The organism is Aeromonas sp. QDB17, from assembly GCF_027705305.1.
GTDB lineage: Bacteria > Pseudomonadota > Gammaproteobacteria > Enterobacterales > Aeromonadaceae > Aeromonas > Aeromonas caviae.
Genome location: NZ_JAPDBP010000031.1, coordinates 1 through 41,859, shown reverse-complemented (window position 1 = coordinate 41,859; position 41,859 = coordinate 1). Strand labels below are relative to the sequence as shown.

Sequence of the window (41,859 nt, the reverse complement as noted above, 5' to 3'; positions counted from 1 at the left end):
GGAGCGAATTCGTTCTGGCAACCCCTCCTCTGCAATAAAATTGCAAAAATCGGCACTTTTTTAGTTATTCATATCCAGGCACAGCTTTTATACAAACTTATCCACAGAAACCTGTGTCATCTTGCTAGAATGGCCGAAAACAAGGAGGCCAAGATGGACTTGCGACTGAGACCTTACAAGGGAAAATGCCCGCAACTGGGCAAACGGGTATATGTAGATCCCTGTGCCACCCTGGTGGGGGATATCCAGCTGGGTGACGATGCCAGCATCTGGCCCATGGTGGCCGCCAGAGGGGACGTCAACCATATCCGCATCGGTGCCCGCAGCAACATTCAGGACGGCACAGTGCTGCACCTGACCCGCAAGAGTGCCAGCAACCCCGGCGGCTATCCGCTGCTGATAGGTGAGGATGTCACGGTCGGTCATAAAGCCATGCTGCACGGTTGCACCATAGGCGACCGGGTGCTGGTCGGCATGGGTGCCATCCTGCTGGATGGGGTGATCGTTGAAGACGATGTGATGATCGGGGCGGGCAGCCTGGTGCCACCGGGCAAGCGGCTCGAGGCCGGCTTTCTTTATATGGGCAATCCCGTCAAGCAGGCCCGCCCTCTCAAGCCGGCCGAGATCGCCTTCCTCAAAATCTCGGCCGACAACTATGTGCTGCTCAAGGATGAATACCTGCAAGAGGCCTGACCCTGCAGCCACAAACAGGAAGCCCGGCATGATGCCGGGCTTCTCTTCTTATATAGCTATGTGACCATCAGGCAGGATCAGTGGGCCTGATCCCAGTTGTCACCGGTGCCCGCTTCCACCACCAGCGGCACATCCAGTTCGGCCGCACCCGACATCTTCTCCTTGATGAGGGCGATGTACTCCTCCAGCTTCTCTTCGCGGATCTCGAACACCAGTTCATCGTGCACCTGCATCAGCATGCGGATCGACTCGTCTTCAATCCCACGGATCCAGTCATCCACGTTGATCATGGCGCGCTTGATGATGTCGGCGGCCGTACCCTGCATAGGTGCGTTGATGGCGGCCCGTTCGGCAGCTTTACGCAGACCGGCGTTACGGGACTTGATGTCCGGCAGATAGAGGCGGCGACCAAACAGGGTTTCGACATAACCCTGGGCCTCCGCCTGCTGGCGAGTGCGCTCCATGTACTCCAGCACCCCCGGGTAGCGCTCGAAGTAGAGATCCATGTACTTCTGCGCTTCGGCGCGACCGATACCCAGCTGCTTGGCCAGACCGAAGGCGCTCATGCCATAGATGAGACCAAAGTTGATCGCCTTGGCGCTGCGGCGCATGTCGCTGGTCACCGCATCGAGCGCGACCCCGAACACCTCGGCGGCGGTCGCCTTGTGGATGTCCTTGCCCTCGGCGAAGGCGGTCAGCAACCCCTTGTCACCGGAGAGGTGGGCCATGATGCGCAGCTCGATCTGGGAGTAATCCGCCGCCACCAGCTTGTAACCGGCGCACGGAATGAAGGCCTGCCGAATACGGCGCCCCTGTTCGTTGCGTACCGGGATGTTCTGCAGGTTGGGATCGGTGGACGAGAGCCGACCGGTCGCCGCCACCGCCTGATGATAGGAGGTGTGCACCCGCCCGGTCTGCGGCTTGATCATCAGCGGCAGCTTGTCGGTGTAGGTGGACTTGAGCTTGGCCAGCCCACGGTGCTCCATCAGCAGTTGCGGCAGCTCATAGGTCTCCGCCAGCTCGGCCAGCACCTCTTCCGCAGTGGATGGCGCTCCCTTGGGGGTCTTTTTGATGATCGGCAGCCCCAGCTTGGTGAAGAGGATTTCACCCAGCTGCTTGGGCGAGGAGAGATTGAACTCCTGCCCGGCCAGCTCGTGGGCCTGCTTCTCCAGCTCTGCCAGACGCACTTCGATCTCCTGGCTCTGCTGATGCAGCAGCTTGGGCTCGATGGTGGTACCGAGTCGCTCCATCCGCGCCAGCACCGGCAGCAGCGGCAATTCGATCTCGCTGAATACCTTGGCAAGGCCCGGCTCGGCAGAGAGCTTGCCCCACAGCGCCTGATGCAGACGCAGGGTGATGTCGGCATCTTCCGCCGCGTAAGGAGCCGCCTGCTCCAGTTCGATCTGGTTGAAGGTGAGCTGCTTGACCCCCTTGCCAGCAATGTCCTCGAACGAGATGGTCTCGACGTTCAGATATCTGCGAGCCAGGGAATCCATGTCGTGGCGGCTGGCGGTAGAGTTGAGCACATAGGACTCGAGCATGGTGTCGTAGGCGATACCCTGCAGCTCGATGCCGTGGTTGAGCAGTACGTTGCGATCGTACTTGAGGTTCTGCCCCACCTTGAGACGGGTCGGATCTTCCAGCAGCGGTTTGAGCTTGCCGAGTACCACGGCCTCGGTCAGCTGCACCGGCGCCCCCAGATAGTCGTGGCCGAAGGGCACATAAGCCGCCTTGCCCGGTTCGATGGCAAAGGAGACGCCAACGACCCGCGCCTCCATATAGTCGAGACTGGTGGTCTCGGTGTCGAAGGCAAACAGCGGCGCCGCCTGCAACCGTGCCAGCCACTCATCGAATTCGGCCTCATCCAGGATGCAGCGATAGTCGGTTTCGATGGCGGCTGCCGGGGCGGCGCCTTCCTCATCACCTGCGGCTTCGCTCTCCTCGCCACCAGACTCCAGTTCTTTGATCAGGTTGCGCAGCTCATACTCGCGATAGACCGCCAGCAGGGCCTCTTTGTCGATGGGGCCAAGCTGCAGCTCTTCCAGACTCTGCTCCAGCGCCACGTCGGTCTTGATGGTGGCCAGCACATAGGAGAGGCGCACCTGCTCTTCCTGCTCGCGGAACTTGTCGGCAAACGCCTTGGAGCCGCGGAAGCCGAGCGCCGCCACCTTGTCGAGGTTGGCGGCAATCTCGTCGATGCTGCCTATCCCCTGCAACAGGGCCAGTGCGGTCTTCTCGCCGACACCGGTCATGCCGGGAATGTTGTCCACCTTGTCCCCCATCAGCGCCAGGTAATCGATGATGAGCTCGGGCGGTACGCCGAACTTCTCGATCACCCCTTCCCGATCGGTCTTCACATCCTTCATGGTGTCGATCAGGGTGACATGGTCGGAGACCAGCTGCGCCATGTCCTTGTCGCCGGTGCTGATGAGCACAGGCAACTGTTTCTCGGTCGCCTGACGGGCCAGGGTGCCGATCACGTCGTCAGCCTCCACCCCTTCGACCATCAGGAAGGGGAAACCCATTGCCTTGATCATCTGGTGAATAGGGGCGACCTGGCTGCGCAGATCGTCCGGCATGCTGGCGCGTGTTGCCTTGTATTCGGGATAGATGTCGTCGCGGAAGGTCTTGCCCTTGGCGTCGAACACCACGGCCACGTGGCAGTCGGGGTACTGCTTGCGAAGGCTGCGCATCATGTTGGCCATGACACGGACGGCGCCGCTAGGCAAGCCGGTCGAGGTGCGCAGATCGGCCTGCTGCGAGGCAAAGAAGGCGCGGTAAAGATATGAAGATCCGTCGACCAGAATAAGAGGATTGCTAGAGGCCATGAAAATCGTCCTGCCAAGAATAAACAGCCGCTAGGATGCCACAGGGCCCGCACCACACCAAGGGGACTCCCACCATCACCCCGGCGCACCGGTGGGGCATATTGCTGTGGATAACTCTGTGCTCAAAAATGGCACCATTGCATCACGACCGTGACAAATCTGTGGATTAAAACAAAAAATATCTTTTAAAACAATATATTGAGATCATGAAAACTCAACATGACGCACGCATCATGATCTCGATCAATGTGGAAAAAAATTCAAGAGGGGTGCTGAGGCAGGATCCAAAACGAAACAATCCTAGCACAGGGAGATGACTTGACCAGCGGAGGTCGAACGATAACCATACAAAAGTACAACAATCTACCCTGGCTCACATTTTCAACAACGAGGAGTCTGTCATGAAAAAAGTGGCCGTGATCTTGAGTGGTTGTGGCGTGTTTGACGGCGCCGAAATCCACGAGGCCGTCATCAGTCTGCTGGCGCTGGCCCGTCAGGGAGCATCCGTTCAATGCTTCGCCCCCAATGTCCCTCAGCTTCATGTCATCAATCACCTGACCGGCGAGGTCAGCGAGGGAGAGAGCCGCAACGTGCTGGTCGAGGCGGCCCGCATCTGCCGCGGCCAGATCAGGGATGTGGCTGAACTGGATGCAGCCGACTTCGACGCCCTGCTGGTGCCGGGCGGCTTTGGCGCCGCCAAAAACCTGTGTGACTTCGCCATCAAGGGCGCAGAGTGCCGCATCCAGCCGGATGTGCTGAAGGCTTGCCAGAGCTTTGCCAGAGCCGGCAAACCGGCCGCCTACATCTGCATCGCACCGGCCATGATCCCGCTCATCTATGGGGCAGGCACCCTGGCCACCATTGGCAACGACGAGGGCGCCGCCAACGCCATCGAAGCCATGGGTGGCAGTCATCTCGACTGCCCGGTGAGCGAGTTCGTGGTGGATCAGGAGCGCAAGGTCATCTCCACTCCTGCCTACATGCTGGCCAACAATATTGTGGAGGCGGCGGACGGCATCGAGAAGACCGTCAAACAGCTGCTGGCACTCTGATTGCCCGGCAGACCAAAACAAGCGGGCCGCTCAAGGAGCGGCCCGCTTTCATTCCGGTCAGCAGCGACAGGATCAGATGGCATCGCCCATCTGGTCCATCTTGCCCAGCAGGGCACGCAGACGCTCTTGCCAGGCAACGTGCTCGTTGCGCAGTTGGTGGTTCTCGTCTTGCAGCTTGCTGTTCTGCTCTTTCAGCTCGTCCAGCTCCATCTTCAGCAAGGAGATGTTGTCGACGGCGGATTGTACTTTGGATTCGAGTTGCTCAAGGACTTCTAGTGACATATGCATACCTGTATGTTCAATTGCGATGCCCCACAGAGGGCGATTCAAGCGCGTGGCGCCAGCATACCCTGATGCGCTCGGCACAAACAAGCCAGCACGTTGCAAAATGCGCCCTGCGGCCCGGTATTGCTTAAATATGCGTCGGTTTTTCTCGCAGGCAGCAGGAACCTCGATCCCGGGCGTCCGCCGTGGCATAACCCGCCCTCCTGCCGATGCCGTCATCAGCCATGCAAGGCGATGAAGCTCCCCATCATCAGACAGGCCACGGCGTACATCAGCAGGCCGTAGAGCAGGTTCCAGCGCAGCAGCAGCCCGGCGCTCAGGTTGTAGCGGGACGCCAGCGCCAGATTGGAGCCGGAGAGCGGGCTCGTCCCGGTCGCCAGCCCCCACCCCATGAGGAAGCACATGCCAAGCAGGCTGGGATCCGGTGCCAGCGGCCAGAGCAGCGGCGCCACCCCCGAGATGCTGATGAGAGGATGCACGCCCACTATGGCCACCAGGAAGATCAGCAGCAGGGTCAGGCAGGCTTCCAGCCAGCCGAAGTGGTTGAACAGCGGCAGGCCGTGGCCACTGCCAAAGTCCAGTACTGACAGCGCGCTGTTGATGCCAGCCGCCAGCAGGCCGGCCCCCAGAAACAGCACAAGCTGGCCACCGATGGCCGGGAAGCGCTCCACCACCTGGCGCTTGAGAGCTGCCCCTCGCCCCGCTTGCGGCATGAACAGCAAGGCCAGCAAGGGCGCCACCAGGGCGATCACCGCCAGAATGCTGAGTCCGGGCCAGAAACGGTGGATCACCAGCACCAGCAGTGCCAGGGTCACCGGTAGCCCCAGGGTCTGGAGCCGCAGCGGATAACCTTCAAAGGTCTCCACGCCGAGCCGCTCTACCTGCCAGGCTGTCAGCCCCATGGCCAGCAAGGCCGCCAGTATGCCAAAAGGCAGTATGCTGCCCAGTTGCAGACCCGGTGCATAGGTGAGGGCCACCGCCATGGCGACGAAGAAGGGGGACCAAAACGCAGCCGCACAGAAGATCCGGCTCAGCACCATGACCTGACGCCGCTCCAGCGTCCCGTTGCGCTCCAGCCGATCGCCGATGATGAAGAGCACCGAAAGATTGATGACGGCCCCCAGCAGATTGAGGCTGGCCATGGTGCTCCACAGCCCCTTGCGACCGGACCAGGAGGCGGTGCCGGTCAAGAGGCCGGAGGTAGCCAGATTGAGGGTGCTCACTGCGGCAAACATGGTCAGCATGTTGATGTTCGGCAAGAGCCAGTCACCTGGGCTGAGGCTGGCCCCTCGCCACCAGGAAAAGAGCAGCAGCAGGAGCGCCGCGCCGTAGAGGGCCAGCGCCTGACGCCGTGCGGCCCCCACCAGCCAGGGCCAGGTGAGCAGGGAGGCGGCCCAGGCCGCGATGGCGGCGGGCCAGGGGGAGAAGTCCAGATAAAGGTGCAGCAGGTTGAGCAGCCACATCCCCAGGATCAGAAAGCCTGACCAGCGCTTGACCATACAACGGCCTCGGTCAGGGGATCAGAGGCACTGATCCATGTCCAGGGAAGGTTTGTCGCACTCGGGGCGGCCCACAATCCTGGCGGGCACGCCAGCGACCGTGGTGTGAGGCGGCACCGGGTTGATCACCACGCTGCCGGCACCGATCTTGGCGCCGACGCCCACCTCGATGTTGCCGAGGACCTTGGCCCCCGCCCCTATCATCACCCCTTCCCGGATTTTGGGGTGGCGATCACCACTCTCCTTGCCGGTCCCTCCCAGAGTCACACTCTGCAGGATGGAGACGTCGTTCTCGATGACGGCGGTTTCCCCGACCACGATACCGGTGGCATGGTCAAACATGATGCCCTTGCCGATGCGGGCGGCCGGGTGTACATCCACGCCGAACACCACGGAGATCTGGTTTTGCAGATAGAGCGCCAGGGCACGGCGTCCCTGACGCCACAGCCAGTTGGCCACCCGATACCCCTGAAGAGCATGGAATCCCTTGAGGTAGAGCAGCGGGGTGGAGAAGAGGTCGACCGCCGGGTCGCGATCCTGCACCGCGCAGATGTCGGCGGCCACTGCGGCCAGCAGCTCGGGCTCGCTGCGCAGGGCCAGCTCGATCACTTCCCGCAAGGCGATGGCAGGCATGGTGGTGCTGTCGAGCTTGTTGGCGAGCTGGAAGCTCAGCGCCGAGCGCAAATCCCGGTGATTGAGAATGGTGGAATGAAAGAAGCTGGCCAGCATGGGCTCCTGGGCCGCCATGCTCTGCGCTTCCTGCTGAATTTTTTGCCAGGTTCTGGCAACCAGATCATCCATGTTGCAGCCTACTGTTGTTCAGGGTGAGTGCTTTGTCGTTCTTTTGTCAGCACCGAGATGGGGTCCATGTGAATGATCACATCCATCCGCTCGAAGGCCTGGCGGACGGCCAGTTCAGCCTCGTCGGCTATCTGATGGGCCCTGACCAGAGGCAGTTGATCATCGAGTTCCAGATGCAACTGCACGAAACGGGTCGGCCCGGATTGGCGGGTACGCAGGTCATGTACGCCATGCACCCCCTCTACGGCACAGCAGAGGGCCATTATTCTCGCTTGTTCCTCCTCTGGCAACTGACGATCGAGCAGGGCCTGCACCGATTCGTAACCGATATGGACGGCCCCCCACACCAGGAACAGACCGATCAGAATGGCAAACAGGCCGTCGGCCCAGTACCACCCCTGCCCCGCCAGCACCAGTGCCACCAGCACGCCGCCATTGAGCAGCAGGTCGGAACGGTAGTGCAGCATGTCGGCCTTGATGGCCACACTGTTGGTCTTGCGGATGACAAAGCCCTGGAAGCTCACCAGCAGCAGGGTCAGCACGATGGAGCCGACACTGACCCAGATCCCCGCCTCCAGGCGCACCACGGGCACCTGATTCAGCATCGACGAGATGCCGTGCATCACCAGCAGCAGGGCGGATCCCGAGATGAAGGCCGACTGCACCAGACCCGCCAGGGACTCCGCCTTGCCGTGGCCGAAACGATGCTCTTCGTCGGCAGGGGCCAGCGCATAACGGATGGCCAGCAGATTGATGAGAGAGGCGCTGATGTCCATGAAGGAATCGGTCAGGGATGCCAGCAGGCTGGATGAATCCGTCATCAGCCAGGCGATCAGTTTGCCCAGGATGAGCAGGGTGGCGGTGGTCACAGCGGCCATGCTGGCCAGGGTGACCCAGCGGGAATAGTGTTGGTGGCTCAAAACCGGCTTTCCTCCGACGCGTAAAAACTTATTATACCCTGACCCGGACGTCAGTTTGGCGTGCAAAATCAACAGAGTGACTCCCAGATGAACAAAATACTCCTGGTCGACGACGATCTCGAACTGACCCAGCTGCTCACCGAAATCCTGACCCTGGAGGGGTTTGAGGTCACCGTCGCCGAGGATGGGGAAGAGGGATTGCAGCGACTGGCAGAACAGGCTTTCGACCTGGTGCTGCTGGACGTCATGATGCCCAGACTCAACGGTTTCGCGATGCTGACCCGGCTGCGCAAGACCCACGACACCCCGGTGTTGATGCTGACCGCCCGTGGCGACAGCCAGGATCGGGTCAACGGGCTGGAGGCCGGTGCCGACGACTATCTCGCCAAGCCGTTCGACGACAGGGAGCTGCTGGCCCGGGTGCGCGCCATCCTGCGTCGAACCCAGAGCCAGGCTCCCCAGCGCGGCGGTAGCTCGGAAGAGGTGCGCTTCATGGATCTGGTGCTGCAGCCCGGCCTGCAACAGGCTCGCTGCGACGATCAGTTGCTGGAACTCACCGCCACCGAGTTCGGCCTGCTGGAGTGCCTGCTGCGCAATCCGGGCCAGATCGTCAGCAAGGGCCTGCTCTCCGAGCAGGTGCTGGGCAAGAAGCTCGAACCCTTCGATCGGGCCATCGACATGCACCTGAGCAACCTGCGCAAGAAGCTGCCGGAGCGGGCCGACGGCCAGCCCCGCTTCAAGACAGTGCGGGGACGAGGCTACTTGTGGCTGGAGCAGGCATGAAATCGGCCCGCACCTTCAACGGCCTTTCCACCCAGATCTTCCTCTGGTTCTGGTTCATCCTGCTGCTGGTCGTGGCCGCGGTGGTAATCCTCCCCACCCTGGACCCCCGCAACATCATCCCGCTGCCGGCCCACGAGATCACCCGTCTCAACAACAACCTGGCGGCGCTGCAACGGGGCGCGGATCCCGAGCAGGATTTCGATCTGGCCAAGGCCATCGATGCCGCGGGCCTCTTGCCGGTGGACAACATCTATCTACGCGATGCCAAGGGGCAGATGCAGTCCAGCACCCGGCTGAGCAAGTTCGTGATCCGTTTCATGCTCGACTCGGACAACCCGGCCAAGCCCATGCTGGGCAGCGAACACCAGCGCGCCATCGCCGGCCCCTTCCAGATGGTCCATCACGGCCAGACCTATCACGTCTATTTCGGTCTGAACGTCGAAAACTCCTACCTGTTCCTCTTCATCCAGATCCTGGATCACCCCATCCAGATCCTGGGCATCGCCATGCTGGTCAGCACCCCGCTCTGTCTGTTGCTCGCCTGGCGCCTGACCCGCCCCATACTGCAGTTGCAGCAGTCGGTCTCCCAACTCGCCCAGGGCAACCTGGAAATACAGATCCCCAACCTGGGGCGGCGCGACGAGATAGGCCAGCTGGCCGAACATGTCAGTCGCATGGTCGACACCCTCAAGGACATGATCCAGAAGCAGAAGCAGTTGCTCTCCGACATCTCCCACGAGCTGCGCAGCCCCCTGACCCGCATCCAGCTCGCACAGGCGCTGATCCGCCGCAAGCAGGGGGACAGCGCCGAGCTGGCGCGCATCGAAGGGGAGATAGCCCGGCTCGACAAGCTGATAGGGGATCTGCTGGATCTGTCGCGGGTGCAGCAACATGTGGAGGCGCCAGTGACGCTGCCCCTGGCGGAGCTGCTGGAGCCCATCCTGGACGACGCCATGTTCGAGGCAAACCAGAACGGCAAACAGCTCAGGCTCCCTTCCCTGCCCGCCGAATCCCTCACCATGTGGCCGGAACTGTTGGCCCGCGCCCTGGAAAACCCGCTGCGCAACGCCCTCAAGTATGCCCGCGAGTTCATCAAGGTGGACTGGTACCGGGAGGGACGGGAATGGGTGATGACCATACGGGATGACGGCCCTGGCGTGCCGGTGGAGCAGCAGCCCCGGTTGTTCCTGCCCTTCTTTCGGGTGGACGATGCCCGCAACGCCAAGACCGGGGGCACTGGTCTCGGCCTTGCCATCGCCGCCGAGGCGATCCAGCGTCATGGGGGGACCATCCGGGCCAGCAGCAATCAGCCGACCGGACTGGTCATCACCATCCGCCTGCCCATGCCCTGACCTCCCCCTTTTCATCGACACGGGTGCTGGGTATGCTGGCGCCCGTTTCGCACCAGCCCAGGATCCTTCCATGCTCGATATCGTGCTCTACCAACCGGAAATCCCCCCCAACACCGGCAACATCATTCGCCTCTGCGCCAATACCGGCTACCGGCTGCACCTGATAGAGCCCCTGGGGTTCGAGTGGGATGACAAGCGGGTCAAGCGGGCCGGGCTCGACTATCACGAGTTTGCCGACGTCAAGCGCTGGCCTGACTATGAGGCGTTTCTGGCGGCCGTCGCCCCCCAACGGGTCTTTGCCTGCACCACCAAGGGACGCACCGCCCACTCGGCGGCCCGGTTTGCCCCCGGTGACGCCCTGCTGTTCGGGCCCGAGAGCCGAGGCCTGCCCATGGAGATCATCGAGAGCCTGCCATTCGAGCAGCGGCTGCGCATTCCCATGCTGCCCCAGAGCCGCAGCATGAATCTGGCCAACGCCGTCGCGGTGTTCGTCTACGAGAGCTGGCGGCAGTTCGACTATTCAGGCTCGCTCTGACCGCTGACGATATTGGCAAGACGGCCAGGATTCAGACTGACTGCGCCGTCTCCTGCCCCGCCAGCAGCCGTCCATCACGCTCCAGTCGCCAGCAGAGCCAGCCCAGCGTCAGGCCACGACCGGCCATCAAGGCACTCATGGCGGCCCACAGGGCCGCCACACCCCATCCCTGGCAGAACCACCAGATGGGAAAGAAGCCGGCAAACACCGCCACCAGCATGCTGTTGCGCATCTCCCGGGCCCGAGTGGCGCCGATAAAGACCCCGTCCAGCAGGAAGCACCAGACCGCCAGCAGCGGCATGGCCACCAGCCAGGGGAGCTGACGTTGCGCCTCGGCGATCACCGCCGGTATGTCGGTAATGTGGCGGATGAGCCTGTGGCCCCCCAGGGCAAACGAGAGGGTGAATGCCAGGGCGATCAGCAGCGCCCAGCCCAGATTGAGGACGATGGCCTCTCGCAGCAGCGGCCGATCGCGCCGCCCGATGGCGCGCCCTACCATGGCTTCCACCGCATAGGCAAATCCATCCAGCCCGTAGGAAATCAGCATCAGGAAATTGAGCAGCACCGCATTGGCGGCCACCGCCACATCCCCCAGCCTGGCCCCCTGCAGAGTCATGAACACGAAGCAGAGTTGCAGGCACAGGGAGCGGATGAAAATATCCCGGTTCAGGGCGAGCAGCCGCAGCAGGGCCGGCCACTGGCGCCAGCGCTGCCAGGCGTTGTGCCACACCCCGGGATCAAGTCGGCGCAGATGCCGGCTCACCAGCCAGAACCCCACCCCGAGCGTGCTGTAATCCGCCAGCAGGGACGCTGCGGCCACCCCTTTCACCTGCCAGCCCAATCCCAGCACGAACCAGGCATCCAGCACCATGTTGACGAGATTGCCCAGGATCAGCAGCAGCATGGGACTGCGTGCATCCTGCATGCCCAGCAACCACCCCATGATGACCAGATTGCACAAGGCCGCCGGAGCGCTCCAGACCCGCACCGACACATATTGACCGGCATAGGTCTGTACCTCGGAAGAGCCGCCACCGAGGGCGATGATGGCCGGCAGGAACGGCAACAACAGGAGCAACAGCGCCATGCCCAGTCCTATCGCCAAGCCCAGGGCCCGCGCCAGGGTGTCGAGCTGCCCTTCGGCATGGGCTGCACCTTGAGCCTGGGCGGTCAGCCCTGTGGTGGACATGCGCAGGAAGCCAAGCAACCAGAACAGCAGATTGATGAAGGTCGCACCGACCGAGACGCCGCCGAGAAACCAGGCCTGGCCAAGATGACCGATCACCCAGGTGTCCACCAGCCCCAGCAAGGGCGTGGTGACGTTGGAGAACACCATGGGCAGGGCCAGGGCGAAGACGGCTCTGTGGCGGCGAGGATCCTTCAGCCAGGCGGGAATCAGCATGGTGCGCGCCGGGCTCACTCGCCAGCCAGCCGCACGATGCGCGCGAAGTCGGCCACCATGGCCTGCATGTCCACGTGGGGCACCTCACCCGGTGCCACTTTGGGTCGGAAGGTGGCCACCAGCTTCCCCTCGGGGTTGATCAGCACGATGGAGGCGGAGTGGTCGATCAGGTAGTCCTTGCGATCCCCTTCCACGATGGAATAGACCAGCCCCAGATTGCGGACCAGAGGAAAGAGGGCACTGTGAGGTGCGGTCGCCGCCTTGAACTCGGGCTCGAAGAAGGCGGTATAGCTCTTCAGGCGGGCGCTGTCATCCCGCTGGGGATCCGCCGAGATGAATACCACCTGGCTAGTGGGGGCTATCTTCTTCAACGCCGGATAGACGCTGCGCAGATCCGCCAGCGTGGTCGGACAGACATCCGGGCAGTAGGTGTAGCCGATGAACAGAAAGCTCCAGTGTCCCGTCAGGTTGGCAGGGGTAAAGGGCTGTGCATCCGCATCCGTGAGGGTAAACGGGTTGATGTCTCGCCCCGCCGGGTAGTAATCGGCCTGTTCCGGCACCGCGGGCTGACTCCAGTAATAAGCCGCCGCAATGGCGCCGATGAACAGCAACAGCAGCAGGTAAAAGCGTGGTTTAACCATATAAAACAAAGCCTTGCTTATGTTAGAAGCCCAGGGGGCAAAACCGGTAGGGGTCATTGTAACCCGCCTGCCCCCGCCGATGGCTAGTCTTGCATCCCGGCGGGAAAGCGTCTGTGCCATGGATAAGCCGCATCGGCGCCAAAACAAGAGCCCCGCTCTGGCGGGGCTCTTGTTTGTACAGGAGAGGGATCAGGGCCGCAGCCTGTGCTGCGGCTGGGCACGTCTCAGGGGGACGCGCAGCGGGATGACGGGGGCAGTCCAGGGCTCATCCGGCAATCCGATGTCGTGATGACGGCGAAACAGACGAACCAGGCGGACAATCTTGTCTTTGGGGCACCCAAGCCAGATGGTCCAACCATCTCCCTTGTGATAGACCCAGAGCGCATAGAACCATGTCATCCGACTGCCCTTGATGAATCGGGTGATGGAAGATGCGGGCGCTGCGGCCGGCACCGGATCCCACGGCGAGCTTGAAGCCATACCTGTCCTCCTTGCTCAACAGGTCACGCTGACGGGTCTCTTTGTCCCCAACGACGAACCAACCACGGCAGCGTACTGACTGTACGAGTCCCCAGTCTGAGGCGACTCTCCCTTATGCGCACCGACCCGGCGATCATGCATCCCTGCCATGGCGTACTGCCCGGTGCGACTCCCCCTTCCCTGATCACCGACCATGACAGGGGCCTTATCAAAGGATATATCCGAAATGCATGTCGTGCGGCGAGACTATGTGCACAGGAAGGAGAAGCGAAAAGGTGGGGAGGGAGATGCCATCGGCAGATGAAAATGAAGAGGCCTCCCGCAGGAGGCCTCTTCATCGCATCGGATGCTTACATCCAGTCGGCGTTGCGGATCACGCCGACCGCCAGGCCCTCTATGGTGAGGTGCTGACTGGCGAGATCCACCTCGATGGGGGAGAGCTCTTCGTTTTCCGGCAGCAGCCATACCTGGCTGCCCTTGCGCTGGAAGCGCTTGACGGTGACGTCCTCGTCCAGACGTGCCACCACGACCTGGCCGTTGCGTACCTCCTGGGTCTTGTGTACCGCCAGCAGGTCCCCGTCCATGATGCCGATGTTCTTCATGCTCATGCCCTGCACCCGCAGCAGGAAATCTGCCCGCGGGTGGAACAGGGCGGGATCCACCTGGTAATGGCTCTCGATGTGTTCCTGGGCCAGGATGGGTTCCCCGGCCGCCACCTTGCCGATCAGTGGCAGGCCGTTTTCTTCAGGCTGCACGTCCTCTTCTTCGAGCAGCAGACGAATGCCGCGGGACGTGCCCGGCATGATCTCGATGACCCCTTTTTTGGCCAGGGCCTTCAGATGTTCTTCGGCCGCGTTGGCCGACTTGAAGCCAAGCTTCTGGGCAATCTCGGCGCGAGTCGGCGGCATGCCGGTCTCGTTCATGTTCGCCTTGATGAGCTCGAGTACTTCAGCCTGGCGAGGGGTAAGGGGTTTCATAGCATGGGCACCTGTCTTTTTATACAGCACACTGGCAGTATATACAGTGCTGGGGCCAAGGCAAGGCGCAACTGGCATTTGTCGCGACCCGACGCACATTTGCCCCTCCCCCCGCTCTGAAGTACCGACTCATCGTACCTCTCGGCGACAAGCAGTCGGTGATTTGCTATGCTCACGCCGCATTTTTTTGGAGAGCAGACGCACATGTCCCTTGGACAGAAGATTTCCAGAGCCATCCTGCAATGGCCGGTCAGCGGCTTGGTCAATCACAAGAGCCTGCCGGAAAACCCCATCACCGAGCTCAAGCTGGATCCGGCCAGACCCATCGTCTATGCCCTGAAGACCAGCTCGATCACCGACCTGATGACCCTGCAACAGTGCTGCGAGGATCTCGGCCTGCCCGGCCCCTTCACGCCGCTGGAACTGAACGGTCAACTGCTGCCACGCTACGTCTGTCTGGATCGTCCGCCCCCCCTGTTCGGCACGCGCAACAAGCCACTCCCCTTCCTGCAGGAGTTCCACCAGTTGCTGGACCTGCACAAGCAGGATCCGGCGCTGGACATCCAGGTAGTACCCGTCACCCTGTTCTGGGGCCGCGCACCGGGCCGGGAAGGCGAGGAGGCCTCCGGCTGGAACATCATCAGCAGCCTGGCGCCAAACCGCCTGAAGAAGGCGCTGATCGTGATCCTGAAAGGGCGCGAGAACCTGGTGCGCTTCTCCCCGCCCCTCTCCCTGCGCTACATGGCGGACAAGCACGGCACCGACGAGGCCATCGCCCACAAGCTGGCGCGGGTGGCCCGCACCCACTTCAGCCGCCAGCAGCTGGCCGCCACCGGACCCAAGTTGCCGAACCGCAACCTGCTGTTCAAGCAGTTGCTGGATTCCAGCGTGATCCAGCAGGCCATCGAGGAGGAGGCCAGACGGGAAGGGATCAGCCTGGAGAAGGCGCAAAAGCGTGCCCACGGCTACATGGACGAGATCGCCTCCAATTTCTCCTATCGGTTGATCCGCCTCGGGGAGAGTTTCCTCGGCTGGCTGTGGAACAAGCTCTATCGCGGCCTCTCGGTCAACGGAGCAGAGCAGGTGCGTCAGCTGGCCCAGGAAGGGCACGAGATCGTCTACGTCCCCTGCCATCGCAGCCACATGGATTACCTGCTGCTCTCCTACGTCATCTACCACCAGGGCATGGTGCCGCCCCACATCGCGGCGGGCATCAACCTCAACTTCTGGCCGGCGGGCCCCATCTTCCGCCACGGCGGCGCCTTCTTCATCCGCCGCACCTTCAAGGGCAATCCGCTCTACAGCACGGTATTCCGGGAGTACCTCAACCTGCTGTTCGCCAAGGGCTACTCGGTGGAGTTTTTCACCGAGGGTGGGCGTTCGCGTACCGGTCGCCTGCTGCCCCCCAAGACCGGCATGCTGGCGATGACGCTGCAGGCCATGATGCGCGGGCTGGACAGGCCGGTCACCCTGGTGCCCGTCTATCTGGGTTACGAGCACGTGATGGAGGTGAACACCTACCACAACGAGCTCAAGGGGAGCCGCAAGGAGAAGGAGAGCTTCCTGCAGGTGCTAGGCATACTGCGCAAGCTGCGCAACTACGGCCGTGGCTTCGTCAACTTCGGCGAGCCGCTGACCCTCAACAGCTACCTCGGCGAACATGTGCCCACCTGGAAGGAGAGCATCGGCCGGGAGGAGCGTCCCGAGTGGATGGCCTCCACCGTCAATCAGCTGGCCGAGCTGCTGATGACCCGTATCAACGATGCCGCCGCCGTCAACGGCCTGACCCTGAGTGCCCTGGCCCTGCTGGCCGCCGAGCGCCACGCCTTGACCCGGGACGAACTCCAGGCCCAGCTCAACACCTATCTGGACCTGCTCAAGCAGGTTCCCTACAGCCCGCACAGCACCATGCCGGACGAGGACGCCAGGACCCTGCTGGAGCAGGCGATGGAGCTCAACAAGTTCGAGGTGAGCGAGGACAAGCTGGGCCAGATCATCAGCCTGGACCGCTATCAGGCGATCCTGCTCACCTACTACCGCAACAACATACTGCACCTGTTCGCCATGCCCTCCCTGGTGGCGGCCCTGATCGAGCGGTGCGAGGGGATCTCCCGCAGCGAGATCGTCGCCCGCTGTGTCGACATCTACCCCCTGCTCAAGACCGAACTCTTCCTGCGCTATGAAGAGGACGAGCTGCCGGAGCTGATCGATGCCCTGCTGGCCGAGCTGTTGCGCCAGCAACTGGTCGAGGCCCGCGACGGCGGCTACTGGGTCAACCCCGGCAACCAGATGCGCCTGCTGCTCTTGGCCGAAAGCATCCAGGAGACCCTGCAACGCTACGCCATCGTGCTGACCCGCATGCTGGCCCAGCCCCACATCGAGGCGGAGCAGCTGGAAGCGGACGGCCTGATGATGGCGGAACGCCTCGGCACCCTGCACGGCATCAACGCCCCCGAGTTCTTCGACCAGAAGCTGTTCAGCACCCTGATCCACACCCTGCGCAGCGAAGGTTATCTGGATCCGGGCTGCAAACCGGATCTCGGCCGCTTCCAGGCATTGGCCGACAACATAGTGCCGCTGCTTAGCAACAAGATCCGCCGCACCATCCAGGCGGGCAACCGGCTCTGAGGCGTCGACACCCAACAAAAAGGCCGCATCATGCGGCCTTTTTTCATCAAGGAAGGGGGCGGGTTAGAGGTAGTGAACCATCACCCCGAGCAGCACCAGCGCCCCCACGTAGTTGTTGTTGAGAAACGCCTGGAAGCAGGCTTCCCGCTGCCGCTCCCGGATCAGTCGCTGCTGGTAGACGAACAGCGCCGCCGCCCCCAGCAGCCCCCAGTAATAACCGGATCCCAGCCCCATCAGCTGCCCGACCCCCAGCAGGATCAGCAGGGTCGCCAGTTGCAGCGCGCCGATGATCCGCTTGTCGTGGCGGCCGAACAGGATGGCGCTCGATTTCAGGCCGAGCTTGAGGTCGTCATCCCTGTCCACCATGGCGTACTCGGTGTCATAGGCGATGGTCCACAGCAGGTTGGCAAGAAACAACAGCCAGGCTTCCGGCGGCAGGGCATTGGCCTGGGCCGCATAGGCCATGGGAATGGACCAGGAGAAGGCCATGCCGAGCACCAGCTGGGGGATGGGGATGAAGCGCTTCATGAAGGGGTAGCAGACTGCCAGCAGCAGACCGGCAAAGGACAGGCTGATGGTGAGCGGGTTCAACGTCAGCACCAGGGCGAACGAGAGAAGCGCCAGCACGGCAAACAGCACCAGCACTTCCCGCTCGGCGACCCGCCCCATGGGCAGCGGTCGCCCGGCGGTGCGTTTCACATGACCGTCGAAGTTGCGATCCGCATAGTCATTGATGACACAGCCGGCGGAGCGCATCAGGAAGACGCCCACCACGAACACGGTCAGGATCCAGGGGTCAGGCAGGCCACCAGCCGCCAGACAGAGCGCCCACAGGGTCGGCCACAGCAGCAGCAGGGTACCGATGGGCTTGTCGATGCGGGCCAACTGCGCATAGGCCAGTCCCCGCTCCTTGGTTAACAGCTTCACTCCAGCTCCTTATCCGATGGCAACGAATGAGACGATAGCGAGGGCAGGAAAAGTTCATGGACCAGCAGTGGCCATTGCCCCAGAAACAGGCGGGAACGACGCCCCCAGACGGTGGCGGCCGGACACCAGGGATTGCTCGCTATCTCGAAACAGGCCAGTTGCAGGTGATCCCGCCGCGCCGGTGCCTCACCGAAAATGCGCTCTCCCAGCGGCTGCTCTCCCAGATCCTGCAAACCGCCCCCCTGCAAGGCCGCTTCGGCAAACAGGGTCCAACCCAGGATGGCAGGCCCGCCATCACCGTGCAGGATCACCTCGCGGCACATGCCCACGGGGGCCGACACCGCCACCAGCGCCTGCTCGTCCACCGTCAGCGACACGGCGCGATTGCCGAGCAGTTGCACCGAGAGGTGATGATTGTAACGACGCAGGCGCCGGGTCATGGAATCGGCCTCCAGCAACCAGGGACGCAGCGCCTCGGGTGGTTCGCACTCTGCAGGCGCCCGCCACGGGACGAGCTGGACGAGGGGAACAGTCAACTCGGACTTCACAGCTTCACCATCCGGAGATTTCCGTTGTCAGGTTAAAAACCGGTTTATTATCCGTAAATCAATGGCGAATTGTAAGAACATCCGTGCTTGACGGCCCCGATTGCAGCATCAAAAATGGGGCATCCGTCGCTGCCGAGCCATCCAGATGAAGATCTTCAGAATTCTGCTGCTGTCCCTGGGGTGTACCCTCTTGAATACACAGGCCTTCGCCAATGAGGAAGAGGCCACCGATCCCGCCTCCTCCGCCGTCCAGCCGGGATTCGCCTATCACGCTCTGGATCCGGACATCATCACCAACTACCTTGGCGACGGCAAAACCCTCGGCTATGTACGGGTGACGGTAGAGCTGATGGCCACGGACGCTGCCGACCTCAAGTTGCTGGAGCAGCACGACCCCCTGATCCGCGACGCCATCATCCGGCTGATTGGCAGCAAGACGGGCGCACAGATCAAGTCCCTGGTGAACCGGGAGGAGCTGCGCAAGGAGTGTGAGGCCAAGGTCAACGAGCTGCTGGTCAAGGAGACGGGCAAGAAGGCGGTCCGCGAGCTCATCTTCACCAAATACCTGTACCAGTAACCACACCGGGAGGGGTCCTGCCCCTCTCACCCGTTGCATTCACTGTCGAGGACGTCATGGGTCACAAGACGCTGTGTGAGTGGCGCCGTCACGAGATCCCCGCCGATCTCAAGACGCTGCGCAAGATTGTGCGCAAACCCAAATTCGTGTGTGGCAAGTGTGCCCGCAGCGCCAATGACAAGGATTACCTGTGCCAGCCGCTGCGGCTGAAACATAAGGAAGGGTAGGTCCCTCTTCTCACGAAGAGATTCACGCAAGATTTCAGAAGAGAGAGGAAGGCTGATTTATTGATCAGTCCAGCCATGGCGACCCTGTTCAAACAGGCGACGGGCCTGCACGTCGTTGGGACAGACGCCGCGATACTCCTCTCCCGACCGTCCTGCCAGATAGAGATGCTCGGGTCGGCAATACCAGGCCAGCCCCTTCTGGCGACCCAGCTCCCAAAGGGCAACGTCCACTTTTTCCCCGCACTGGGTCTGGTGAAAAGCCACCCTATCGCCAGCAAAACCGAGCTTGCCGTCCGCCTCTCCCACGTCGCTCCACACCTTCTCGCAAGGGTCGTCGGAGTTGGAAACACAGCCCCCGAGCAGGGCGGCACAAAACATGATGACGAGTGAGCGCATATTCATCCTTGGCGTCGTTGGAATCGTTGTTGAGCCGCTGCCTGCCTTGTACAGCGTCATTTGAGCAGTTCATTCTAACCAGCCCGCCCCATTCTCACCAAGGGCTGCCCCCCTCGCCACACAAAAAATCGGGCGGGCACCAGGCCCGCCCTCAGGCGTTACAGGGAGTCACTGATCGTCGAGAGGGTCATAGTCCTGCCAGCTCTCGTCATCCAGCTCCTCCAGCTCGTCTTCCCAGGATTCCGGCTCCCAGTCATCATCGAGATCGAAATCAGGCGTCTGCGTACCCATGCTCATTCTCCTTGGATAGTGCACCGGCCTACAAAGTCTATCCAGAATAATGGGGCTCGCCAGTGGTTCCGCTCAGAGCTTGACCAGGGTGCAGCCAGCCACCTGGAGTCATGGCTCCGGTGGCATCCACGCTCTGCTCCAACCCGGTGACAGACCGGGCGAACACGTCGGCTGGCAGTTTCCGCGCAGGGCGACGGTGCACCAACCGGGTCTTCGGTCACAACGCCTTGAACATGCTTGCCTCGCCCTGTCGTGGCATCGCTCCTCAGGTGCTCTGGCGCTTTTGCAATTGAAAATCCAGGGCGAGGCTCATGCCGGCCACCTCCTCGCCCGCCAGCTGGCGCAGGATCAGCTCCGCCGCCTCCCTGCCCATCTGGTGATAGGGGATCCTGACCGAAGTCAGCGCAGGATGACAGGCGCGCGCCACATCCAGATCGTCGAAACCGGCGATGGCGAGCTTGCCCGGCACGCTCAGATGGCGGCGCTGGCATTCGAACAGCACCCCGGCCGCCAGCTCGTCGTTGACGCAGATCAGCGCATCCAGTTCGGGCCAGCGCAGCAGAAACTCCCCCAGCATGGCCGCCCCCGTGCTAAAACTCGGCAGCTCAGAGGTATTGATGATGGCGTCCGGGGAGAGGTAGTTGTCCAGCAGCGCCTTCTGCCAGCCCTGCATGCGCTGCTGCAGCATCCACTGCTCCTGGCGGGCACAGAGAAAGCCGATGTTGCGATGACCGCGCTCGATGAGGTGGCGGGTCAGCTGATAACCGGCATCGAAGTTGGAGACCCCGACGTTCATGTCGATGGGATGGCGCGCCATGGCTCCCACCTCCACCACCGGCAAGCGGGCCGCCTGCAGGCGCTGCCGGATGACCTCCCCGGGATCCCCCCCAAACAACACCACAGCGGCCGGATTGTGCTGCAGGAAATTGCTGAGCAGGCTGGCCTCCTGCTGCTTCAGGTGCTGGGCATCCCCCAGCATGATCTGGTAGCCCTCGGCGAGCAGGGTCTGCTGCAGCCCGGCAATCATGTCACCGCAGGCGCGCTCCGCCAGGCTGGGGACGATGACCACTATGGTCTGGGAAGTGGCGGAAGCCAGCGCCCCCGCCGCCCGATTGGGGATATAGCCGAGTTCATCCACCGCCGCCTCGATGCGCTCTCGCATCTTGTCGGACACCAGCTCGGGGGTGCGCAGAGCGCGCGACACCGTCATGGCTCCCACCCCAGCCAACTGGGCCACGTCGTTGAGGGTCACCCGACCCGTGCTGCGGCGTTTTTTCGCTTCTGACATCCTTTCCCTTCCTCGGCATGCGGGCATTCACTTTAAGGCAAAAGCGGGGCACTGACTATTTGCTCAAACCGGATTTTACCTTCTTTGAGGCCGATAAGGGGCAGAATGAATCCCTTCTGTGAGAGAAATGATAGCGCTATCACAGATCAATGTTAGCGCTATCTGGTAGCGCTAACTTTCGGGATCAAGCTCACAGTTATCAAGAGGCAAGATCGCTAGATTGGCGCCATCCTATCCAGCCCGGACACTGCCATGCTGACCCAATTGCTGACCGAGGAGGTCATTTCCATCGAAGCGGGCGCCCGCGACTGGCGCCACGCCATCGAGCTGGCCACCGCCCCCCTGCTGGCCAACGGCACCATAGAGCCCTCCTATGTGGCGGCGCTCTATCGCTCCCACGAGGAGCTCGGCCCCTACTACGTGCTGGGACCGGGCCTGGCCATGCCCCACGCCCGCCCGGAAGACGGCGTCAACCGGTTGGGACTGGCGCTGACCGTGCTGAAGGAGGGGGTCAACTTCGGCTCCGAGGGCAACGACCCGGTGCGGCTGCTGGTCACCCTGGCCGCCAGCGACAGCAACTCCCACGTGGAGACCATCGCCCGGCTGGCCGAGCTGTTCATGAATGAAGAAGACGTGGCGGCCATCATGGCGGCCACCAGCAAAGACGACATCTTGCGCATCCTGGCGCGTTATTGAGTGGCGCCCTGCGCCCGACAGAGGAAGAGAACATGAAGATTCTGGTTGTATGCGGACACGGCCTGGGCACCAGCCTGATGATGGAGATGAGCATCAAGAGCATTCTCAAGGAGCTGGCCGTGACGGCCGAGGTGGATCACCGGGATCTCGCCTCCGCCGGCAGCGAGCGCGCCGAGATCTTTGTCGCCACCCGCGACATTGCCGAACAGCTGGTCAGCATGGGGGTCGACGGCCGGCTGGTATCCCTGGACAACATGGTCGACAAGGCCGCCATGAAAGAAAAACTCGCCATCGCCCTGCGCGAGCTGGGCGCACTCTAACCCCTTTGCGACTGTCTGGGCGGCCGGTGAGCCGCCGCTTCCATCTGCTTGGAGCTGACCATGGAATTTTTCAATTTTCTGATGTTTGACGTGCTGTCGGAGCCGGCCGTGCTGGTTGGCCTCATCGCCCTCATCGGCCTGATCGCCCAGAAGAAACCGGTGACCGAGTGCATCAAGGGCACGGTCAAGACCATCATGGGCTTCGTCATCCTGGGGGCTGGCGCCACCCTGGTGGTGAACTCGCTGGGCGACTTCGCCACCATCTTCCAGCACGCCTTCGGCATCAAGGGGGTCGTCCCCAACAACGAGGCGATCGTCTCCATCGCCCAGCAGTCGTTCGGCAAGGAGATGGCGATGATCATGTTCTTCGCCATGCTGGTGAACATCCTGATCGCCCGGCTCACCCCGTGGAAATTCATCTTCCTGACCGGTCACCACACCCTGTTCATGTCGATGATGGTGGCAGCCATCCTCTCCGCCGGCGGCATGAGCGGCATCCCGCTCATCGCGGTCGGCAGCCTGGTAGTCGGTGTGACCATGGTGCTGTTCCCGGCCCTCGCCCACCCCTACATGAAGCAGATCACCGGCTCCGATGACGTGGCACTCGGCCACTTCTCCACCTGCTCCTACGTGCTGGCCGGCTGGATCGGCGCCAAATTCGGCAACAAGGCCCACAGCAGCGAAGAGGTGCAGGTGCCCAAGAGCCTGCTGTTCCTGCGCGATACCCCGGTGGCCATCTCCTTCACCATGGGCATCATCTTCCTCATCACCTCCGCCTTCGCCGGCCCCGAGTTCGTCGCCAGCGTCGCCAAGGGCAAGCACTGGTTCATGTTCTCCCTGATGCAGTCCATCACCTTCGCCGCCGGTGTCTACGTGATCCTGCAGGGGGTGCGGATGGTCATCGCCGAAATCGTGCCGGCCTTCAAGGGGATCTCCGACAAGCTGGTGCCCAACGCCAAGCCGGCGCTCGACTGCCCCATCGTCTTCCCCTATGCCCCCAATGCGGTGCTGATCGGCTTCCTGTCGAGCTTCGCCGCCGGTCTGGTGGGCATGGTGCTGCTCTACCTGCTGGGGCTCACCGTCATCATTCCAGGCGTCGTGCCGCACTTCTTCGTTGGTGCGGCGGCCGGGGTGTTCGGCAATGCCACCGGCGGTCGTCGAGGCGCTCTCCTCGGTGCCTTCGCCAACGGCCTGCTGATCACCTTCCTGCCGGTATTCCTGCTGCCGGTGCTGGGGGATCTGGGCTTTGCCAACACCACCTTCAGCGATGCCGACTTCGGCGTGGTGGGGATCCTGCTCGGCCTCATCGTACGCTGATCACTCTTGCCCATCGAGGGCATGGCCGACGGTGCCATGCCCCCGCTCATCTTCCCGCACTGCCAGCCGGGCCCCACCAGCCCGAACAACGTCGAAATTATGTGCAAACACAGTGCGTTGGATCGGATTTTCACCCCATAGCGGCAGCATCTGACAGGGGAGTGCGATATGCTGATGCGCTGACGTTCAACCCGACCTCGCTCGAGGCCCTTTCCATGAAATACCTGGTAGTACAAACCAAACAGATAGGAGATGTGCTGATCTCCACCGCACTGTGCAACAACCTCAAGCAGCACGACCCTGCCGGGGAAGTTCACTATCTGGTCATGGATTACTGCGCGGGCATGGCAGAGGGAAACCCCAACATCGATCGGTTGATCATCATCGAGAAGGCGCGCCGCAACGAGTGGCGCTACATGAAGGATTTGCTGCTGGGCATTCGCCGCGAACGCTACGATGTGGTGATCAACAGCCAGGGCCAGATGATAGGCCTGCTCACCTGCCTCTTCTCCGGCGCCCGCCTGCGGATCGGCTTCGACTCCTTCCCATGGCGCCTGGGCCACAACCGCATCGTGCGCTTTCGCCATGACACCGAGCATCAGGGTAACAGCACCCTGGTGGACGACCGATTTTCACTGCTCAAGCCCCTGGGTCTCGCCAGGGAGGATCGCAACTACTATCTCTGGCTCAGCGAAGGGGAGAGACAACGGGGGCGCGAGACCCTGCTGGCCGCTGGCGTCGACCCGACCCGGCCACTCATCGCCATGGGAGTCAACTCACTCGGGCATTACAAGCGCTGGCCCATCGACTGCTTCGCCAAGGTCGCCCAGTGGCTCATCGAGGAGCACAATGCCCAGATCCTGGTCTATTGCGGACCGGGGGAAGAGGAGTACAACCGGGGGCTGAAGCCGCTGCTGCCTGAAGCGCTGCAGGCCAGCGTGTTTGACCATGTTCAGACCCGCTCGGTACGGGAACTGGTGGGGCTCTTCGCCCATTGCCAGCTCTTCGTCGGCAACGACACTGGCCCACGGCACATGGCGCAGGCCATCGATCTGCCGCTGCTGACCATAGTGGCCCCAGGCGGCGACAAGATCATCGCCAACCCGGTGAACCACCCCCGGTATCAGGCCATCGATATCTTCGACGCCAAGGGGGCGGATTATCAGTTGCCGACCCAGGAGAAGGACTTCTTCGATGAAGCCCTGTTCCGCTCAATTACACCTGAGCTGGTTATTCAGCGGCTAGCGGCTCTGCTTGCTCAGTCACGGACAGCAGACTAGCTAGCGCCTCGCAGACGGCCCGGTCATCGACATTGTTCATGTCGGCATTCAGGCCAGGGGAGTCGCTAAACAGGATCCGGACCCGCGGCGTGCTGGTCGGCAACCACTGGTTGAACGTCTCACCATGGCGCGGATAGATAGCCACCAGCGGCTTCTCCAATCCGACGGCGATATGCACTATGGCGGTGTCCACCGACAGCACAGCCATGCACTGCTGAACACAATAAATAGCATCATCTATGGTTTTTACGCCCTCCAGCAGCATAACATTGCTAGCCGCGCTAGCTCTGAGCATGGCCTCCGCCGCAGCATAAGTTGCGGGTGAAGAGAGCACTCCGAAGCGATAGGCAGCGAACTCGGTTGCCAAGGTCTTCAACAACTCAACCATCTTGGCGTGCGAGAACGACTTGTACTGAGTGCTGCCGAAGGGGTTGATGAGGATGAGGTCATCACAGGCCGAGGTCACATTCCCCTTCTCTGCCACTGGGATCATGTACTTCTGATCTACTTCTTTCGCACCCAGCAGTGACAGCAGATAGCGATATTTATCCTGGAACAGCATGCCCGCCGTCGCCTCGGACAACTTCACATTGACACGTCCGATACTGTCGTCGAGGGAGGCAACATTGGTCGACGAGAGTTTGTGCAGGAGATATAGATCCTTCATCTTCATCCCCTCGGTGAGATGTATCACCAGATCGACATGGGGAATGGCTGACACCATCTTGCCAATAGCACCGTAGCCGGGTCGCTTGTTGATCTCGATGACCTCATCAACCCCGAAACAATCCCGATACAGGCTGGCCAGGGCTGGGGTCGTGATAACCGTCACTTTCTTGTTGCCCGGCAGTTTTTTTAGCTCCCGGAAGAAAAAGGAGGAGATAAAGGAATCCCCCAGCTTGGCATCCCAGCGAACCACCAAAATATGCTTGATATCCCCCTGGATGCCGAGTGGCATCTTCTTGTCAAACAAGAGAATACCCAGGGCTCTGCGCACCCGATCACGTAATAGCTGTAAATAACTGATCACTATCGAACCTCGTCATCGGTCACATGAGGACCATAGTTACGATCATCGATCGTGGTATCGAACAGACCGACATCCATGCAGCAAGGCTCAACACCCGAGGCCGTCAGACCGTTGAGTTGCAAGCGGCCTGTCAGATAATCGGATGGCATCCGAATGGGGTAGGCCTTGCTCAGCAGTTTCTTGGCGCCAGACAGAGTCAAGATATATCCTGCCGTCGATATGATGCCTCGCTTGGAGTTCCGGCTCGGGGAGATATATTTGGCAAGACGATACCCTTCCGGCATCTTCTTCATCCATGGCCAAGACTTCACCTTGCCATGGTACAAGAAAATAATATCTGACTGGCAAGCAGACATGGCCTTCGACACTATGGCCTTGAAGTGGCTGTGCAGATAGATGTCATCCTCCAGCACGACACAGTGCTCTATATTCTTGGCAACCATCATCTCATATATGCGGATATGGCTCATGGCACAGCCAACCTCACCCAAACTCAGATCGTGACCACAAAACTGTCTGGCCATGAGGAAGTCCACGTTTTTCAACTCATCTTCTGAGAGTTTTTTACCATCAACGGCATCAAAGAAAACAAAATCGACAGCACGGCTGCTCATGTGCTTCTCAATAAAGGCGCGTCGATCATGGCTCCTGGCCAAACTGATCACGAAAACTGGAATCATGATATTTTATTTTCCCTATCATACTTTATTTCTATCGCACACCAGCAGAACACCAAACTCAGCACATATATATACAACGTGTTCTGATGTTCAAAAGGCACATCACTTAATGCACTGATGGCAAAGGATAGAGGAATCACTGCGTATGGAGTCCCCCATCCTTTTCTTTCTATGAAAATTTTCATTGGGTAGAATATGAAAATAATCAGTGCCAATAGACCCACAATTCCTCGAATAATCAGATTCTGCATATACTGGTTATGAGCATGAGCCAATGCAGAATCCAATACTAGGGGTGAGATCAGTCCTTGCGACACCTGCTGTTCTTTGACGGATCTGAACCCATCCGAGCCCACACCTATCAGTGGTGCATCCAAAAAACCTAACCAGGCACTCTTCCAAGCCACAACGCGCAGTCCCCACGAAGACCCGTAAGAACCCACGCTCATTTGATTTATATCTGATGCTGCAGCAGAAATTCTATCTTGAACAAGTGTATTCGTATGATAGATCACACCAAGACACATAATAAACAGTAATGCTATGGCACTATATTTCCATGGTTTGAAAATAGCTTTATACAGTACAAGGTAACTAATAACGACACCCAATGCCAACCAGACACCACGACTTTGTGAAAGATAAAGTGCAAGTATAGAACACCCAAGTGAAATGAGAGAAAACACTTTCACCAATGGATATCCTCTAGATTTAACAAATACGCACCAATTCAGAATGACCAATGTCAGTGCTGCTTGAGAAAACAGGATTGCATTGGTGAAGCCTTCAACTCTGACAATACCATCTAAATGCTGCCAAACACTCAAGGCTCCTAACCCAACACCACCCATCAGGATAGATATAGCCCCCAGAGTCAACAGTATTTTCTTGCGCGGCATAACCAAAGAAAAAACCGCCATATATAATAAATTTCGCATGACTCCGTATTGGTCACCATGAATCATTCTATTCAGCATGATCACGGCACCGTAGAATATGAAGACCCAGATCAGGCGGCGATCGATAAAGAATACATCCTTGTTTCCTCCAACAAAGTAGTTCAACAGGCCAAAGAGACCCGACACCACCAGCAAGTTGGAGAGGATGCTCTGGCCAGGAGGGACCAGAAACAACCCACAGAAGGCAAACATTATGGTTAGTGCATAAACAGTGGTCGTTGCTCTATCGAGCAGTTCGTGAGGCTTAATAGACATCAATACTTATTTCCTGAATACATAGTTGCCACGGATCTTGCGCCACAGGCCGAACATGTCGGTGCGGGGGAAGATGGCGATCCGGCGGATCTGGAACGGATCCCGGTGCATGGCTCTGGGGCCGCTGTTGGTGGCCACAGCATAGCGATAACCGGCGGCAACGGCCTGGGCTTTTGCACTGTCGTTCAGATCCCCGTAAGGATAGGCAAACGAGATCAGGGGATGGCCGAGCAACTGCTCCAGCCAGGCCTTGTTGGCCTGGATCTGGTGGGCCTGCTCCTCTGGGGGGAGCGTACTCAGGCGGGGGTGAGTCAGGGTATGGCCCCCGATCTCCACATGACCGGAGGCCACCAGCGCCTTGATCTCCTCCGGGGTCATCAGGGTCACCGGGGTATCGGGGTGGGTCGGGTGCTCCACATCCCAGCGATTGTGATCCTCACCGGTCACCACATAGACCACCGCCTTGTAGCCATACTTTTCCAGCAGCGGCAGCATGCGGGTGAGGTTGTCCCGATAGCCGTCGTCCACGGTGATCATCAGGTACTTCTTGCCGTATTGCAGCCGGTGGATGAACCCGTTCTCCGCCAGGTCGGCAAATGTCAGCGTCTCGTAGCCCAGCCACTTCATCAGCTTGAGGTGCTTCTCGAACATGGCGACTGGGAGCCAGGTGCCATGCACTCCCTTTTCGCTCTCGTGCTCGATGAAGCGGTGATACATGATGACCGGCATCTCCCGGCGCAGAGTCTCGACCACGGCATCCTGATAGACGGATTCCAGCCCGGTCACGACGCCTTGCAAGTCATACTCTTGCAGGATCCGCTGGCGCACTGGGTCTGGCACCACCTTGGAGGCCAGCGCCGAGGGGATCTGCGCCTTCAGCCCGGCAAAGTCGATGGCCAGATCTCTGGGGCCGATGTCGCCGAAGTTGCTGGCAAGCGCTTCGTCCAGATTCTGCTCCGTCACCAGACCGATGGCCCTGGCTTCGCCGATGGCAAACGCCGGACGACCGCACAGCAGCGCCTCCATCGCCACCCGACCGGCACCGATCACCAGATCGCAGCCCGCCATCAGGGCGGGCACATCGTCCACATAACCGACGAAGTCGACCTTGTCCTGAAAACGCGCAAAACGCGCCGGCACCTGGGTGCCGCTGACGACGCGCACCCGACAGGCTTCCAGATCCAGCACCTCGTCCAGCAGCCGGTAGCAGAGCTCCCCCTTGGGACCGCTCAGCCGGCCTATGATGGCGATCACCGGTTTGTCGTTGTCCGGTATCGGCACGGGCTGGAACTTGTCGGTCTCGATGCCGTTGCGCAGCACCTGCACCATGGCCGGGTCCACCCCCAGGTTGTCGATGATCTGGCTGGCGATATCCTCGCACACCGCCACCGCCCGGTAGCCCAGCGCATGGAATGCCTTGCGGGAGGCGTGTACCGGCTGGCGCCCGTGCACCGTGGTGATCATGGGGGTGCCGGTCAGCTTGCAGGCGACGTAGCTGCTCCAGCCCGAGGCGCGCGAATGGGCGTGCACAAGCTGGATCCTGTGCTTGCGGATCAGATAGATGAGATAGAAGACGTGCCAGAAGCGGCGCAGGATGCTGCGCTTGTTGAAACGCAACCGAAAGACCGGTCCCAGAGTCGGTTTGGTCAGGGTGTCAGAGACGTAGAAAACCTGGTGGCCACGGCGGGTCAGCTCGTTGCCGACCGTGGTGGCATAGACCTCCGCGCCCGTCACTTCGAGCTGGGAGAGAGCCATCAATATGTTCATGCAAGCGCATCCGATCGACGGGTGGCCAGAGCCACCCGCCAGAGAGGGATCAAGCCCGGTTCAACCAGGCCATGTAATCGGCCACGCCTTCGGCCACAGTCTTGAACTCGCCGTCATAGCCGACGCCGCGCAACTTGGTGAGATCCGCCTGGGTGAAGCTCTGGTAGCGACCCTTGAGGTGATCCGGGAAGGGAATGTATTCGATGGCGCCTTTCTGGTGATGCCTGATCACGGCTTCCGCCACGTTCTGGAACGGCTCGGCACGGCCGGTGCCGCAGTTGAAGATGCCGGAGTGCTGCGGATTCTGCCAGAACCAGAGGTTCACCTTGCAGACGTCGTCCACGTAGATGAAGTCGCGCATCTGGCCGCCATCCGGGAAGCCGTCACAGCCCTCGAACAGCTTGGGATTGTCACCCTGCTTCACCTGGGTATTGAGGTGGAAGGCCACGGACGCCATGGAGCCCTTGTGCTGCTCGCGGGGACCATAGACGTTGAAGTACTTGAGACCCACCACCTGGGAGTTGATCTCCGGCATCCAGCGACGCACGTACTGATCGAACAACTGCTTGGAGTAGCCGTAGACGTTGAGGGGCTGCTCGAACCGGGGATCTTCGATGAAGTTGTCGTTGCGCCCGCCATAGGTCGCGGCGGAAGAGGCGTAGATGAAGGGGATTTCCCGTTCGATGCAGTAGTGGAACAGATCCTTGGAGTACTCGTAGTTGACCTCCATGATGAACTTGCCGTTCCACTCGGTGGTCGCGGAGCAGGCGCCTTCGTGGAAGATCACCTCGATGCCGTCATCCCACTCCTCGAATTCGTCACCGGAGACGATCCGCGCCTGGAACTCGTCCTTGTCCATGTAGTCGGCGATGGTGAGGTCGACCAGGTTGACGAACTTGGTGCCGTCGGTCAGGTCATCGATGACCACGATATCGGTCCGTCCTTGAGCGTTCAGCTGCTTGACCAGATTGCTGCCGATAAAGCCAGCACCGCCAGTTACTACGATCATGGAGTTTGCCTCGCGTACGTTGTGGCCCCGTGTGACTGCCTGTTAAAGCTGTGTATAGTGGGCCAATTTGAAATTGCCGAAAAGTTTATCACGGGCCGCAAGGGGATTCGACCTCGATGACTTTTCCCCTTCGGGCCCGCAGAGGGACCAGCGATGAAGACCAGAGACAGGATCATCCACAGCGCCACCGAGCTGTTCAACGATCAGGGCGAGCGCAACATCACCACCAACCACATTGCCGCACACCTTGGCATCAGCCCGGGCAACCTTTACTACCACTTCAGAAACAAAGAAGACATCATCCACTCCATCTTCGATCAGTACGCCCGCCACCTGAGCGACAGCTTCACTCCGATCCGCAGCAGCGAGATCCGGCTGGAGGATCTGATGGGCTACCTGGATGCCATCTTCTATTTGATGTGGCAGTTCCGCTTCTTCTACGCGAATCTGCCGGACATCCTGAGTCGCGACGAGCTGCTGCAGCAGAAATACCTCAAGGCACAGGAGCAGCTCCGTGCCACCGTGGAGACGCTGCTCAGAAGCCTGCGCGAAGGCGGTATCATCGCCGTCAGCGATGAAGACCTGCCGGACCTCGGCCAGACCATCAAGATGGTCGTCACCTGCTGGATCCCATTCCAGATCGCCCAGGCCCCGGCCACCCGCATCACCAAACCCCTGCTCTACCAGGGGGTCTTGCGGGTACTGTTTTTGCTGCGACCCTACGTGCAGCCACAGGTGGCCCCCCAGATACATCAACTGGAGCAACATTATCACCAACTGGCCCAACCAGCCGGGTGAGATCTGTTTCACAATTGTTGATTATCAGCATTAAAATTTGAATTTATACGCAGGGATTACAGTAAAATGTTGCCCATTCTAGGGTCTGTCGGCGTTTCGTCGCGACCGTGACGACGCCGAACCGTGCGGGTTGCACGGCCCGGGATCCTGATAACACAGTCGATACAGCAATGAGGACCGAGGATGTCTAACGGATTCTATCGTCACCTGACCGAACAGCTCGAACAGGTCAAGGCGGAAGGGCTATACAAGCAGGAGCGCATCATCACCTCGGCCCAGCAGGCCCAGATTGCGGTGGGCGGCGAGCAGGTACTGAACTTCTGTGCCAACAACTACCTGGGGCTGGCCAACCATCCCGACCTGATTGCCGCCGCCCATCAGGGGCTCGAGAGCCACGGCTTCGGCATGGCCTCCGTGCGCTTCATCTGCGGTACCCAGGACCAGCACAAGGAGCTGGAGCAGAAGCTGTCCGCCTTCCTCGGCACCGAAGACAGCATCCTCTACTCCTCCTGCTTCGACGCCAACGGCGGCCTGTTCGAGACTCTGTTCGGTGCCGAAGACGCCATCATCTCCGACGCCCTCAACCATGCCTCTATCATCGATGGGGTGCGGTTGTGCAAGGCCAGGCGCTATCGCTACGCCAACAACGACATGGCCGAACTGGAAGCCCAGCTCAAGCAGGCCGATGCCGACGGAGCCCGCTTCAAGCTGATCGCCACCGACGGCGTCTTCTCCATGGATGGCGTCATCGCCGACCTCAAATCCATCTGCGATCTGGCCGACAAGTACGACGCGCTGGTGATGGTGGATGACTCCCACGCCGTCGGCTTCATCGGCGAGAACGGCCGCGGCACCCACGAATACTGCGAGGTGATGGAACGGGTCGACATCATCACCGGTACCCTGGGCAAGGCGTTGGGGGGCGCGTCCGGTGGCTACACATCCGGCAAGAAAGAGGTGATCGACTGGTTGCGTCAGCGCTCCCGTCCCTACCTCTTCTCCAACTCCCTGGCACCCTCCATCGTCTCGGCCACCATCAAGGTGATCGACATGCTGGCCGAGGGTCACGACCTGCGTGCCCGCCTCAAGGAGAACAGTGCCTACTTCCGCGAGCGCATGAGCGCCGCCGGCTTTACCCTGGCCGGTGCCGATCACGCCATCATTCCGGTCATGCTGGGGGATGCCAAACTGGCCGCCGAGATGGCGAGCCGCATGCTGGACGCCGGTATCTACGTGGTGGGCTTCTCCTTCCCCGTGGTACCCAAGGGTCAGGCGCGCATCCGGACCCAGATGTCCGCCGCCCATACCCGGGAGCAACTGGACAAGGCGATCGATGCCTTCATTCGCATCGGTCGCGAGCTCGGTGTGATTTGATCACATGGCTGGCTGATTAAAACGGGGGCCAAGGTTGGGCCCCATTTTATTACCCTCTGTACCCGGCATGGCGCCGTGAGGAATCTGTCATGAAAGCACTCTCCAAACTCAAATCCGAAGTCGGCATCTGGATGACCGATGTCCCGGCTCCCGAGCTCGGCCACAACGATTTGCTCATCAAGATCCGCAAGACCGCCATCTGCGGCACCGACATGCACATCTACAACTGGGACGAGTGGGCCCAGAAGACCATTCCCGTCCCCATGGTGGTGGGGCACGAGTATGTGGGAGAGGTGGTCGCCGTCGGCCAGGAAGTGCGCGGCTTCGCCATCGGCGATCGCGTCTCCGGCGAAGGCCACATCACCTGCGGCCACTGCCGCAACTGCCGTGCCGGTCGCACCCACCTGTGCCGCAACACCATTGGTGTGGGTGTGAACCGCCCGGGATCCTTCGCCGAATACCTGGTGATCCCGGCCTTCAACGCCTTCAAGCTGCCGGACAACATCCCCGATGAGCTGGCCGCCATCTTCGATCCGTTCGGCAACGCCGTGCACACCGCCCTCTCCTTCGACCTGGTGGGTGAAGACGTGCTCATCACCGGCGCAGGCCCCATCGGCATCATGGCTGCTGCCGTCTGCCGTCACGTTGGCGCCCGTCACGTGGTGATCACCGACGTCAACGAATACCGGCTGGAACTGGCCCGCAAGATGGGCGCCACCCGTGCCGTCAACGTGGCCAAGGAGAAGCTCTCCGATGTCATGGAAGATCTCGGCATGACCGAAGGGTTCGATGTGGGGCTGGAGATGTCCGGGGTGCCCAGCGCCTTCCAGGACATGATCGACAAGATGAACCACGGCGGCAAAATCGCCATGCTCGGCATTCCTCCCTCCACCATGGCCATCGACTGGGGCAAGGTGATCTTCAAGGGACTCTTCATCAAGGGGATCTACGGCCGCGAAATGTTCGAAACCTGGTACAAGATGGCAAGCCTCATCCAGTCTGGCCTGGATCTCAGCCCCATCATCACCCACCATTTCCATATCGATGACTTCCAGCAGGGCTTCGAAGCCATGGGCTCGGGCAAGTCCGGCAAGGTGATCCTGAACTGGGATTGACGACACGCGAGGGGCGCCTGGGCAATCAGCGCGCCCTCTCTTGTTCAGCCTCACGAAACCCGGCGCATGCCGGGTTTTTTTATGTGGGATCACCCCTTCCCGCTCTACCACTTTGTTTGCAGATTGCTTAACACTTCACACACAAGCGTTTAAATGGCTGTAACTATTCGGTTATAATCCCGTCGTTTTCTGGGGATAATAAGAGCCTGCTGGGAGTACATGAGCGTGTTGAAAAAACTGAGCTATTTGCTGGCTGCCGGGATGGCGGCCGCCACTCTGTCCGGCGCCGTCCTTGCCGCCGATGACATGTCGACAGAGGCCATCGCCGAGCGTATTGCCCCGGTTGGCCAGGTTTATACCGCCAAGGATCTGGAAGGTATTGCGACCGCCGCGGCCGCGCCTGCGGCCGCCTCCTCCGGCCCCCGTGACGGCGAGACCGTGTTCAAGGGTGCCTGCTTCGCCTGCCATGATACCGGTGCCGCCGGCGCCCCCAAGCGAGGTGACAAGGCCGCCTGGGAGCCACGCATCGCCCAGGGATTCGACACCTTGCGCAAACACGCCATCGAAGGCTTCACCGGCAAGGCTGGCATGATGCCACCGCGGGGGACCTGCGCCACCTGCAGTGACGAAGAGATCGAGAACGCCATTCACTACATGATCGACAAGCTGTAAGTAATTGAAAGGGCTTCTCTTGCAGCCCTTTCAATCCCATCACTTCCGACTACGCTTGAAGGTAAGTTTTTTCGGGAGTGTTGCATGTCAGTTCAGCCCACCACACCGCCAGACTCGCACTCCTTGCTGGCGGTCGTCTCCTCCATCATGGATTTTCCCGCCCCCGGCATTGCCTCCCCCGAGGATTACGCCCGACTAGTCGGTCTGCTGGACAAACTCTGCCCTCTGCAACATTTCGCCATGCTGGGGCTGGCCGACGGGGGGCTGAACTGGCGCTACACCTATCAGCTTCCCGACGTGTTCAAGCAACAATTGGGACGGGAAGAACCTCGCCTCACCGAACAGCTCACCCGGCTCGATGAAGGTCAGGGCTGGTGCGTGCAGCCTGTGGAGCATATCGACGTGCAGTGGTTGCTGGCACGCAGCACCCCGGATCAGGCACCCACCCTGAGGTTGCTGCTGGAGTGCCTGGCCAAACGACTGCACGAAACCCAGACCGGTACCCAGCTGGCGGGGCAGGCTTCCCCTCTCATGCAGCGGGATCCCCAGTGGCAGGAGAAAATCGAGAAGATCGGCCGAGTGATGCGCCTGGCTCACAACCTGCCTCAGCATGCCCTGTTTGCCCAGTTGGAAGCTGTGTTGCGCCAGATGCTCTCAGTCAGCGACATGTTGCTGATCCGGCTGGAAAACCAGCGACTGGAGCGACTCTATCCACCACACCTGACATACGACGATGACATCATTCGGGCCATGTGCCACAGCACCAACAGCGTAGAGCGCCATGAAGAGGGACTTTACTGGTACAGCCTGCCCCTGCGCCAGCAGCAGCAATACTTTGCCCACCTCATCCTCAACATGACCCGGCCTCTGGAAACCGATGACAGGCTGTTCCTCGATTTCCTGCGCCATCAGCTGACCCTGTTGCTGGAGCTCAAAAGGGTGCGACAGCAACTCGATGAGCTCAACTCGGAGGAGTCCATCAACCAGCGACTCCAACAGCTGCGCCAAACCAACTTGAGGTTGCAGAAACGGCTCAAGCATCATCAGGAGCTGGAGCGGCGGCTCCAGTTCAATGCCCTGCACGACCCGCTGACCCAGCTGCCAAACCGGGCGCTGCTGATGAATCACCTGCATCATGCCATGACCCGCTACCGCCGTTACCAGACAGCCGGCTTCACCCTGATCTTCGTCGATGTGGATCACTTCAAGCAGGTCAATGACGCCCTGGGCCACAGTGCAGGCGATCAGTTGCTGCAGGAGCTGGGCAGCAGGCTGCAAGGCTGCATCCGGCAAAATGACATGGTGGCGAGGCTCGGAGGGGACGAATTCGTCATCTATCTGGACAACAGCCAGCGGGAAGAGGACATCAGCCCCGTGCTCAATGGCCTGATTGGCCGTATCGGCCATCCGTTCCGGCTCCAGGGCAACGAACTGACCATCACCGTCAGTCTGGGGGTCGCCAACGTGACGGAGCAAACGGCCGATGTCAGTGAACTGCTGCACCAGGCAGACCTCGCCATGTACCAGGCCAAGCGCAACGGCCGCAGCCGCATCGTCATGTATTCGGAGGCCTGTACCGAACAGGCGGGGTCACCGGAAGAGCGGCTCTTCAGAGCCTTGCGGGAAGGGCGGATTGTGCCCTACTTCCAGCCGGTGATCAGGCTGTGTGACAGCCGCCTGGTCGGACTGGAGGTGATGGCGCGCTGGATAACGGAGGAAGGGGAGCTCAAGGATGCATTCGACTTCATTCCTCTGGCGGAACAGTGCGGCCTCATTCAGGATCTGGACCGCCAGATCCTCAAGCGCACCTGCCAGCAACTGAAGCTTTGGCAACCCGCCTCCGGGGTCGGTCGTTTCAGGATAGCCATCAACCTCTCCGGCAAGCACCTGGCCAGCCACGAGCAGATCATGCAACTGCTCACCATCATGGAGGAGGAGGGTGTCATCCCCGCATGTTTCATCTTTGAGTTCAACGAACGCGAGCTCTCGCGGCAGAGTGCCGACTCCCTCACTGCCTTGCATGAACTGAGGGCGAAAGGGATCCAGGTCAGCCTGGATGACTTCGGCACCGGCTTCTCTTCCCTCAACGCCCTGTTTCACTTCCCGGTGGATTACATCAAGGTGGACGACAGCTTCACCCATCGCATGTTGAACTCACCCAAGGATCTGGCGCTTATCCGCGCCATGCGGGACATCTGCCAGGACCTCGACTTCACCCTGGTGGTCGAGGGGATCGAAAATCAGCAGCAGTTGCAAAAGCTCATCGAGCTTGGCTGCGCCCTCGGGCAGGGGCGCCACATCTCGCCCCCGCTGCCGGGAGCCGATATTCCCCCTCTGCTGGGTCAGGCTTCTCGAGAGACCAAGCCTTCCGACCTCAATCCTTCTTGAACAGGGCCCGCAGGTTGGCGACACCAACCTGCCCCTTCTGCTGGCGCTCCTCGGCCGTCACCTTCTTCTGGTTTTCCCACTCCAGGTCATCCTGGGGCAGCTCCAGCAGGAAGCGGCTCGGCTCCGGCCGCACCGACTCGCCAAACTGGCGGCGCTCCTTGCAGAGAGTAAAGGTCAGTTCGGTCTGGGCCCGGGTGATCCCCACGTAGGCGAGGCGTCGCTCCTCCTCCACGTTGTCCTCGTCGATGCTGGTCTGGTGGGGCAGCAGCCCCTCCTCCATACCCACCATGTAGACATAGGGAAACTCCAGTCCCTTGGAGGCGTGCAATGTCATCAGCTGCACCTGATCCGCCTCATCCTCCCCTTCGTTACGCTCCATCATGTCCCGCAGGGTGAGCCGGGTAACCACCTGAGCCAGCGTCATCGACTCCTCCAGCTCATCCCCTTCCAGCATCTCGCTGATCCAGCGATAAAGGGTGGAGACGTTTTGCATCCGCATCTCCGCCGCCTTCGGACTGGGGGAGGTCTCATAGAGCCACTCCTCGTAATGGATCTCCTTGATCATGTCCCGTACCGCCTCCACCGGATTGCCGCGCAGCGCCTGATCGCCAAGCCTCACCAGCCAGTTGGTGAAGGCCTGCAGGGCGGATAGACCGCGTCCGGAGAGGTGTTGCTCCAGCCCCAGCTCGAAACTGGCGGCAAACAGGCTCTTGCCACGCTGGTTGGCGTACTGGCCCAGTTTTTCGAGGGTAGTGGGGCCTATCTCGCGGCGCGGCAGGTTGACCACCCGCAGGAAGGCGGTGTCCTCATCCGGGTTAACCAGCAGCTTGAGGTAGGCCATGATGTCCTTGATCTCGGTGCGGGAGAAAAACGAGGTACCGCCGGAGATACGGTAGGGAATGCGGTTGGTCATCAGCGCCTTCTCGAAGATGCGCGACTGATGGTTGCCCCGATAGAGGATCGCGTAATCCTTGAACCGGGTGCGGTTCATGAACTTGTGGCCCATCAGCTCGGCGGCGATACGCTCCGCCTCGTGCTCCTCATTCTTGGCAAACAGCACCTTGAGCTTCACCCCCTCGTCCAGCTCGGAGAAGAGCGCCTTGTCGTAGACGTGGGGGTTGTTGGCGATCAGGATGTTGGCGCACTTGAGGATGCGCCGCTTGGAGCGGTAGTTTTGCTCCAGCTTGATGAGCCGCAGATTGGGGAAATCTTCGTTCAGCAGCACCAGGTTCTGCGGCTTGGCCCCACGCCAGGAGTAGATGGACTGGTCGTCATCCCCCACCACGGTAAAACGGGCCCGCTCGCCGACGATCTGCTTCACCAGCTCGTACTGACTGGTGTTGGTGTCCTGGTATTCATCGACCAGCAGATAGCGGATCTTGTTCTGCCAGCGCTCGCGCACCTCCTGGTTGCTCTTGAGCAACAGGGTCGGCATTACGATGAGGTCGTCGAAATCCAGCGCGTTGTAGGCCACCATCTGGCGGTGGTAGCGCTCGTAGAGCTGGGCCATCAGCACCTCTTCCGGGCCGCGGGCGATGCGCATGGCGCGAGCCGGCAGGATGAGGTCGTTCTTCCAGTTGGAGATCTGGCTGATGAGGGCCGAGAGCTTGTCCTTGTCGTTATCGAGCTCCGCCTCGGTCAGCTCTTTCAGCAGCGCCAGCTGGTCGGTATCGTCGAACAGGGAAAAATTGGCCTTGAGATTCAGGCTCTTGTGCTCGCGGCGGATGATCTCAAGCCCCAGAGTGTGGAAGGTGGAGACCATCAGCCCCCGCGCCTCCTTGCGACCCAGGGTCTGACCGACCCGCTCCTTCATCTCCCGCGCCGCCTTGTTGGTAAAGGTGACCGCCGCTATGTTGCGTGCGTTGTAGCCGCACTGCTGTACCAGATAGGCAATCTTGTTGGTGATGACGCGGGTCTTGCCCGATCCGGCACCCGCCAGCACCAGGCAAGGGCCGGAGACATACTTGACCGCTTCGTTCTGATTGGGGTTGAGCTTCATGGGCCGGATCTCTTGGCTTATGATGAGGGGCGGCATTGTAGCAGAGATCCCGCAGGCAGCCGAAACCGGGCACGGGATCCCGCCACTTCATCTTGTGTTTGCCGGCCATTTTCCGGATCATGACCGACTTTTCCAGACGAGATGAGGGGAGCATGAATCAGCAACAGCACGACCGGCTGCGCGGCCAGTTTCCAGCCTTGGCGCAGGAGGTGAACGGCCACCCTCTGGTCTATCTGGACAACGCCGCCACCACCCAAAAACCGCAAGCCGTGCTGGATGCGATCAATCACTACTATCGGGCCGACAATGCCAACGTGCACCGCGCCGCCCATGCCCTGAGCGGCCGGGCCACACGCGCCTTCGAAGATGCCCGCAAGACGGTTGCCCGCTTTATCAATGCCCCTCGCAGCCACGAAGTGATATGGACCCGTGGCACCACAGAGGCGATCAATCTGGTGGCCCAGAGCTGGGGGATGAACGAGCTGAGGGCGGGGGATGAAATCGTGCTCAGCACCCTCGAGCATCACGCCAATATCGTCCCCTGGCAGCTGGTCGCCCAGCGCACCGGCGCCGTCATCCGGGTCATTCCCCTCGATGAGCGGGGCGATCTCGACATCGCTGCCTATCTGGCCCTGCTGGGACCACGTACCCGGCTGGTGAGCGTGGCTCACGTCTCCAATGCCCTTGGCACCGTCAATCCAGTCAAAGAGATGGTGGCAGCGGCCAAGGCGGTCGGGGCCCTGAGCCTCATCGACGGCGCCCAGGCGGTGGCCCATCTCGAGGTGGATGTGCAGGCTATCGGCTGCGACTTCTACGCCTTCTCCGGCCACAAGCTCTATGGCCCGACCGGGATCGGCGTGCTGTGGGGCCGAACTGAATTGCTGGAGCGGATGCCCCCCTGGCAGGCCGGCGGCGAGATGATAGACAGGGTCAGCTTCAGCGGCACCACCTTCAACACCCTGCCCTTCAAGTTTGAAGCTGGTACTCCCCATATTGCCGGCGCCATCGGCCTGGCCGCAGCCATCGGCTTTGTGATGGAGCAGGACAAGGATTCATTGGCCAGCCATGAAGCGGCGCTGACCGACTATCTGGTTGCCGGACTGCAACAGGTGCCAGGGCTGCGTCTGGTCGGCGAACCCGGTCAGCGCGCCGGCGCCATCTCCTTCCTGCTGGAGGATATCCACCCACAGGACGCAGCCACCCTGCTCGACATGCAGGGCATAGCCCTGCGGGTCGGCCATCACTGCGCCATGCCGCTGATGGAATCGCTCGGTATCGGCGGCACGATGCGCGCCTCGCTGGCCTGCTACAACAATCGGGACGATGTCGACGCCCTGCTGGCCGCCCTGCACAAACTCAGTGACTTCTTCTAAGGCAGACAATCCAATGAACAGCCTCGCAACCTATACCCGGATCGGCCTTGAGCCCGATGCCGATACCATCCGCCAGCAGTTTGCGGCGGCGAACGGCTGGGAGAACCAGTACCGCCTCATCATACAGCTCGGCAAGCTGCTACCCACCTTGCCAGCAGAGTGGCAGCAGGAAGAGAACCGCCTGAAAGGGTGCGAGAGCCAGGCCTGGCTCAAGGGAGAAAAAAGTAAGGACGGCAATTGGCACTTTGCCTGCGACTCCGATGCTCGTATCGTGCGCGGCCTTATCGTCATCGTACTGGCGGCGTTCAATCATCAGACTGCCGATGCTATCCAGGCTTTTGATATAGATGCCTATTTCAGCGAATTGGGGCTCGAAAAACACCTGAGCCCGTCGCGGGGCAACGGGCTCAGGGCAATCGTGTTGGCGATCCGGGAGCAGGCTGTCTAACCCGCCTTGTTCTGCGGTCGATTACGCTTCGCTAATCGACTTAGCGTTTTCATTCCCGCCCTCTTTCTCGGCGCGGGCACCCCGCTCGGCAATCTTCTTCAAGACCCGGGACGCAGCAACCAGCCCGAAAGTTGCCGTCACCGGCGTCACGGCGCCAAAGCCGGAGGCGCAATCCATCTTCATGGTGCCATCGCTGGCTGCCTTGGCCTGGCAGGTGCCGCCATTGCCATCTGGATAACTCAACTGCTCGGTTGAGAAGACACACTCCACCCCGAATTTGCGCGCCGGATTCTTGCTGAAGTTGTGCAGTCGGCGCAGGTCGGAGCGCACCTTGGCGGCCAACGGATCCTGAATGGTCTTGGCCAGGTCAGCCACGGTGATCTGGGTCGGGTCCATCTGCCCGCCGGCACCGCCCGCCACGATCACCGGGATCTTGTTGCGCTTGCAGAAGGCAATCAGCGCCACCTTGGCCTTGACCGAGTCGATGGCATCCACCACATAGTCAAACTCCCGCTTGATATGCTCGCCCAGGTTGTCGGCGGTGACGAAGTCATCCACCTCGATCACCTCGCAATCCGGGTTGATGGCACGGATGCGCTCGGCCATCACCTCCGTCTTGAGACGGCCGACCGTGCCCTGCATGGCGTGGATCTGGCGATTGGTGTTGGTGATGCAGATATCATCCATGTCGATCAGAGTGATCTGGTTGATGCCGGCCCGAGCCAGCGCCTCGGCCGCCCAGGAACCGACGCCACCAATCCCGACCACGCAGACTTTCGCCTGGCTGAAGGAGCCAAGGGCACGCTGGCCATACAGACGGGCTATGCCCCCGAATCGCTGTAGATACTCTGCTTTCATACCATCACCTTGCTTGAGGGCGGCCATTATAGCGGCAACCTCTCTCAGGGGCGATGATCGGATGATGACGGTGTTGATGTGAGGGAAAAGGAGTGCGGTATCGAAAACGAAAAAAAGCCCAGTCGTTAGACTGGGCTTTTTAAGTAGTGGCGGAGCGGACGGGACTCGAACCCGCGACCCCCGGCGTGACAGGCCGGTATTCTAACCGACTGAACTACCGCTCCGCATTCGGTTAGCTTTCGCTAAATCTTTTGCTGCTCATTTGTGAGGTGTCATCCTCGCAGCCGGTCATGTGATTCTTCACATCACCGTTTAATTGGGTGCCTGGCAGTGTCCTACTCTCGCATGGCGAATGCCACACTACCATCGGCGCTACAGCGTTTCACTTCTG

The 41,859-nt window shown here is 60.7% G+C and carries 40 protein-coding genes and 1 tRNA gene; 19 read left to right on the top strand and 22 right to left on the bottom strand.

Annotated elements, in window-relative coordinates; all coding sequences use genetic code 11:
- Positions 1-153: 153 nt before the first annotated feature.
- A complete protein-coding gene (locus OKC41_RS19605; RefSeq protein ID WP_201895270.1) occupies positions 154-693 on the top strand; it encodes a gamma carbonic anhydrase family protein in 540 nt (179 codons plus the stop codon).
- A gap of 77 nt (positions 694-770) precedes the next feature.
- Here the strand turns inward: OKC41_RS19605 and polA are convergent, their stop codons facing one another.
- Positions 771-3,521, bottom strand: coding sequence for a DNA polymerase I (gene polA / locus OKC41_RS19600; protein ID WP_201895271.1), 2,751 nt, complete (start codon positions 3,519-3,521; stop codon positions 771-773).
- A 401-nt stretch (positions 3,522-3,922) separates the two neighbouring features.
- On the opposite strand from polA, the gene elbB reads away from it, so the two are divergent.
- Positions 3,923-4,573: an isoprenoid biosynthesis glyoxalase ElbB gene (gene elbB, locus OKC41_RS19595; RefSeq protein WP_042878992.1), complete on the top strand. Its 651-nt coding sequence runs from the start codon at positions 3,923-3,925 to the stop codon at positions 4,571-4,573.
- Between the two features lie 72 nt (positions 4,574-4,645).
- On the opposite strand, the gene OKC41_RS19590 is transcribed toward elbB, so the two are convergent.
- The 4 genes from OKC41_RS19590 to OKC41_RS19575 form a co-directional block, all read right to left on the bottom strand.
- Positions 4,646-4,855, bottom strand: coding sequence for a cell division protein ZapB (locus tag OKC41_RS19590; protein ID WP_010672454.1), 210 nt, complete (start codon positions 4,853-4,855; stop codon positions 4,646-4,648).
- A gap of 221 nt (positions 4,856-5,076) precedes the next feature.
- Positions 5,077-6,357, bottom strand: a complete 1,281-nt coding sequence (locus tag OKC41_RS19585; RefSeq protein ID WP_210557162.1) for a hypothetical protein — start codon at positions 6,355-6,357, stop codon at positions 5,077-5,079.
- A 21-nt stretch (positions 6,358-6,378) separates the two neighbouring features.
- Positions 6,379-7,158, bottom strand: coding sequence for a serine O-acetyltransferase (cysE, locus tag OKC41_RS19580; RefSeq protein ID WP_010672452.1), 780 nt, complete (start codon positions 7,156-7,158; stop codon positions 6,379-6,381).
- Positions 7,159-7,166: 8 nt separating this feature from the next.
- Complete coding sequence (locus OKC41_RS19575; RefSeq protein ID WP_043155671.1) at positions 7,167-8,078, bottom strand: cation diffusion facilitator family transporter; 912 nt, start codon at positions 8,076-8,078, stop codon at positions 7,167-7,169.
- Between the two features lie 87 nt (positions 8,079-8,165).
- Here OKC41_RS19575 and OKC41_RS19570 point away from each other — a divergent pair, with 87 nt between their 5' ends.
- The 3 genes from OKC41_RS19570 to trmL all read left to right on the top strand — a co-directional run bounded on the left by OKC41_RS19570 (position 8,166) and on the right by trmL (position 10,748).
- On the top strand, positions 8,166-8,861 hold the full coding sequence (locus OKC41_RS19570) for a response regulator (RefSeq protein ID WP_010672450.1): 696 nt from the start codon (positions 8,166-8,168) through the stop codon (positions 8,859-8,861).
- Complete coding sequence (locus tag OKC41_RS19565) at positions 8,858-10,213, top strand: ATP-binding protein (protein ID WP_039041147.1); 1,356 nt, start codon at positions 8,858-8,860, stop codon at positions 10,211-10,213. The genes OKC41_RS19570 and OKC41_RS19565 overlap by 4 nt, the downstream gene beginning before the upstream one ends.
- Before the next feature lie 70 nt (positions 10,214-10,283).
- Positions 10,284-10,748, top strand: a complete 465-nt coding sequence (gene trmL / locus OKC41_RS19560) for a tRNA (uridine(34)/cytosine(34)/5-carboxymethylaminomethyluridine(34)-2'-O)-methyltransferase TrmL (protein WP_039041146.1) — start codon at positions 10,284-10,286, stop codon at positions 10,746-10,748.
- A 31-nt stretch (positions 10,749-10,779) separates the two neighbouring features.
- On the opposite strand, the gene dinF is transcribed toward trmL, so the two are convergent.
- From dinF to lexA, 4 genes are all read right to left on the bottom strand, one after another.
- Positions 10,780-12,150: an MATE family efflux transporter DinF gene (gene dinF / locus OKC41_RS19555; RefSeq protein WP_270672293.1), complete on the bottom strand. Its 1,371-nt coding sequence runs from the start codon at positions 12,148-12,150 to the stop codon at positions 10,780-10,782.
- Positions 12,151-12,164: 14 nt separating this feature from the next.
- Positions 12,165-12,791, bottom strand: coding sequence for an SCO family protein (locus OKC41_RS19550; RefSeq protein ID WP_045522510.1), 627 nt, complete (start codon positions 12,789-12,791; stop codon positions 12,165-12,167).
- Between the two features lie 189 nt (positions 12,792-12,980).
- Positions 12,981-13,190, bottom strand: coding sequence for a hypothetical protein (locus OKC41_RS19545; RefSeq protein WP_080560358.1), 210 nt, complete (start codon positions 13,188-13,190; stop codon positions 12,981-12,983).
- A 431-nt stretch (positions 13,191-13,621) separates the two neighbouring features.
- Positions 13,622-14,248, bottom strand: coding sequence for a transcriptional repressor LexA (gene lexA, locus OKC41_RS19540; protein WP_010672444.1), 627 nt, complete (start codon positions 14,246-14,248; stop codon positions 13,622-13,624).
- A gap of 204 nt (positions 14,249-14,452) precedes the next feature.
- Between lexA and plsB the strand changes: the two genes are divergently transcribed.
- A complete protein-coding gene (gene plsB, locus OKC41_RS19535; protein ID WP_010672443.1) occupies positions 14,453-16,876 on the top strand; it encodes a glycerol-3-phosphate 1-O-acyltransferase PlsB in 2,424 nt (807 codons plus the stop codon).
- 63 nt (positions 16,877-16,939) lie between these two features.
- Here plsB and ubiA read toward each other — a convergent pair whose 3' ends face one another.
- Both ubiA and OKC41_RS19525 read right to left on the bottom strand, forming a co-directional pair.
- Positions 16,940-17,803 carry a 4-hydroxybenzoate octaprenyltransferase gene (gene ubiA / locus OKC41_RS19530; protein WP_010672442.1) on the bottom strand — a complete coding sequence of 288 codons (864 nt, stop codon included), beginning with the start codon at positions 17,801-17,803 and terminating at the stop codon, positions 16,940-16,942.
- Positions 17,800-18,351, bottom strand: a complete 552-nt coding sequence (locus OKC41_RS19525; RefSeq protein ID WP_042879173.1) for a chorismate lyase — start codon at positions 18,349-18,351, stop codon at positions 17,800-17,802. Before OKC41_RS19525 ends, ubiA begins: the two co-directional genes overlap by 4 nt.
- A 145-nt stretch (positions 18,352-18,496) precedes the next feature.
- Here OKC41_RS19525 and OKC41_RS19520 point away from each other — a divergent pair, with 145 nt between their 5' ends.
- Both OKC41_RS19520 and OKC41_RS19515 read left to right on the top strand, forming a co-directional pair.
- On the top strand, positions 18,497-18,928 hold the full coding sequence (locus OKC41_RS19520) for a flagellar basal body-associated FliL family protein (protein WP_010672440.1): 432 nt from the start codon (positions 18,497-18,499) through the stop codon (positions 18,926-18,928).
- 56 nt (positions 18,929-18,984) lie between these two features.
- On the top strand, positions 18,985-19,155 hold the full coding sequence (locus OKC41_RS19515) for a hypothetical protein (RefSeq protein WP_010672439.1): 171 nt from the start codon (positions 18,985-18,987) through the stop codon (positions 19,153-19,155).
- Between the two features lie 57 nt (positions 19,156-19,212).
- Here OKC41_RS19515 and OKC41_RS19510 read toward each other — a convergent pair whose 3' ends face one another.
- From OKC41_RS19510 to OKC41_RS19500, 3 genes are all read right to left on the bottom strand, one after another.
- The gene (locus tag OKC41_RS19510) at positions 19,213-19,551 is read right to left on the bottom strand and encodes a DUF2799 domain-containing protein (RefSeq protein ID WP_010672438.1); all 339 of its coding nucleotides are present in this window, start codon (positions 19,549-19,551) and stop codon (positions 19,213-19,215) included.
- Between the two features lie 168 nt (positions 19,552-19,719).
- Positions 19,720-19,842, bottom strand: coding sequence for a hypothetical protein (locus OKC41_RS19505; RefSeq protein WP_010672437.1), 123 nt, complete (start codon positions 19,840-19,842; stop codon positions 19,720-19,722).
- 265 nt (positions 19,843-20,107) lie between these two features.
- Positions 20,108-21,130 (bottom strand): LacI family DNA-binding transcriptional regulator, encoded by a 1,023-nt coding sequence (locus OKC41_RS19500; RefSeq protein WP_041212112.1) that lies wholly within the window; start codon positions 21,128-21,130, stop codon positions 20,108-20,110.
- 252 nt (positions 21,131-21,382) lie between these two features.
- On the opposite strand from OKC41_RS19500, the gene OKC41_RS19495 reads away from it, so the two are divergent.
- The 4 genes from OKC41_RS19495 to OKC41_RS19480 all read left to right on the top strand — a co-directional run bounded on the left by OKC41_RS19495 (position 21,383) and on the right by OKC41_RS19480 (position 24,743).
- The gene (locus OKC41_RS19495; RefSeq protein WP_103858482.1) at positions 21,383-21,826 is read left to right on the top strand and encodes a PTS sugar transporter subunit IIA; all 444 of its coding nucleotides are present in this window, start codon (positions 21,383-21,385) and stop codon (positions 21,824-21,826) included.
- Positions 21,827-21,858: 32 nt separating this feature from the next.
- Positions 21,859-22,146 carry a PTS sugar transporter subunit IIB gene (locus tag OKC41_RS19490; protein WP_026142047.1) on the top strand — a complete coding sequence of 96 codons (288 nt, stop codon included), beginning with the start codon at positions 21,859-21,861 and terminating at the stop codon, positions 22,144-22,146.
- A 60-nt stretch (positions 22,147-22,206) separates the two neighbouring features.
- A complete protein-coding gene (locus OKC41_RS19485; RefSeq protein WP_011704190.1) occupies positions 22,207-23,463 on the top strand; it encodes a PTS ascorbate transporter subunit IIC in 1,257 nt (418 codons plus the stop codon).
- Between the two features lie 215 nt (positions 23,464-23,678).
- On the top strand, positions 23,679-24,743 hold the full coding sequence (locus tag OKC41_RS19480) for a glycosyltransferase family 9 protein (protein ID WP_270672292.1): 1,065 nt from the start codon (positions 23,679-23,681) through the stop codon (positions 24,741-24,743).
- Here OKC41_RS19480 and OKC41_RS19475 read toward each other — a convergent pair.
- Genes OKC41_RS19475 through rfaD form a run of 5 tightly spaced genes read right to left on the bottom strand, consistent with a single transcriptional unit; the run spans position 24,694 to position 30,443 of the window.
- Positions 24,694-25,773, bottom strand: coding sequence for a glycosyltransferase family 9 protein (locus OKC41_RS19475; RefSeq protein ID WP_103244031.1), 1,080 nt, complete (start codon positions 25,771-25,773; stop codon positions 24,694-24,696). The two genes, OKC41_RS19480 and OKC41_RS19475, sit on opposite strands and share 50 nt — an antisense overlap.
- Complete coding sequence (locus OKC41_RS19470; RefSeq protein ID WP_103244030.1) at positions 25,773-26,453, bottom strand: glycosyltransferase family 25 protein; 681 nt, start codon at positions 26,451-26,453, stop codon at positions 25,773-25,775. The genes OKC41_RS19475 and OKC41_RS19470 overlap by 1 nt, the downstream gene beginning before the upstream one ends.
- A complete protein-coding gene (locus OKC41_RS19465) occupies positions 26,450-27,667 on the bottom strand; it encodes an O-antigen ligase (protein WP_111896764.1) in 1,218 nt (405 codons plus the stop codon). The genes OKC41_RS19470 and OKC41_RS19465 overlap by 4 nt, the downstream gene beginning before the upstream one ends.
- Before the next feature lie 6 nt (positions 27,668-27,673).
- Complete coding sequence (locus tag OKC41_RS19460) at positions 27,674-29,434, bottom strand: polysaccharide deacetylase family protein (protein ID WP_223920210.1); 1,761 nt, start codon at positions 29,432-29,434, stop codon at positions 27,674-27,676.
- A gap of 49 nt (positions 29,435-29,483) precedes the next feature.
- On the bottom strand, positions 29,484-30,443 hold the full coding sequence (gene rfaD, locus OKC41_RS19455; protein ID WP_039041134.1) for an ADP-glyceromanno-heptose 6-epimerase: 960 nt from the start codon (positions 30,441-30,443) through the stop codon (positions 29,484-29,486).
- Between the two features lie 153 nt (positions 30,444-30,596).
- Here rfaD and OKC41_RS19450 point away from each other — a divergent pair, with 153 nt between their 5' ends.
- From OKC41_RS19450 to OKC41_RS19430, 5 genes are all read left to right on the top strand, one after another.
- Positions 30,597-31,241, top strand: coding sequence for a TetR/AcrR family transcriptional regulator (locus OKC41_RS19450; protein ID WP_010672429.1), 645 nt, complete (start codon positions 30,597-30,599; stop codon positions 31,239-31,241).
- A gap of 183 nt (positions 31,242-31,424) precedes the next feature.
- A complete protein-coding gene (locus OKC41_RS19445; protein ID WP_052815560.1) occupies positions 31,425-32,615 on the top strand; it encodes a glycine C-acetyltransferase in 1,191 nt (396 codons plus the stop codon).
- An 89-nt stretch (positions 32,616-32,704) separates the two neighbouring features.
- The gene (gene tdh / locus OKC41_RS19440; RefSeq protein ID WP_010672427.1) at positions 32,705-33,730 is read left to right on the top strand and encodes an L-threonine 3-dehydrogenase; all 1,026 of its coding nucleotides are present in this window, start codon (positions 32,705-32,707) and stop codon (positions 33,728-33,730) included.
- Between the two features lie 219 nt (positions 33,731-33,949).
- Positions 33,950-34,402 carry a cytochrome c5 family protein gene (locus tag OKC41_RS19435; RefSeq protein WP_039041132.1) on the top strand — a complete coding sequence of 151 codons (453 nt, stop codon included), beginning with the start codon at positions 33,950-33,952 and terminating at the stop codon, positions 34,400-34,402.
- Between the two features lie 84 nt (positions 34,403-34,486).
- Entirely contained in the window at positions 34,487-36,790 is a 2,304-nt protein-coding gene (locus tag OKC41_RS19430) for a bifunctional diguanylate cyclase/phosphodiesterase (protein WP_219596338.1), read from the top strand.
- On the opposite strand, the gene rep is transcribed toward OKC41_RS19430, so the two are convergent.
- Positions 36,777-38,789, bottom strand: coding sequence for a DNA helicase Rep (gene rep / locus OKC41_RS19425; protein WP_043155654.1), 2,013 nt, complete (start codon positions 38,787-38,789; stop codon positions 36,777-36,779). The genes OKC41_RS19430 and rep overlap by 14 nt on opposite strands.
- Before the next feature lie 152 nt (positions 38,790-38,941).
- On the opposite strand from rep, the gene OKC41_RS19420 reads away from it, so the two are divergent.
- Both OKC41_RS19420 and OKC41_RS19415 read left to right on the top strand, forming a co-directional pair.
- Positions 38,942-40,162, top strand: a complete 1,221-nt coding sequence (locus OKC41_RS19420; RefSeq protein ID WP_270672291.1) for a cysteine desulfurase — start codon at positions 38,942-38,944, stop codon at positions 40,160-40,162.
- 13 nt (positions 40,163-40,175) lie between these two features.
- Positions 40,176-40,610: a SufE family protein gene (locus tag OKC41_RS19415; protein ID WP_043155651.1), complete on the top strand. Its 435-nt coding sequence runs from the start codon at positions 40,176-40,178 to the stop codon at positions 40,608-40,610.
- A gap of 21 nt (positions 40,611-40,631) precedes the next feature.
- Here OKC41_RS19415 and tcdA read toward each other — a convergent pair whose 3' ends face one another.
- Together tcdA and OKC41_RS19405 are read right to left on the bottom strand one after the other, a co-directional pair.
- Positions 40,632-41,468, bottom strand: a complete 837-nt coding sequence (gene tcdA / locus OKC41_RS19410; RefSeq protein WP_270672290.1) for a tRNA cyclic N6-threonylcarbamoyladenosine(37) synthase TcdA — start codon at positions 41,466-41,468, stop codon at positions 40,632-40,634.
- A 147-nt stretch (positions 41,469-41,615) separates the two neighbouring features.
- A tRNA-Asp gene (locus tag OKC41_RS19405) sits at positions 41,616-41,692 on the bottom strand.
- Between the last annotated feature and the right edge of the window lie 167 nt (positions 41,693-41,859).

What these genes read in the sequence shown, in the direction of transcription:
- OKC41_RS19605 (WP_201895270.1), top strand. Translation starts at nt 154, where the DNA reads ATGGACTTGCGACTGAGACCTTACAAGGGAAAATGCCCGCAACTGGGC.
- polA (WP_201895271.1), bottom strand. Translation starts at nt 3,521, where the DNA reads ATGGCCTCTAGCAATCCTCTTATTCTGGTCGACGGATCTTCATATCTT.
- elbB (WP_042878992.1), top strand. Translation starts at nt 3,923, where the DNA reads ATGAAAAAAGTGGCCGTGATCTTGAGTGGTTGTGGCGTGTTTGACGGC.
- OKC41_RS19590 (WP_010672454.1), bottom strand. Translation starts at nt 4,855, where the DNA reads ATGTCACTAGAAGTCCTTGAGCAACTCGAATCCAAAGTACAATCCGCC.
- OKC41_RS19585 (WP_210557162.1), bottom strand. Translation starts at nt 6,357, where the DNA reads ATGGTCAAGCGCTGGTCAGGCTTTCTGATCCTGGGGATGTGGCTGCTC.
- cysE (WP_010672452.1), bottom strand. Translation starts at nt 7,158, where the DNA reads ATGGATGATCTGGTTGCCAGAACCTGGCAAAAAATTCAGCAGGAAGCG.
- OKC41_RS19570 (WP_010672450.1), top strand. Translation starts at nt 8,166, where the DNA reads ATGAACAAAATACTCCTGGTCGACGACGATCTCGAACTGACCCAGCTG.
- OKC41_RS19565 (WP_039041147.1), top strand. Translation starts at nt 8,858, where the DNA reads ATGAAATCGGCCCGCACCTTCAACGGCCTTTCCACCCAGATCTTCCTC.
- trmL (WP_039041146.1), top strand. Translation starts at nt 10,284, where the DNA reads ATGCTCGATATCGTGCTCTACCAACCGGAAATCCCCCCCAACACCGGC.
- dinF (WP_270672293.1), bottom strand. Translation starts at nt 12,150, where the DNA reads ATGCTGATTCCCGCCTGGCTGAAGGATCCTCGCCGCCACAGAGCCGTC.
- OKC41_RS19550 (WP_045522510.1), bottom strand. Translation starts at nt 12,791, where the DNA reads ATGGTTAAACCACGCTTTTACCTGCTGCTGTTGCTGTTCATCGGCGCC.
- OKC41_RS19545 (WP_080560358.1), bottom strand. Translation starts at nt 13,190, where the DNA reads ATGACATGGTTCTATGCGCTCTGGGTCTATCACAAGGGAGATGGTTGG.
- lexA (WP_010672444.1), bottom strand. Translation starts at nt 14,248, where the DNA reads ATGAAACCCCTTACCCCTCGCCAGGCTGAAGTACTCGAGCTCATCAAG.
- plsB (WP_010672443.1), top strand. Translation starts at nt 14,453, where the DNA reads ATGTCCCTTGGACAGAAGATTTCCAGAGCCATCCTGCAATGGCCGGTC.
- OKC41_RS19520 (WP_010672440.1), top strand. Translation starts at nt 18,497, where the DNA reads ATGAAGATCTTCAGAATTCTGCTGCTGTCCCTGGGGTGTACCCTCTTG.
- OKC41_RS19515 (WP_010672439.1), top strand. Translation starts at nt 18,985, where the DNA reads ATGGGTCACAAGACGCTGTGTGAGTGGCGCCGTCACGAGATCCCCGCC.
- OKC41_RS19510 (WP_010672438.1), bottom strand. Translation starts at nt 19,551, where the DNA reads ATGCGCTCACTCGTCATCATGTTTTGTGCCGCCCTGCTCGGGGGCTGT.
- OKC41_RS19505 (WP_010672437.1), bottom strand. Translation starts at nt 19,842, where the DNA reads ATGGGTACGCAGACGCCTGATTTCGATCTCGATGATGACTGGGAGCCG.
- OKC41_RS19500 (WP_041212112.1), bottom strand. Translation starts at nt 21,130, where the DNA reads ATGTCAGAAGCGAAAAAACGCCGCAGCACGGGTCGGGTGACCCTCAAC.
- OKC41_RS19495 (WP_103858482.1), top strand. Translation starts at nt 21,383, where the DNA reads ATGCTGACCCAATTGCTGACCGAGGAGGTCATTTCCATCGAAGCGGGC.
- OKC41_RS19490 (WP_026142047.1), top strand. Translation starts at nt 21,859, where the DNA reads ATGAAGATTCTGGTTGTATGCGGACACGGCCTGGGCACCAGCCTGATG.
- OKC41_RS19485 (WP_011704190.1), top strand. Translation starts at nt 22,207, where the DNA reads ATGGAATTTTTCAATTTTCTGATGTTTGACGTGCTGTCGGAGCCGGCC.
- OKC41_RS19480 (WP_270672292.1), top strand. Translation starts at nt 23,679, where the DNA reads ATGAAATACCTGGTAGTACAAACCAAACAGATAGGAGATGTGCTGATC.
- OKC41_RS19470 (WP_103244030.1), bottom strand. Translation starts at nt 26,453, where the DNA reads ATGATTCCAGTTTTCGTGATCAGTTTGGCCAGGAGCCATGATCGACGC.
- OKC41_RS19465 (WP_111896764.1), bottom strand. Translation starts at nt 27,667, where the DNA reads ATGTCTATTAAGCCTCACGAACTGCTCGATAGAGCAACGACCACTGTT.
- OKC41_RS19460 (WP_223920210.1), bottom strand. Translation starts at nt 29,434, where the DNA reads ATGAACATATTGATGGCTCTCTCCCAGCTCGAAGTGACGGGCGCGGAG.
- rfaD (WP_039041134.1), bottom strand. Translation starts at nt 30,443, where the DNA reads ATGATCGTAGTAACTGGCGGTGCTGGCTTTATCGGCAGCAATCTGGTC.
- OKC41_RS19450 (WP_010672429.1), top strand. Translation starts at nt 30,597, where the DNA reads ATGAAGACCAGAGACAGGATCATCCACAGCGCCACCGAGCTGTTCAAC.
- OKC41_RS19445 (WP_052815560.1), top strand. Translation starts at nt 31,425, where the DNA reads ATGTCTAACGGATTCTATCGTCACCTGACCGAACAGCTCGAACAGGTC.
- tdh (WP_010672427.1), top strand. Translation starts at nt 32,705, where the DNA reads ATGAAAGCACTCTCCAAACTCAAATCCGAAGTCGGCATCTGGATGACC.
- OKC41_RS19435 (WP_039041132.1), top strand. Translation starts at nt 33,950, where the DNA reads ATGAGCGTGTTGAAAAAACTGAGCTATTTGCTGGCTGCCGGGATGGCG.
- OKC41_RS19430 (WP_219596338.1), top strand. Translation starts at nt 34,487, where the DNA reads ATGTCAGTTCAGCCCACCACACCGCCAGACTCGCACTCCTTGCTGGCG.
- rep (WP_043155654.1), bottom strand. Translation starts at nt 38,789, where the DNA reads ATGAAGCTCAACCCCAATCAGAACGAAGCGGTCAAGTATGTCTCCGGC.
- OKC41_RS19420 (WP_270672291.1), top strand. Translation starts at nt 38,942, where the DNA reads ATGAATCAGCAACAGCACGACCGGCTGCGCGGCCAGTTTCCAGCCTTG.
- OKC41_RS19415 (WP_043155651.1), top strand. Translation starts at nt 40,176, where the DNA reads ATGAACAGCCTCGCAACCTATACCCGGATCGGCCTTGAGCCCGATGCC.
- tcdA (WP_270672290.1), bottom strand. Translation starts at nt 41,468, where the DNA reads ATGAAAGCAGAGTATCTACAGCGATTCGGGGGCATAGCCCGTCTGTAT.